At 60.6% G+C, this 51,093-nt stretch carries 45 protein-coding genes; 22 read left to right on the forward strand and 23 right to left on the reverse strand.

Annotated elements, in window-relative coordinates:
- Positions 1–117 (reverse strand): transposase (locus CKW14_RS30630; protein ID WP_371857732.1); only part of this gene is annotated, 117 nt, incomplete at its 3' end.
- Positions 118–245: 128 nt separating this feature from the next.
- The gene (locus CKW14_RS28620) at positions 246–992 is read right to left on the reverse strand and encodes a response regulator transcription factor (RefSeq protein ID WP_095126620.1); all 747 of its coding nucleotides are present in this window, start codon (positions 990–992) and stop codon (positions 246–248) included.
- Between the two features lie 320 nt (positions 993–1,312).
- On the opposite strand from CKW14_RS28620, the gene ycaC (CKW14_RS28625) reads away from it, so the two are divergent.
- Entirely contained in the window at positions 1,313–1,945 is a 633-nt protein-coding gene (ycaC, locus tag CKW14_RS28625) for an isochorismate family cysteine hydrolase YcaC (protein ID WP_007915995.1), read from the forward strand.
- Between the two features lie 87 nt (positions 1,946–2,032).
- On the opposite strand, the gene CKW14_RS28630 is transcribed toward ycaC (CKW14_RS28625), so the two are convergent.
- Positions 2,033–3,055 carry an alpha/beta hydrolase gene (locus tag CKW14_RS28630; RefSeq protein ID WP_095126621.1) on the reverse strand — a complete coding sequence of 341 codons (1,023 nt, stop codon included), beginning with the start codon at positions 3,053–3,055 and terminating at the stop codon, positions 2,033–2,035.
- Between the two features lie 181 nt (positions 3,056–3,236).
- Positions 3,237–4,493, reverse strand: coding sequence for an MFS transporter (locus CKW14_RS28635; RefSeq protein ID WP_095126622.1), 1,257 nt, complete (start codon positions 4,491–4,493; stop codon positions 3,237–3,239).
- 265 nt (positions 4,494–4,758) lie between these two features.
- Between CKW14_RS28635 and CKW14_RS28640 the strand changes: the two genes are divergently transcribed.
- Positions 4,759–6,306, forward strand: coding sequence for a sensor domain-containing diguanylate cyclase (locus CKW14_RS28640; protein ID WP_095047878.1), 1,548 nt, complete (start codon positions 4,759–4,761; stop codon positions 6,304–6,306).
- Here the strand turns inward: CKW14_RS28640 and CKW14_RS28645 are convergent.
- From CKW14_RS28645 to CKW14_RS28660, 4 genes are all read right to left on the reverse strand, one after another.
- Positions 6,268–8,730: a hybrid sensor histidine kinase/response regulator gene (locus tag CKW14_RS28645; RefSeq protein WP_095126623.1), complete on the reverse strand. Its 2,463-nt coding sequence runs from the start codon at positions 8,728–8,730 to the stop codon at positions 6,268–6,270. The two genes, CKW14_RS28640 and CKW14_RS28645, sit on opposite strands and share 39 nt — an antisense overlap.
- A gap of 136 nt (positions 8,731–8,866) precedes the next feature.
- A complete protein-coding gene (locus CKW14_RS28650; protein WP_095047876.1) occupies positions 8,867–10,405 on the reverse strand; it encodes a cryptochrome/photolyase family protein in 1,539 nt (512 codons plus the stop codon).
- Positions 10,406–10,730: 325 nt separating this feature from the next.
- Positions 10,731–11,855: an alkene reductase gene (locus tag CKW14_RS28655; RefSeq protein ID WP_095126624.1), complete on the reverse strand. Its 1,125-nt coding sequence runs from the start codon at positions 11,853–11,855 to the stop codon at positions 10,731–10,733.
- 103 nt (positions 11,856–11,958) lie between these two features.
- Entirely contained in the window at positions 11,959–12,636 is a 678-nt protein-coding gene (locus tag CKW14_RS28660; RefSeq protein WP_095126625.1) for a type 1 glutamine amidotransferase domain-containing protein, read from the reverse strand.
- Between the two features lie 212 nt (positions 12,637–12,848).
- Between CKW14_RS28660 and CKW14_RS28665 the strand changes: the two genes are divergently transcribed.
- The 3 genes from CKW14_RS28665 (at position 12,849) to ycaC (CKW14_RS28675) (ending at position 16,990) form a co-directional block, all read left to right on the forward strand.
- Positions 12,849–13,433, forward strand: coding sequence for a TetR/AcrR family transcriptional regulator (locus CKW14_RS28665; RefSeq protein ID WP_095126626.1), 585 nt, complete (start codon positions 12,849–12,851; stop codon positions 13,431–13,433).
- 164 nt (positions 13,434–13,597) lie between these two features.
- Positions 13,598–15,724, forward strand: a complete 2,127-nt coding sequence (locus tag CKW14_RS28670; protein ID WP_095126627.1) for a TonB-dependent siderophore receptor — start codon at positions 13,598–13,600, stop codon at positions 15,722–15,724.
- Between the two features lie 633 nt (positions 15,725–16,357).
- Complete coding sequence (gene ycaC, locus CKW14_RS28675) at positions 16,358–16,990, forward strand: isochorismate family cysteine hydrolase YcaC (protein ID WP_007916011.1); 633 nt, start codon at positions 16,358–16,360, stop codon at positions 16,988–16,990.
- Between the two features lie 99 nt (positions 16,991–17,089).
- Here ycaC (CKW14_RS28675) and CKW14_RS28680 read toward each other — a convergent pair whose 3' ends face one another.
- The 6 genes from CKW14_RS28680 to CKW14_RS28705 all read right to left on the reverse strand — a co-directional run bounded on the left by CKW14_RS28680 (position 17,090) and on the right by CKW14_RS28705 (position 20,874).
- Positions 17,090–17,827: a Fic family protein gene (locus CKW14_RS28680; RefSeq protein ID WP_095126628.1), complete on the reverse strand. Its 738-nt coding sequence runs from the start codon at positions 17,825–17,827 to the stop codon at positions 17,090–17,092.
- Positions 17,824–18,087: a hypothetical protein gene (locus CKW14_RS28685; protein WP_095126629.1), complete on the reverse strand. Its 264-nt coding sequence runs from the start codon at positions 18,085–18,087 to the stop codon at positions 17,824–17,826. Before CKW14_RS28685 ends, CKW14_RS28680 begins: the two co-directional genes overlap by 4 nt.
- 141 nt (positions 18,088–18,228) lie before the next feature.
- The gene (locus CKW14_RS28690; protein WP_095126630.1) at positions 18,229–19,152 is read right to left on the reverse strand and encodes a LysR family transcriptional regulator; all 924 of its coding nucleotides are present in this window, start codon (positions 19,150–19,152) and stop codon (positions 18,229–18,231) included.
- A gap of 93 nt (positions 19,153–19,245) precedes the next feature.
- Positions 19,246–19,956: an SDR family NAD(P)-dependent oxidoreductase gene (locus tag CKW14_RS28695; protein WP_095047870.1), complete on the reverse strand. Its 711-nt coding sequence runs from the start codon at positions 19,954–19,956 to the stop codon at positions 19,246–19,248.
- A gap of 49 nt (positions 19,957–20,005) precedes the next feature.
- Positions 20,006–20,662, reverse strand: coding sequence for a DsbA family oxidoreductase (locus tag CKW14_RS28700; RefSeq protein ID WP_095126631.1), 657 nt, complete (start codon positions 20,660–20,662; stop codon positions 20,006–20,008).
- Positions 20,659–20,874, reverse strand: coding sequence for a 4-oxalocrotonate tautomerase family protein (locus CKW14_RS28705; protein WP_095126632.1), 216 nt, complete (start codon positions 20,872–20,874; stop codon positions 20,659–20,661). The genes CKW14_RS28700 and CKW14_RS28705 overlap by 4 nt, the downstream gene beginning before the upstream one ends.
- 434 nt (positions 20,875–21,308) lie before the next feature.
- Here CKW14_RS28705 and CKW14_RS28710 point away from each other — a divergent pair, with 434 nt between their 5' ends.
- From CKW14_RS28710 to CKW14_RS28725, 4 genes are all read left to right on the forward strand, one after another.
- Complete coding sequence (locus CKW14_RS28710) at positions 21,309–21,824, forward strand: Hcp family type VI secretion system effector (protein ID WP_008084998.1); 516 nt, start codon at positions 21,309–21,311, stop codon at positions 21,822–21,824.
- Positions 21,825–21,950: 126 nt separating this feature from the next.
- Positions 21,951–22,787: a type VI secretion system tip protein TssI/VgrG gene (gene tssI, locus CKW14_RS28715; RefSeq protein ID WP_256579875.1), complete on the forward strand. Its 837-nt coding sequence runs from the start codon at positions 21,951–21,953 to the stop codon at positions 22,785–22,787.
- 181 nt (positions 22,788–22,968) lie between these two features.
- Positions 22,969–23,310 carry a hypothetical protein gene (locus tag CKW14_RS28720; protein WP_095047867.1) on the forward strand — a complete coding sequence of 114 codons (342 nt, stop codon included), beginning with the start codon at positions 22,969–22,971 and terminating at the stop codon, positions 23,308–23,310.
- A 92-nt stretch (positions 23,311–23,402) separates the two neighbouring features.
- Complete coding sequence (locus CKW14_RS28725; RefSeq protein WP_011333757.1) at positions 23,403–23,666, forward strand: PAAR domain-containing protein; 264 nt, start codon at positions 23,403–23,405, stop codon at positions 23,664–23,666.
- Between the two features lie 351 nt (positions 23,667–24,017).
- On the opposite strand, the gene CKW14_RS28735 is transcribed toward CKW14_RS28725, so the two are convergent.
- Together CKW14_RS28735 and CKW14_RS28740 are read right to left on the reverse strand one after the other, a co-directional pair.
- A complete protein-coding gene (locus tag CKW14_RS28735; RefSeq protein ID WP_281062960.1) occupies positions 24,018–24,713 on the reverse strand; it encodes a class I SAM-dependent methyltransferase in 696 nt (231 codons plus the stop codon).
- Between the two features lie 123 nt (positions 24,714–24,836).
- Positions 24,837–25,886 (reverse strand): NAD(P)-dependent alcohol dehydrogenase, encoded by a 1,050-nt coding sequence (locus CKW14_RS28740; RefSeq protein WP_093431666.1) that lies wholly within the window; start codon positions 25,884–25,886, stop codon positions 24,837–24,839.
- Positions 25,887–26,074: 188 nt separating this feature from the next.
- On the opposite strand from CKW14_RS28740, the gene CKW14_RS28745 reads away from it, so the two are divergent.
- Entirely contained in the window at positions 26,075–27,001 is a 927-nt protein-coding gene (locus tag CKW14_RS28745; protein ID WP_095047864.1) for a Gfo/Idh/MocA family protein, read from the forward strand.
- 79 nt (positions 27,002–27,080) lie between these two features.
- On the opposite strand, the gene CKW14_RS28750 is transcribed toward CKW14_RS28745, so the two are convergent.
- The 7 genes from CKW14_RS28750 to CKW14_RS28780 form a co-directional block, all read right to left on the reverse strand.
- Positions 27,081–28,019: an AraC family transcriptional regulator gene (locus tag CKW14_RS28750; RefSeq protein WP_095126633.1), complete on the reverse strand. Its 939-nt coding sequence runs from the start codon at positions 28,017–28,019 to the stop codon at positions 27,081–27,083.
- Positions 28,020–28,030: 11 nt separating this feature from the next.
- Positions 28,031–28,864, reverse strand: coding sequence for an oxidoreductase (locus tag CKW14_RS28755; RefSeq protein ID WP_095126639.1), 834 nt, complete (start codon positions 28,862–28,864; stop codon positions 28,031–28,033).
- Positions 28,865–29,037: 173 nt separating this feature from the next.
- Positions 29,038–30,300: an FAD-binding oxidoreductase gene (locus CKW14_RS28760; RefSeq protein ID WP_095126634.1), complete on the reverse strand. Its 1,263-nt coding sequence runs from the start codon at positions 30,298–30,300 to the stop codon at positions 29,038–29,040.
- The gene (locus CKW14_RS28765; RefSeq protein ID WP_095126635.1) at positions 30,290–31,882 is read right to left on the reverse strand and encodes an aldehyde dehydrogenase (NADP(+)); all 1,593 of its coding nucleotides are present in this window, start codon (positions 31,880–31,882) and stop codon (positions 30,290–30,292) included. The genes CKW14_RS28760 and CKW14_RS28765 overlap by 11 nt, the downstream gene beginning before the upstream one ends.
- Before the next feature lie 72 nt (positions 31,883–31,954).
- Entirely contained in the window at positions 31,955–32,902 is a 948-nt protein-coding gene (locus CKW14_RS28770) for a dihydrodipicolinate synthase family protein (protein ID WP_007916052.1), read from the reverse strand.
- 55 nt (positions 32,903–32,957) lie between these two features.
- The gene (locus tag CKW14_RS28775; protein ID WP_095048099.1) at positions 32,958–33,884 is read right to left on the reverse strand and encodes a 4-hydroxyproline epimerase; all 927 of its coding nucleotides are present in this window, start codon (positions 33,882–33,884) and stop codon (positions 32,958–32,960) included.
- Between the two features lie 22 nt (positions 33,885–33,906).
- Positions 33,907–35,532, reverse strand: a complete 1,626-nt coding sequence (locus tag CKW14_RS28780) for an APC family permease (protein WP_095047859.1) — start codon at positions 35,530–35,532, stop codon at positions 33,907–33,909.
- A gap of 231 nt (positions 35,533–35,763) precedes the next feature.
- On the opposite strand from CKW14_RS28780, the gene CKW14_RS28785 reads away from it, so the two are divergent.
- The 12 genes from CKW14_RS28785 (at position 35,764) to CKW14_RS28840 (ending at position 50,596) form a co-directional block, all read left to right on the forward strand.
- Complete coding sequence (locus CKW14_RS28785; protein ID WP_093430807.1) at positions 35,764–36,534, forward strand: AraC family transcriptional regulator; 771 nt, start codon at positions 35,764–35,766, stop codon at positions 36,532–36,534.
- A 108-nt stretch (positions 36,535–36,642) separates the two neighbouring features.
- Positions 36,643–37,260 (forward strand): transcriptional repressor LexA, encoded by a 618-nt coding sequence (lexA, locus tag CKW14_RS28790; RefSeq protein WP_093430810.1) that lies wholly within the window; start codon positions 36,643–36,645, stop codon positions 37,258–37,260.
- On the forward strand, positions 37,260–37,877 hold the full coding sequence (gene imuA, locus CKW14_RS28795; protein ID WP_093430813.1) for a translesion DNA synthesis-associated protein ImuA: 618 nt from the start codon (positions 37,260–37,262) through the stop codon (positions 37,875–37,877). The genes lexA and imuA overlap by 1 nt, the downstream gene beginning before the upstream one ends.
- A 7-nt stretch (positions 37,878–37,884) precedes the next feature.
- Positions 37,885–39,300 carry a DNA polymerase Y family protein gene (locus CKW14_RS28800; RefSeq protein WP_095126636.1) on the forward strand — a complete coding sequence of 472 codons (1,416 nt, stop codon included), beginning with the start codon at positions 37,885–37,887 and terminating at the stop codon, positions 39,298–39,300.
- Positions 39,276–42,374: an error-prone DNA polymerase gene (locus tag CKW14_RS28805; RefSeq protein ID WP_218233228.1), complete on the forward strand. Its 3,099-nt coding sequence runs from the start codon at positions 39,276–39,278 to the stop codon at positions 42,372–42,374. The genes CKW14_RS28800 and CKW14_RS28805 overlap by 25 nt, the downstream gene beginning before the upstream one ends.
- Before the next feature lie 259 nt (positions 42,375–42,633).
- Positions 42,634–43,320, forward strand: a complete 687-nt coding sequence (locus CKW14_RS28810; RefSeq protein WP_162483052.1) for a CsgG/HfaB family protein — start codon at positions 42,634–42,636, stop codon at positions 43,318–43,320.
- 28 nt (positions 43,321–43,348) lie between these two features.
- Positions 43,349–43,720 (forward strand): DUF4810 domain-containing protein, encoded by a 372-nt coding sequence (locus CKW14_RS28815; protein ID WP_093430820.1) that lies wholly within the window; start codon positions 43,349–43,351, stop codon positions 43,718–43,720.
- The gene (locus CKW14_RS28820; protein ID WP_095047855.1) at positions 43,717–44,376 is read left to right on the forward strand and encodes a DUF799 domain-containing protein; all 660 of its coding nucleotides are present in this window, start codon (positions 43,717–43,719) and stop codon (positions 44,374–44,376) included. The genes CKW14_RS28815 and CKW14_RS28820 overlap by 4 nt, the downstream gene beginning before the upstream one ends.
- Before the next feature lie 229 nt (positions 44,377–44,605).
- Positions 44,606–45,295, forward strand: a complete 690-nt coding sequence (locus CKW14_RS28825) for a GntR family transcriptional regulator (RefSeq protein WP_095047854.1) — start codon at positions 44,606–44,608, stop codon at positions 45,293–45,295.
- Positions 45,296–45,429: 134 nt separating this feature from the next.
- Positions 45,430–47,541 carry a hybrid sensor histidine kinase/response regulator gene (locus CKW14_RS28830; protein WP_095047853.1) on the forward strand — a complete coding sequence of 704 codons (2,112 nt, stop codon included), beginning with the start codon at positions 45,430–45,432 and terminating at the stop codon, positions 47,539–47,541.
- Between the two features lie 31 nt (positions 47,542–47,572).
- Positions 47,573–50,206 (forward strand): excinuclease ABC subunit UvrA, encoded by a 2,634-nt coding sequence (locus CKW14_RS28835; protein ID WP_095126638.1) that lies wholly within the window; start codon positions 47,573–47,575, stop codon positions 50,204–50,206.
- A 123-nt stretch (positions 50,207–50,329) separates the two neighbouring features.
- The gene (locus CKW14_RS28840) at positions 50,330–50,596 is read left to right on the forward strand and encodes a hypothetical protein (RefSeq protein WP_095047851.1); all 267 of its coding nucleotides are present in this window, start codon (positions 50,330–50,332) and stop codon (positions 50,594–50,596) included.
- The last annotated feature ends 497 nt before the right edge of the window (positions 50,597–51,093 follow it).

Here is a 51,093-nt window from a genome sequence, read left to right on the forward strand (position 1 = left end):
CAGAGCTGTAGGGCCCACGCCCATTGCTTCGCAGGCTTCACTCACCGAATAGTCTTTATCCAAAACCAGGCAAGCCGCATCCCGTTTGAAATCTGTCGAAAAATATCGTCTGGTCAAATCACACCTCGTCGTTGGGCGTAGATTAACGCCCTTTAGGGGTGTCCAGAATCATTAAGCCAGATCAGGTGAGGGGGGAATCTCACTGACACCACCAAAAAAGCCAAGCCTTCGCTAATCCCGGTGTATCAAGCCGCACTCGACGCCAACGTCTCCAACGGCGAATACATCCAGCGCATCAACGAATGCCGCCCGCTGATGCCCAACTTGATCGCCGCGCGTTTCAGATAACTCTCCACGGTGTTGACCTTCAACGCCAATTGCTCCGCCAGTTCCGGCGCCGTGCGACCGGCGAGCAGGCCGACGCAGACTTCAGTTTCGCGGTTGGACAGGCTCAGCCCCAGTTGCTCCAAGCGCTCGTCAAAGCGCAGGCGCAAGGTTTCCAGGCCGCTGCCTTCGGCTGCTTCGGACGGAATTTGTGGATCAGGGGTGGCCGGTTGCAGGGCGTTGATGTGTTTTTCCACCATCGGCAGCAGCACCGGGGAGATGTCCTGCAACAGGCTGCGCTCCTGCGCGGAAAAGCGTTGCGACTCGCCGTTGCGGTACACCGAAATCACGTAGCGATAGCCGTCCTTGCGCCGGGTCAGGTGCAGTTGCGAGGCGTCCGCACTGGTCGCGGCCGGCGGATTCTGTAAATGGTGAGCCGCCGCACTGTGTTCGGAAAACACCGTTTCGGCGAGCAGGGCCGGCTCTTTCAGCGGCTCCGGCTCACTGCGGCTCGACGCGCGGCCCACTGGTTCGACACGCACCTGCCGGATATGCGTGGCGTCGACCGCCAGTTGCGTCAGGATCAGGTCATGCAGCATGCGCGGAAAGTGCCGGCTGCCGGTGCTGGCGATGACCTTGCCGATGTGGGGGAACAAGTGTGAATTCATATGCGTGTCATCCCTGAGAGGCGTTAATTCAAAAACGTCTGCAGCCCTGTCGACGATCTCCTTGGTCGACGAAAAACCGCAGACTTGGATCCTATCCTAGTACAACGTTTGAGCGACGGTTTAATGAAGGTGTTATTAGCTAATAACCCTGAATTTGCTGGCTTCAACGTGGGAACGAAGAGAACACCGTCGTTGAATTGTCCTGTTCAGGTTGACGGTGAAACCCATTTCAACCGATTTATCCCTTTCCGATGCGTCAGTAACCTGTACACAACTTGAACGCAACAACAACTTTCCAACATTGAAAAGGGACGCACACCATGACCACTCCAACCTACAACCGCCTGAACAAAGACGACGCTATCGTGCTGCTGGTCGACCACCAGACCGGCCTGATTTCGCTGGTGCAGGACTTCTCGCCGAACGAGTTCAAGAACAATGTGCTGGCCCTGGCGGATCTGGCCAAGTTCTTTGAGCTGCCGACCATCCTCACCACCAGTTTTGAACAAGGCCCGAACGGCCCGCTGGTGCCAGAGCTGAAAGAGATGTTCCCGGACGCGCCGTACATCGCTCGTCCAGGCCAGATCAACGCCTGGGACAACGAAGACTTCGTCAAGGCGATCAAAGCCACTGGCCGCAAGCAGATCATCATTGCCGGTGTGGTGACGGATGTGTGCGTAGCGTTCCCGACCTTGTCGGCGCTGGCAGAAGGGTTTGAGGTGTTTGTGGTGACCGACGCTTCCGGCACTTTCAACACCACAGTGCAACAGGCTGCATGGAGTCGCATGACTCAGGCCGGCGCACAGATGATGAACTGGTTTTCGGTGGCGTGTGAGCTGCACCGCGACTGGCGCAACGACATTGAAGGGTTGGGCAATCTGCTGTCGCAGCGCATCCCCAACTACCGCAACCTGATGAACAGCTATTCGGCGTTGACGGCTCAGCAGAAGTAAGCTGACGTGCTGCAAACGAAAAGCCTGCCCTGAAAAGCAGGCTTTGTCGTGTCTGCGCTTTAAAGCGCTGGCAGCGCTACGATGGCGTTACTTCAGGTTTTGGCTGAAAAACGTGGTCAATTTGGCGAAGGGAATCAGGTTGACCCGGTCGTACAAGTCGACATGGCCGGCCCCTGGAATGATCAGCAGCTCTTTGGGTTCGGCCGCGCGCTGGTACGCGTCTTCACTGAACTCGCGGGAGTGCGCCTGAGCACCGGCGATGAACAGCAGCGGGCGCGGGGAGATGCTCTCGATGTCATTGAACGGGTAGAAGTTCATGAACTTCACATTGCTGATCAGCGTCGGCATGGTGGTGGTCTGCGGCGAAGCACCGGCCGGAGTGACCTGGCCACGCGGGGTACGGTAGAAATCGTAGAACTCGTCACCCACGGCATTGCCAGTGAGCTTGAGCGGTGTGCCGCCGGTGTAGCGCACCGGGCCGCCCCAGGACTGCGCGTCACGCTGCTGCGCCGCCTGTTCAATGATCGATTGGCGTTGCGCTGGCGTGAGCGAATGTTTGAGGCCGTTGCGGTTGGCAGCACCCATGTCGTACATGCTGACGGTGGCAATCGCCTTCAAACGTGGGTCGATCTTGGCGGCACTGATGGCGAAGCTGCCGCTGCCGCAAATACCGATAACGCCGATACGCTCGCGATCGACCAGTGGGCGAGTGCCGAGAAAGTCCACCGCCGCGCTGAAGTCTTCGGCATAAATGTCCGGCGCAACCGACTGGCGTGGCAGGCCTTCGCTTTCGCCCCAGAAGGACAAGTCGAACGACAGCGTGACGAAACCCTGTTCCGCCATTTTGGTCGCGTAGAGATTGGCGCTTTGCTCTTTCACTGCGCCCATCGGGTGGCCGACGATGATCGCGGCATTTTTTGACTGTGGGTCAAGGTTCTTCAGGCTGAACAGATTGCCTGCGACCTTCATTCCGTACTGGTTCTTGAAGGTGACCTTTTCCACGGTCACTTTATCGCTGGTGTAGAAGTTGTCTGCGCCGTTCGACATATCGGCTCCCATGGCTGAAAAAGTACTGAAGAGCAGCCCGAAGGCCAAGCAAAAACCTTTCACTGGAATGTCCTTGCGATTGAGGGTTTATTCGTCTGAGCCTGTGCACGAACATTCTCTCGATCAGCGCCTCGGCGCCGAAGTGCATTCCTCTGGATTGCTTGCCTGATCCACTGAGTCCTGGATTTTTAATGCCGCGCAAACACGATTTGGCGGCGATGAGAGGGCAGGGACGCGATATGGATTACGCTGAGGATTCAGCGCTGGCCTCGACCACCCCGGTCTCAGCCCGCCCGCCACTGCGCTGAGTTTCCGGAACACCGATCGCGAGCAACACAACCGCCACCGCCGCAATAGCGGCCAGGGTCAGAAACGCCGCGCTGTAACCGGCCTCTTGCACGACGAGTCCGGCGAGGCCGTTGCTCAGCGCCGCGCCCAGCCCGAACACCGTGGTCAGTGCGCCGAGGCTGACGTTGAAGTGGCCGGTGCCCTGGGTGAGGTCTTTGACCATGATCGGAAACAAGGCGCCGAACAGACCGGCGCCGACGCCGTCGAGCAGTTGCACCGCGACCAGCCAATAGGCGTCGTCCGACAGCGTATAAAGCACGCCGCGCAAGGGCAGGATCAGGAATCCGGCCAGCAGCAGCGGCTTGCGTCCCCATAGATCGGCTTTCGCCCCGACCAGTAATGCCGCCGGCACCATCACCAGTTGCGCCGCGACGATGCAGGCCGAGGTCAGCGGGGTGGCCATCTGCAAATTGGCTTGCGCGAGTTTTTGACTCACCAACGGCAACATCGCCGCATTGGCGAGGTGGAACAGCGCACAGCAAATGGCGAACAGCAACAGCGGCCGGTTGCTCAGCAGCACCGACAAACCGGAAGGCTGGCGGTGGCAGGCGTCGGCTGGATCCAGTCCGCGCGCCAGATCATGGTCGATGGCTGCTGGCGAAACGCAGGTGATGGCAATGACACTGGCCAAAGCCATGGCCGCCATCAGATAGAACACTGCGACCGGGCCGAACAGGTAGGCAAATATACCGGCCAGCAGTGCGGCGCAGGCATTGCCGGCATGATTGAAGGTTTCGTTGCGCCCGGTTCGCCGAGTGAACGCCCGTGGCCCGGTCATGCCCAGGGTAATCGCACAAATGGCCGGGGCGAATATCGAGGCGGCCATTGCGCTCAAGGTTTGCGTCAGCGCCACCCAAGTGAACGACGTCACGAACGGCAGCACCAGGCAGCTTCCGGTCACCACCAGCGCGGCGATCGCAATCAACGCACGTTTGCGCCGGCTGTTGTCGACCCAGGCACCGGCGGGTGTCTGGGTAATCAGCGCGGCGACCCCGGCGATGGTCATCACCAGACCAATGCTGGCCGGCTCCCAGTGATGCACCGCCAAAAGATAGATGGCCAGATAGGGGCCGAGGCCGTCGCGCACGTCGGCGAGGAAAAAGTTCAGGCTGTCCAGGGACAGGTTGTTGCGGCGATCGAGGTCAGCGGCCACGGCGGTGTCTTCAATGTTCGAGGTTTGCGGATGGATTCAACCTCAGCAAGCCTAATGACCTGCGCCCGTGAATATAAGTTGCAGGCCACGGCTGTGTCGTTGCGAAACAACGTCAAGGGGCTGAAAACGACGTTCCGTCATACGGTTGCTGCACGTTCGACGCGCTACTTGTATCCTTGCGCCGGTCGAGGACATACGACCGCTGTTATTGCCTTGAATCAGTAACGGCCGGAACCGGAAACCGGACTTTCCATTAGGTACTTTCGTGAAGCGTGATACCCACCTCGTCATCCTCTTGCTGCTGGTCATCGGCTGCTCCCTGGCGTCGCTGACCATCTGGAAAGTGCTGTCTTCGCGCGATCGCGCGCTGGAGGAAGTCAACGTGCACGGGTTGAACCTGACCCAGGCACTCGAGACCTATTCCGAAGGCATTGTCCGGCAAAGTTCGCTGCTGTTGCTCGGGCTGGTCGAACGCCTGGAAACCGAAGGCAGTGGCCCCACGCAGATCCAGCGCCTGAGTGCGCTGATCAACCGCCAGCAACCGTTGATGCCACAAATGAGCGGTATCACCATCTATGACCGAGATGGTCATTGGCTGATGTCGTCGAACCGGCCGATTCCGGTCGGTGCCAGCAGTATTGATCGAGCCTATTTCATTCATCATCGCGCCGATCCGAGCCGCGAACCCTTTATCGGGCCACCGATCCGCAGCCGTTCCAATCAGGAGTGGGTGATCACCGTCAGCCGCCGTTTCAATGATGATCGCGGCGAGTTCGCCGGGGTTGTGGCCGTGACGCTGGGCGTGGAAAACTTTCTGCGCCTGTTCGGCAAACTCGACATCGGCCAGGACGGTGCCATCGGTTTGTCCTATACCGACGGCACGTTGCTGGTGCGCTATCCCTTCCGCGAGCAGGACATGGGCCGCAACTTTTCCAAGTCGCCGATCTACGCCAAGTACCTGGTCGATCAATCGGTCGGCACCGCGTCTTATACCTCCAGCCTGGATGGCGTCGAACGCCTCTACGCCTTCCGCAAAAGTGAGAAGTTGCCACTGATCACCACGGTCGCCATCGGCAAGCGTGAAGCGCTCAAGGCGTGGCGAACCGAGGCACTGCTGTCGGCGGTGGTGGTGGCGGGGCTGTTGGGGCTCACCGGTCTGATCGGCTGGTTCTTGATCCTCGATATTCGGCGCCGGACCCAGGTGGAAGGCGAACTGCGCATCGCTCAGCAGCAGTTGCTCGGCTCCAATCGGCAACTCGAGTTGTTGGCCATGAAGGATGCGCTGACCGGGCTGGCGAATCGGCGCTGCTTCGACCAGACCCTGGCCACAGAGGCGCGTCGGGCAAAGCGCGACGGTTCGTCACTTGCCTTGCTGATGATCGATATCGACTATTTCAAGCGCTTCAATGATGCCTTCGGGCATGTTGCCGGCGACGCTTGTCTGCAAACCGTCGGTAGCGTGCTGGATGAGTGTGTGCGGCGACCGTCGGACCTGGTGGCGCGCTACGGCGGCGAAGAGTTCGCCGTGATCATGCCCGACACCGATATGGGCGGCGCTGCGGTGGTGGCGCAGTTGATTATCGAGCGCCTGCAGCAAGCCAACATTGCCCACCCCACCAGTCCGGTGGCTCGTGTGAGCCTGAGCATCGGCATCGCCGTTGCGCACGGTCCGCACCTGGAGCCGGTGAGCGCTCTGATCGAGTGCGCCGACCAAGCGCTGTATCAAGCGAAAACGGCAGGGCGCAACAGGTTCATGACATCCGCTGCGCAACCCTCACTCAACGTCGATGGACAGCAGGCCACCGACTCGTGACACCAGCGTGTCGACGGCAAACGGTTTGGTCAGTACCTGCATGCCCGGGCCGAGCTGACCGTTGCCGATCACTGAATTTTCCGCGTACCCAGTGATGAACAAAGTCTTCAGCCTCGGCCTGATTTCCCGGCCCGCATCGGCCATCTGCCGGCCGTTCATGCCGCCCGGCAAGCCGACATCGGTGATGAGCAAATCGATGTGCGCGCTGGAACGCAATACTTCCAGTCCCTCAACGCTGTCGGCCGCTTCGAGCAGGTTGTAGCCGAGGTCGTTCAGCACGTCTTTGAGCAGCGTTCGAACGGTGGGTTCGTCGTCGACAATCAGGATGGTCTCACCGGCCTTTGCCGGCAGGGTTGCCGAGTTTTGCGTGTCATCGTGATTGCGCTGCGTTTCGCCGCGGTAGCGCGGCAGGTAAATGCAGATGATGGTGCCTTGCCCCACGGTCGACTGCACCCGCACCTGCCCGCCGGATTGCTTGGTGAAACCGTAGATCATCGACAGCCCCAGCCCGGTGCCCTGGCCCAGTGGTTTGGTGGTGAAAAACGGGTCGAAGGCCTTGGCCATGACCTCCGCACTCATACCGGTACCGGTGTCTGCAACCGACAGGCACAGGTATTGCCCTTCGGGCATCTCCCGTATGCGCGCTGATTCAGCATCCAAGGTTCGATTGGCGGTTTCGACGGTGATGCTGCCGCCATCGGGCATCGCATCACGGGCGTTGATGCACAGGTTGAGCAAAGCGTTTTCCAGTTGGCTGGCATCGACCAGCGCCGGCCACAGATCGGCGCCAACGACCGTTTTCAGGCGAATGCTCGGGCCGACGGTGCGCTGGATCAGTTCGGTCATGCCGGCAATCAGCGCGTTGACTTCAGTCGGCCGAGGATCGAGGGTCTGCCGGCGGGAGAACGCCAGCAGGCGATGGGTCAGGGCGGTCGCGCGTTTGGCGGCGTCCTGGGCGATCAGCATGTATTTGTCGATGTCCTTCAGACGACCTTGGGCGATGCGTTTTTCCATCAGCTCCAGAGAGGCACAGATCCCCGCCAGCAGGTTGTTGAAGTCATGGGCCAGACCGCCGGTGAGTTGCCCGACGGCTTCCATTTTCTGCGATTGGCGCAACTTCTCTTCGGCCTGCATCAGTTCTGCGGTGCGCGCCGAGACCCGTTGTTCCAGTGTGTCGTTGAGCGCTTTTAAAGCGGCGGTGACCCGGTCGCGTTCGTCTTCGACATTGCGCCGGTCTTCGACATCGATCAGCACGCCGGGAAAGCGTAAAGGCGTGCCGTCCTCGGCGCATTCGACGCGTCCGTTGGCTTCGATCCAGGTGTATTTGCCATCCCCGCCGCGCACTCGGTACTGGTGCGAATAGGCGCCACCGCGGGCAAGGGCGTCATTGATTGCCACTGTCAGCCCCTCGCGGTCATCGGGGTGCACGGTGACTACCACTTGCTCCAGGCTCAGACCGTCACGGCCCAGTGCCGGGTCAAGGTTGAAGACCCGGGCGAAAGCTTCGTCGACGTAGAAACGATCGGTGGGCAAGTGCCAGTGCCAAGTGCCGATAATGGCGCCGGCGGCCAAGGCGAGTTGGACCCGTTCGACGTTTTCCCGAGCAATCGCCTCGCTGACGCGCAAGCGTTCCTGCGCGTCGCGGCGCTCGGTGACGTCGCTGAAGAAGATCGCAATCTGCCGATCGGCCGGGTCACCGACACGGACGGCGCGTACGTCGAACCAGCGTTCGAAGGTGTTGGCGTAGTTCTCGAAGTTGGCCGGCTCGCCGGTCTTGGCGACGTGGCCGTAGGTCTCGAACCAGAATTTCTCCAGGTTGGGCGCAAACTCGGTGACCCACTTGCCCCGCAGGTTGACCCCGGCCTGACGCTCGAACGCCGGGTTGGCTTCAACGAAGCAGTAATCGATGGGGTAGTCGTCGGCGTCGAATTTGACTTTGACGATGGCGAAGGCGGCTTCGATGGTTTCCAGAATGGTGCTGAAGCGCTCTTCACTTTTGCGCAGTGCGGTTTCGGCACTGCGCGAACGGGTCAGGTCGAGCATGGCCCCGACCATGCGTTCGGCTTTGCCGTCGGCATTGCGGATCAGATGCCCGCGGTCGAGCACCTCGGCGTAGGATCCGTCCTGACAGCGGAAGCGGTACTCGGCACTCCAGGTGGTGCCTGTGCCCGCCATCGCCGCCCGAATCGAAGTCTCTACCCGCGCGCGATCCTGCTGGTGGATCTGCGCAAAGCGCCAGTCACACGTCGGTTCGATGGCGCTGGGAGCGTAGCCGTACGCCTGTTCCAACGCGTCGTTCCAGACAATCTGATGGGTTGTCAGATCCCAGTCCCAGACGGCGTCGCAGGTCGCTTTGACGGCCAGGCGCAGGCGCGTGACCTCGGACTCAAGCTCCTCGCGAGTAAGCTGTTTCAGGATATCCACCCCTCATGCCTTGATTATTGGTCTGCGTTCAATAGGCGTGTTTCAAGCGAACACCCAGGTTGCTTCGTAAGCTTTGTGAGCCATTGACCCGGGGCGCCCTGTTTAAGTTGCACGCGGGGCACGGGCGCGTGCGTTTTCATAACGAGTCGCCGTTATCCAGCGTGTCGAGCAACTGTTGGCCGCGTTGCCACAGTGCCTGTTGTTTGGCTGGCGGCATGCGGTCGAGATTTTTGTACATCATCGCCATGCGCTGATTGCCCCGTAGAAGGTCGGCGTGGCGCATCAGGAAATGCCAGTACAGGGCGTTGAACGGGCAGGCGTTGTCGGCCGTGGTTTCGCGCACCGAGTAAGCACAGTCGCGACAGTAGTCGGACATCCGGTTGATGTACTGGCCGCTGGCGCAATAAGGCTTGGAACCGAGGTAACCGCCATCGGCGTGCATGACCATGCCGAGGGTGTTAGGCAGTTCGACCCAATCGAACGCGTCCATGTAAATCGCCAGATACCATTCACAGATCTGCTTCGGCGCGATGCCGGCGAGCAGGGCGAAATTGCCAGTGACCATCAGGCGCTGGATGTGATGGGCGTAGGCGTGTTTGAGGCTTTGGCCGATGGCCTGGCGCATGCAATTCATTTTGGTTGCAGCGGTCCAGTAGAACTCCGGCAATGGCCGCTGGTTGGCAAATGCATTGCCTTCGGCGTACTCGGGCATGTGCAGCCAGTAAACGCCTCGGACATATTCGCGCCAGCCGATCAGTTGGCGGATGAAACCTTCGGCCGCATTCAGCGCGATGCTGCCGGACCAATAGGCCGACTCCACATCAGCGCAGAGCTGGCGCAGGTCGAGCAAGCCAATGTTCAGCGCCGCGCTGATGCGCGCATGGAACAGAAACGGCTCGTCGCTGGCCATGGCGTCCTGATAGTCGCCGAAGCCGGCCAGGGCGTAGTCGAGAAAGTACGCCCAGAGCGCCTGGGCATCGGCGTGCGTCACCGGATAGTTGAAGTCCTCCAGACTGCCGTAATGACTGGCGAAACGGTGTTTTACCAAGGCGAGGACTTCGACGGTGATTGCATCGTTGGCAAAACCGGCCGGGTAGGGTGCCTTGACGGTTTTCGGCAAAGCTTTGCGATTCTCGGCGTCAAAGTTCCACGCGCCGCCGACCGGCGTGCCGTCACCGTTGAGCAACAGGCGACTTTTGCGGCGCATCTCGCGGTAGAAGAACTCCATGCGCAACTGTTTTTTGCCTGCGGCCCAAGCGCGAAACTCATCGCGGCTGCACAGGAAGCGGCCGTCCGCGTGCCAGTTGATCGGCACACCACACGCTTTGAGCGATTGCTCCAGACGCCAGTCTCCGCACTCCGTCACGTGCAACTCGCTGGCCTGCAACAAAGTCTGCCAGCGCTTCAGCTCGCCGGGCACCGAACCGCTGTTCTGCGGGTCGTCGAGGGCCACGTAATGCACCTGGATGCCCTGTTTCTCCAGCGCCTGAGCAAAGTGACGCATGGCACTGAAAATCAGCGCGATCTTCTGCGGGTGATGGGCGACATGGGTGGCTTCTTCCATAACCTCGACCATCAGCACACGGTCGTGTTCGCTATCCAGACCGGCCAATGACGCCAGATCAAACGATAACTGGTCACCCAATACCAGGCACAGCCGACGGGTTTTGTTCATTTCACGAATTCAGCGTAAGGGCAGCAGGCTGCCGCGTGGACGTTTAAGTGCTAAGTCCAGATAGTTGTACAGATTGTAGTCTGTGTATAGGTTTTTGTGCGGTGAATTGCGTGATTCCGGGTATTGGCGAATCGTATCTCACCAGCCTGAATACTCAGATCTCCCCTGCGGGAGCGAGCCTGCTCGCGAAGGCGTCGTCACATTCAACATTTTGGCTGACTGACACGCCGCTTTCGCGAGCAGGCTCGCTCCCACAAGGGCTTTCACTGCGACTCGGATGAACGCTCCCGCTGTTGCGGGAGCGCTTGACGCCGCGTGGAAAGGGTTAGCCGGGATAAACGGGGTAATCCACATAGCCCTCGGCGTTGCCGCCATACACCGTCGCCGGGTTCAGCGCGTTCAACGGCCAGTCATTGGCAATCCGCGCCGGCAGGTCGGGGTTGGCCATGAACGGGCGGCCGAAAGCGATCAGATCCGCCAGCCCGGAGTCGAGCAGTTGCACCCCGGATTCGGCGGTATAGCGCCCGGCGTAAATGATCGCGCCGCTGAAGGTTGCGCGCACGGCCTGACGAAACGTCAACGGCATCGCCGGGGCGTTGTCCCAATCGGCTTCGGCGATCGACAGATAGGCGATGCCCACGTCCTGCAGCACTTTGATCGCTTCGATGTAAGTCGTGTGCGGGTCTTCCTCGACCATGCCCAAATAGGTCCGCGCTTCATCAGTGGTGGTGAACAGCGGGGCGAAGCGCACGCCGACTTTTTCCTTGCCGATGCATTCGGCAACACCGGCCACCACTTCGCGCAGAAAACGCAGGCGATTGTCCAGCGAGCCGCCGTACTGATCGGTGCGCAGATTGCTGTGGGCCGAGATGAACTGGTTGACCAGATAACCGTTGGCGCAGTGCAATTCGATGCCATCGAAACCCGCGTCCATGGCGTTGCGCGCAGCCTGGATATACAGCTGCACCAGTTCTTGAACTTCATCAGTGCTCAGTGCGCGAGGTGCTGACGGTGGAACCAGTTCACCGGCACCGGGCGTGGTTTCGATAAACACGCTGACGCGGTCGGTGGCCACGGCGGAGGCTGAAACCGGAGCTGCGCCGTTGGGCTGCAACGCGGTGTGCGAGACACGGCCAACGTGCCACAACTGGGCGAAAATCACCCCGTCCACGGCATGCACGGCGTCGGTGACTTTGCGCCAACCGGCGATTTGCTCAGGCGTATGAATGCCCGGCGTCCACGCATAACCCTGGCCACGAGGTTCGATTTGTGTGCCTTCGGTGACCAGCAGACCGGCGCCGGCGCGCTGTTGGTAATACTCGGCCATCAGCTCGTTGGCGATATTGCCCGGTTGCGTGCTGCGCTGACGGGTGAGAGGCGGCAGGACGATACGGTTTTTCAGGGTGTGATGACCCAGTTTGGCGGGGGTGAAGAAACTGCTGTGGTTCATGAATGACCTTGCTCGTGGTTTATTAGACCAGTCGTCTATTGGCTGGGCGAAAAAATAACGCCGGGCAACACGCACCCGGCGTTTGGAAGGGTTGTTCGAGGTTTTAGCCGAGCATCTTCAGCAGTTTCTCGGCGACGGCGGCGGAACTGGCCGGATTCTGGCCAGTGACCAGTTGCCCGTCGGCGACCACATGAACCTGCCAGTCAGCGACTTTCGAGTAATAACCGCCGAGACGCTGGAACTCGTCTTCGATCAGGAACGGCACCACGTCCGTCAGGCCGACTGCCTCTTCTTCGGCGTTGGTGAAGCCGGTGACCTGGCGATGCTGCACCAGCGGTTTGCCGTCAGCGGTAAGGACATGACGCAATACACCCGGTGCATGGCAGACGAAACCGTGGGGTTTGTTGGCGCGGTCAAACGCTTCGATCAACGCGATTGACTGGTTGTCTTCGGCCAGATCCCACAGCGGGCCATGGCCACCCGGGTAAAACACGGCATCAAAGTCATCAGCGTTGACGTCGGCCAAGCGGCCGGTGTTGGCCAGTGCCTGTTGTGCGGCCGGGTCCTGGCGGAAGCGATCGGTCTCGGCGGTTTGAGCATCAGGCTCATCGCTTTTCGGGTCGAGCGGCGGCTGGCCACCGGCTGGCGAAACCAGGGTGACGTCGGCGCCGGCGTCCTTGAAGGCGTAGTAGGGCGCGGCGAATTCTTCCAGCCAGAAGCCGGTTTTCTTGCCGGTGTCGCCGAGTTGATCGTGGGAAGTCAAAACCATCAGGATTTTCATAGAGCACCTTGAGTCGATCAGGTGTCTTCGATTGGGCGAAGGATTCGCACATCGGCAACACCGGTCAGAAAACGTTTGTCGGGGCGCAGCATAGATTCCAATTAGACCAGTCGTCTAGTAATTTTTTATCCTGCGGTTTTTCATCGACAGGTATGGCAAACTTCCGTTCCTCCAAATATACGACTGGTCTATTGCCTGGTAATGTGCGCCCGATGAAAGCGACCTACGACGACACCCGCCAACACTTGCTCGACACCGGCCACCGGATGATGGCCGAGAAGGGCTTCACCAGTGTCGGCCTCAACGAAATCCTGCAAACCGCCGGTGTGCCCAAGGGCTCGTTCTATCACTACTTCAAATCCAAAGAGTTGTACGGTCAGGCGTTGCTGGCGGATTACTTCGTCGGCTATCTCGCCGACATGGAACGGCGCCTGACGCTGCCGGGGCTGAGCGCCTATGAGCGGCTGATGGATTACTGGCAGGGCTGGCAGAACCGCTGCACCCTCGAAGGCCACGGCGATGAGTGTCTGGTGGTCAAGCTCAGCGCTGAAGTCGCCGACTTGTCGGAGTCGATGCGCCTGACCTTGCGCGATGGCGCCGAGCAAGTGGTGGCGCGCATCACTCTGTGCATCGAGCAGGGCCAGGCCGAAAACAGCCTGCCCGCAGGCGACGCCCGGCATCTGGCGGAAACCCTTTATCAGCTGTGGTTGGGCGCCAGTTTGCTGAACAAATTGCAGCGTACCGGGCAGTCGCTGCAGACCTCGATGGCGATGACGAAACAACTATTGCACGTTTGACCAAGGTTTTTGTGCGACGCAATGGGTGACCTACCTGTCGGCACTCGATCGGTTAGATATACGAATGGGAATAAGTTTCAATAACGGAACGCTTGGTATACCATCGCCGCGTTTTGCTGGCGGTTTTACCCTTCGTTCTGGCCTATTCGTAAGGTTTTCATTTCATGCGTCGTACTCTGCTTTCAATTTGCGTGCTGCAGGCGTTGTCCCCTTCCTCATGGGCCGAACAGGCCGAATCAACACCCGCAGCGCTAGAGCTGGAGGCGACCGACGTGGTCGGTACAGCGGATTACGAACGGGCTGACGGCCCGGTGCAGGGTTACCGCGCCACACGTTCTGCCAGTGCCACCCGTACCGACACCTCGATCCATGAAACCCCGCAATCGATCAGCGTGGTCACCAAGGATGCTGTCGAAGACCTCGGCGCCACGCGTCTGCAAGATGCGCTGGATTATGCCGGTGGTGTGGGCCGGGCGAACAATTTTGGCGGGCAGGGCCTGACGACGTTCACCGTGCGCGGTTTCACCACCGGCGAGTTCTACCGCAACGGCTTCCCGATCAATCGCGGCTACCCGAACATGCCCGATGCCAACACCATCGAGCGTCTGGAAGTTCTGCGCGGGCCGGCGACGATGCTCTACGGCCGTGGCGATCCCGGCGGCACCTTCAACGTTGTGTCCAAGCAGCCGTTGGCCGAGCGCACGGTCACGTTGGGCAGTCAGTTGAATGATCAAGGCATGAAGCGCGGCACCCTGGACGCCTCCGGCCCGCTGGATGAAGAGGGGCGCCTGGCCTATCGACTCAACGTGGTGGGTGAGGGCGGCGATACCTTCCGCGATCACGTCGAGACCGAGCGCTACGGCATCACGCCGGTTCTGACCTGGCAGGCCAGCGATACTACTCGAGTGATCTTCGAGGGTGATTTCATGCGCAACAATCATCCGCTGGATCGCGGTGTGACGCGTTACGCCAAGCAGATCGGCACCGCCTCGCGTGACACGTTTTTCGGCGAAAAAGACGCCGGCAAATTGCACAACGACAACAACATGGCGCAACTGCGTTTCGAACATCTACTCAATGATGACTGGACGCTGGGCGGTGGTTTCCAGTGGCTCGACGGCTCGCTTGAGGGCAATGCGATCGAGGCCAACGGCATTGCCGATGACGGTCGAACCCTGGGGCGCAACTTCAACTACCGCAAACTGGAATGGACCGACAAGGACACCCAGCTCAATCTGACCGGGCATTTCAGCACTGGTGGTTTGCAGCACACCTTGTTGACCGGCATTGAGTATGAAGATTATGACTACAAGTCGATCATTCAGCGCTCCAGCGGCGCGGTCGGCGCCTACCCGATCGACATCTTCGATCCGGTCTACGGCCAGCCGCGTCCGGCACTGACGCGCACGCCAACCCACGACAAGGAAAACCTCAAGACTTACGCCGCGTTTGTACAGGATCAGGTCGCGTTGACCGAGCGTCTGAAGGTCTTGGCCGGCGCACGTTTTGAGCGTTTCGAGCACGACTATGAAACCTATGTGCCGGGCGGCAAAAACTGGCAGGCCAGTGATAACGCGGTGACCCCGCGCCTCGGCGTGACTTACGACCTGACCGAGACTCTGGCGATCTATGCCGACACGGCGCGCTCGTTCAAACCCAATACCGGCGCGAGTCGTACGGGCGGAGGCTTCGCACCGGAGAAGGGCAAGTCCTACGAAATGGGCATCAAGTGGGAAGCGCTGGACCATCAGTTGAGCGTGGATGCGGCGATCTACCAGATCGAAAAACGCAATGTGCTGACCACTGACCCGGTTGACTCGACCTTCAACGTCGCCGCCGGAGAAGTGCGCAGCCGTGGTTTCGACCTGAACGTCGCCGGCAACCTGACACCCGAGTGGCGAGTGATCGGCGGCTACGCCTACGTCGATGCCGAGGTGACCAAGGACAATGTGATCCGCTCTGGCACGCGCCTGATGAACATTCCGCAAAACAGCTTCAGCCTGCTCAACGTCTACGAGTTTCAGGACGGTGCGCTAAAAGGCCTGGGCCTGGGCACCGGACTCAAGTATGTCGACCAGCGTGCCGGGCAAACCGCCAATACCGCGTTCTCGATGGACAGTTACACCGTTGTCGACCTGCTCGGCTTCTACAAGGTCAACGAGAAAGTGCGGCTCAACCTTGACCTGAAAAACCTGTTTGACCGCGATTATGAAGAGGGCGCGTTCGGTAACGTCTACGCCTATCCAGGTTCACCAAGAACCGTGCAGGTGGGGATTTCCTACACCTTGTAAGCCGAGCTCGACGCTGCAACGGCAGCCCCTCACCCCAGCCCTCTCCCGGAGGGAGAGGGAACCGACCGAGGCGTCTTGCGTTATGCATCGAACTGATAGGTCGCGTCGATTACGCGGGCATCGGCAATGCTTGGCGGTATTGGATTCACCGGCGCTATTGCACGTCGGCGTTCATCGCCAATATCCCCCAATCGGTCCCCTGTCCTCGGGGAGAGGGAACCGACCGAGGTGTATTGCGTTATGCATCGACCTGACAGGTCGCGTCGATTACGCGGGCATCGGCGATGCTTGACGGTATTGGATTCACCGGCGCTATTGCACGTCGGCGTTCATCGGCAATATCCCCCAATCGGTCCTCTCTCCTGAGGGAGAGGGCTAGGGTGAGGGCGGCGGCTTCGGCACATGCCCGTTAGTGAGCGGGTGCTCGAACGCAGGATGCACGCGGCGCGCAATTTCCTGCTCAACAGCACGCGCTCGGTGGGCGAGGTGGCGCGATTGTGGTCGCTAGAGATTGTCCTTTTTGAGTTGACGGATAAACGCTTTTCAGCCGATTTATCCCGTTCCTGTGCGTCAGTAATCTGTACCCAACTTGAACGCAACAACAACTTCAAAAACTCAAAAGGGAAGCAAATCATGACCACTCCAACCTACAACCGCCTCAACAAAGACGACGCCATCGTGCTGCTGGTTGACCACCAGACCGGCCTGATTTCCCTGGTGCAGGACTTCTCGCCAAACGAGTTCAAGAACAACGTGCTGGCCCTGGCGGATCTGGCCAAGTTCTTCGAACTGCCAACCATCCTCACCACCAGTTTCGAACAAGGCCCGAACGGCCCGCTGGTACCGGAGTTGAAAGAGATGTTCCCGGACGCGCCGTACATCGCTCGTCCAGGTCAGATCAACGCCTGGGACAACGAAGACTTCGTCAAGGCGATCAAAGCCACTGGCCGCAAGCAGATCATCATTGCCGGTGTGGTAACGGATGTGTGTGTAGCGTTCCCGACCTTGTCGGCGCTGGCGGAAGGGTTCGACGTGTTTGTGGTAACTGATGCTTCCGGCACCTTCAACACCACTGTGCAACAAGCCGCGTGGAGCCGCATGACCCAGGCCGGTGCGCAGATGATGAACTGGTTCTCGGTGGCCTGTGAGCTGCACCGCGACTGGCGCAACGATATTGAAGGCTTGGGTAATCTGCTGTCGCAGCGGATTCCCAACTACCGCAACCTGATGAACAGCTACTCGGCGCTCACCGCTCAGCAGAAGTAAGCCTGCGCGATCCAAACGAAAGCCTGCCCTGAAAAGCAGGCTTTTGTCATTGTTAAGTCAAACCCCGGAATTCAACCGCGACACCACGGAGAGCGCGGATTATTCAAGAGAAGTTGCTCGATACGTTTTATAAAGTCGCTGGACCTCCGGATCATCCAGGCTTTCATACGTAATCCCTTCCTTGTCGAGTCCGTCCAGACCCTTTATCCCGCCAATCATTGCTGGCCATTCATCGCGGCTGGAGATATCGACGACGAAGGGGGTCAGATAACCATCCAAATGGCCTTTGAAAGGGTCTCGAATCTCGTCGGCGAGTGCTCGCAAGTAGTCGTCTTTATTGGTTCTCGACCAGTCGATAGCGAACCGGGTCCGATAGCACAACTCCATGTAGATGAGCAGGATTGTGCGGCCATTGCCATCCAAAAACGGGTGGGCGGACGCCAACTGGCCCATTACTTCGCCGGGGCGCTGACGAAAACGTTTTTTGTTTGCTGCGAGTTCAAAGGCGTATTCCACGGATCTTTTGATCAGGTCAGGACGTTCGAATATCGTGTGATGCGGATCATCTTTCGACCCTTTGAATACTGCGAGGTGGGGGACCAGTTCATTTCTGTCTTTTCCTGCCCACGGATAAAAACCGGAGAACAGGATTTCGTGGGTCTTGAGGACCGCTTTGTAGTCGATGGGTTTTTGCTTGGCGAGATAGGCAAGGGCATCTTCGATACTGGCTTCGAAGGAGAGATGCTCGGACTCTTTGACTTCAAGAGGGTCTTTCAGTTTGAGCGAGTTTTGAAGATAACCTTCAGTCTCGAAATCGCCGAAGGGGTCAAAAGTCATGCGCTAAGCTGCCTCTTGCAACGCCTTTTCTCTTGGAGGTAGCGTCCTTGAAGGGCCATGATTTCTGCTTTGTTGAGAACACCTTTACGTTTGAGATTGACGAGCAATTGCTCAATCCCATCCAGCTCGACAGCATCGCCTGCCAGACGAGTAATGGTCGCGGCCATGCAGCTCATGCTGTCACGCTCAGCGGTAACCTTATGCTTTTGGGCGAGTTTGCGGACTTCGCTCGCAACGCCGCCAGTGGCTGAACCCGTCATATGAACCCCTCGTTTTCTCTTCCGAAGCATAGCATGGCGCCGGCCCTGTAAATTTTCCAGCAGCGCCCGGCTGTCAGCGCGAACAAGTCCTTTTCCGGTTGATGGCGAACGCCTTTCAACCGATTTAACCCTTGTACCGCGTTACGCCTGCGCCCACTCATCACGAAACTGCAGCAGAAAATCGACAAACGCCCTGACCCGTTGCGGCACATAGCGGCCATGCGGGTAGAGCAAGGTGTAAGGTCGCGAGCGGCCGGCGTACGGCTCGAGCACCTCGACGAGGCTGCCGTCGGCCAGTTCTTTTTCGACAATGAATTTGTAGGTCTGAAAGACCCCGGCGCCATGCTTGGCCAGGGTCACGCCACCGAGCACATCATCAGAACAGGAGTAGCCGCCGTCGGAATACACTTCACGGTCGTGGCCGTTTTCCTCGAACAGCCAGGAGATCCGCCGTCCGCTGCTCGGCAGTTCGAACTGAATGCATTCGTGTTGCACCAGGTCTTCCAGCGTCTGCGGTGTGCCAGCCTTTTTCAGATAGTCGGGAGACGCGACCACCACCAGTTTTGCATCCTCCAACAGGCGCGCGACCATGGTCGAGTCCGGTTGGGCGCGGACGCGGATCGCCAGATCGTAGCCTTCGCCGACAAAGTCGATATTGCGGTTGCCCAAGTGGATGTCGACGGTGACGTCAGGGTAGAGCGCGCGGAATTTTGGTAGCAGCGGCAGGATGCGGTGATGGCCGTAAGTGGTGGGAAGGCTGATGCGCAACTGACCGGACGGTGAGGTCTGTGCGCCCATGACTTCTTGTTGCGCCTCGACCAATTGCGTCAGCGCCTGGCTGCACTGCAGGAAAAAGTTTCTACCGGCCTCGGTCAAGCGAATGCTGCGCGTGGTGCGGGCAAACAAGCGTGAACCCAATCTTTTTTCGAGGCGAAGAATTGACCGGCTCACGGCGGCCGGAGTTACACCGGCGAGCTGCGCGGCGGCGGTGAAACTGCCGGCTTCAGCGGCGAGGCAAAACAGTTCGATACTGCCCAATTGCAAGTCATCAAAATGGCGCTTCATGTGAGTACACCGAGGATCAACTGACGGTTCATTCTCAGGCTTATCTCATGAAGCGGCACCGCCGGTACACACCGACGGCGCTGCGGGGAGGTATCAATGGCCAGCGCTTTGACCACCATCGACATGGAGGATTTCGCCAGTGACGAAGTTCGCGCCGTCCAGGTACAGGATCGCCTGCACGATGTCATCGATCTCGCCCATATGCCCAACCGGGTGCAGGCTGCCGAGGGCGGCGTGGGTTTCTTCGCCGTGCATCGGCGTTTTGATGATGCCCGGTGATACCGCGTTGACCCGAATACCACGCTTGGCGTACTCGATGGCCAGAGACTTGGTCGCCGCGTTGATGCCACCCTTGGTCAGCGAAGCGAGCACCGACGGTACGCCGTCAATCGCGTGGTCGACTAGGCTGGTGGTGACGCTGACGATATGGCCGCTGGCGTTTTTCTCCATTTCGGCAATGGCCAGTTGCGAGATATGGAAGAAGCCGCTCATGTTGGTCGCCACGACCTGTGCGTAGTCTTCTTTGCTGTATTCGGTGAAGGGTTTGGCGACGAAGATCCCGGCGTTGTTGACCAGCGTATCGATACGGCCGAAATGTGCGACGGCTTCACGGATCACGCGCTCGGCGGTCTGCGGGTCGGCGATGTCACCGGCGACGGCGAGAATGTCCGGGTCAGTGGACGGTTTGATCGAGCGGGATGTCGCGACAACCTGATAGCCGCGCTCACGGAATCCCTTGACCAGGCCTGCGCCAATGCCTTGCGAGGCGCCGGTAATCACTACAACTTTCTTGGACGTGCTCATGATGTTTCCTCATGCAATCTGGATGGTTTGAATAAACGGATTTCGAAGGTCAGGCGTGAGCCGCAACCTGTGCTGCCTGACGTAACGCTTGCTCGTAATAAGCGACGGACTGGGAACCGGGGATGACCTGTTTGTCATCAAGAACCATGGCCGGAACCGAATCGATGCCGCGTTGCTGATAAAACCGTTCGAGTTCGCGCACTGCTTGGCTGAACTCAGCGGTGGCCAGAAGCTCTTGCGCACGCTGGCCATCGAGTCCGACTGCGCCTGCCAGTGTCACCAGCGTGGCGTGGTCATTCGGGTTCTTGCCGTCAGTGAAGTAGGCCTTGAGCAGCGCCTGCTTCAACTCACGCTGACGTCCTTGTGTGGCGGCCCAGAACAGCAGTCGATGGGCATCGAAGGTGTTGTGGAAATGGCTGCGTTTTTCCAGGTCGAAGTGAAAACCGATCTGCTCGCCGCGTTCGACGATCATCGCGTTGCGGTCCGCCACTTGCTCGGCGCTGCGCCCGTATTTGCGCATCATGTGCTCGATGGCGTGTTCACCTTCGGCGGGCATGTCGGGGTTCAGTTCGAACGGTTTGTAGGTCAGCTCCACGTCGACTTCGCCTGCCAGGTTGCGGATCGCTTGCTCCAGAGCGGTGGCGCCCAACGCGCACCAAGGGCAAACGACATCCGAGACGAAATCGATTTTCACGGCCCGGCTCATGACTGCGAGTCCGACAGCTGCTGGCGATACTCGGTGGTGGTGATGCCGGCATAACCCCAGTTATCGGTGTCGACTTCTTCGATCACGATGTGGGTGAGTTTCGGATCCTTGTGCAGCACCCGCTGCATCGTTTCGGTGATTTCCTTGATGACCTGGGCTTTCTGCTCCCGGGTCACGCCGTCACGGGTGATACGTACGCTGATGAAAGGCATTTGGGGTATCTCCAGTCGCTGGCCCGTCGGAGTGATGGGCGGCTGTTGGAGAGGACTTTAAGAGGCAGGCGGGAATTGATAAATGGGGCTTGAGGTACATCATTTGTGATGTGGTGTATCAAATGGCTGCGTGCGGTGAAGTGCGCAAGAAGTTGCGCAGTACCTGGCCTGTTTTCATCCGGGAAAGTCTGTGCAGGCCTTATGAACCGGGGCTTTCAGCCAAGTGCGCAACTTCTTGCACACCACTGCGCAAAAAGTTGCGCACTTTTATTTGTTTAATCTCGTTTATTCAAAGGTCGGCGTACGGGTCGTTTGTTTAAGGCGCTGAAGAATAATGGTTTTGTGATAGCTGGCATGGAGTTTGACAGCTCAAGCCTGCCCGGACAGGCAATGGTGCCTGTCCGGTTGTGTGTTTTAAGCAAGGAGAGCATCCCATGGCAACACCAGCGTACATGTCGGTTACCGGCGAAAAACAAGGTCTGATCACTGCCGGCGCGTTCACCGCCGATTCCGTTGGCAACACCTTTCAGGAAGGTCATGAAGACCAGGTCATGGTGCAGGCTTTCACCCACGACGTGATCATCCCGCGTGACCCACAGTCCGGTCAGCCAACCGGTCAGCGCGTGCACAAGCCAGTGGTCATCACCAAGGTCTACGACAAGGCTTCGCCTCTGCTGCAAGCTGCGCTGACTTCCGGCGAGCGCATGAGCGAAATCGTTATCCAGTGGTACCGCACTTCGGCGCAAGGCACCCAAGAGCACTACTACACCACCAAACTGGAAGACGCGATCATCGTCGCCATCAACAACAAAATGCACAACTGCCAGGATCCAGGCAACGCGCATTTCACCCACCTGGAAGAAGTGCAGTTCACCTACCGCAAAATCACCTGGACCCACGAAGTTTCCGGTACTTCGGGTTCCGATGACTGGCGTGCTCCAGTCGTTTAATCACGGCTGATGGTTGTACCGCCCCGGCTGGCATCGCTGGTCGGGGCGCACTCACTTTTAAAGAATTTATCGCGTCAGATTCTTGCAATCTGAGGCGCGTCGCAGCACTGCGCGAGGGACAAGGGAATGTTCTCACCGGCCAACCAGCCTCATTTCAATCTGACCGTCGATGGCGTCGACAGCGATTTCCAAGTGCTGTCGTTTACCGGTCGTGAGGCACTCAACACGCCATTCGAATTCGAGCTGGAACTGGTCAGCGAAAAGGCCTCGATCAACCTCGAAAGCGTGCTGCACAAACTGGCGTTTCTTCAGCTGTCGCCAACTGGCACTGGCATTCACGGGCTGGTCTACAGCATTGCCCAGGGCGAGGCGGGCAAGCGCCTGACCCGCTACAAGATTTCCCTGCGCCCGCAACTGGCCTACCTCGCGCACCGGGTCAATCAGCGCATCTTCCAGCAGATGACCGTGCAGCAGATCATCAGCCAGGTGCTGGAAGAACACGGCATCCTCGCCAGCGATTACCACTTCCAGCTCAGCGCGATTTACCCCGAGCGTATTTACTGCGTGCAGTACGACGAGTCGGACCTGGATTTCATCCAGCGCCTGTGTGAAGAGGAGGGCATTCACTACCACTTCCAGCACACGTCCAGCGGCCACAAACTGACCTTCGGCGATGACCAGACAGTGTTCCCGAAACTCGCGCCAGTGGCCTATCAGCAGGACTCCGGACTGGTCGCCGACAAACCGGTGGTCAAACGTTTCGGCCTGCGTCTGGCCACCCGCACCAGCCGCACCACGCGCCGTGATTACGACTTCGTCAAACCGAAGATCGAGCTGGAAAGCGATGCCAAAACCTGGCATTACAAAGCCTTACGCTCGAAGTTCGGCGTGTGGGCCTACTACGGCGCAAACCGCCTCGGTACAGGGCCTACCTTGTGTGGTGTGTGGAACCGTGGCGCCTAAAATGGTTGCTGATCACAAAGATGCCTTGGTGGTGGAGTATTATCGAACGGGCACTAACGATGTGACGCATCAGTCCTCGTTGTTGGCTGTGCAGTCACACTGCCCCGTCTGCTCAAAAAAACAGGGTGGGCATGCATCATCGTATTCAAAATGTATGAAAACCAAGCTGGGGATCTGATTTATGCAAAAGGCTGACGCTGTTTATCCGGACCAGGCGCAAACAGAAATCTGTAGCAAGTATGGAATGCCTGTGCAACCGCCCGAAGAGATGGTCGCGATCGCTATTGACTCGCTTGGCAAGTCGCCGATTTATGGCACAAGAGTTCAATTGCCGGAAGACGGCAATATCAGCTGGTTTATTCACTGTGGTGAGTTCTCTGACGCGGATGACTTCTACAAGCCTGTCCATGTTCACCACCTGAGTGAAATGTTGCCTCAGGTTGTGAATTATCTTTGTCTGCCCACTGGCGCAAAATTCATCATCGATACAGCCGACTATGAAGATGTCTGGATGGCTGAGTAAGGAGTATTGAAGCCGGTTCACCACCGGTTTCGCGTTTGATTGATCCCGTGGATCAATTGGAATATCAGCGGCTTGGTCAAAGGAGTGACAACATGAAAGACGCCATTCGCTTGGGCGACTCCACCACTCACGGTGGCAAGGTCCTCGAAGCCTTCTCCCGGACTGACCTCAATGGCAAGCCGATTGCCGGTGTCGGTCACAAGGTCAGTTGCCCGTTGTGCAAAGGGATATTCCCGATTGCCGAGGGCAGCAGCACCTACACCGTCGATGGCACGCCCATCGCGCTCGATGGCATGAAAACCGCCTGTGGCGCTGCGCTGATTGCCAGTGGCCCGAAGGGTGCGGTCGTCAGCTGAGTGCTGTAATGCCGCTGACGGAGAGCCAGCGGCGTGGCGTTTGACCTTAGTGAAGAAATGTAATTTGAATGCAGTGGGCGGTAGCGGCTGCGGAGGAAGGCAATGACGTCAGGGTTTTCAAGCGAACTCAGAACTCTCTCCGCCAGAGATTTACAACGTTATCCCTCAACTGTAATTCAAGGGAGGGCAGCATCACGTCACCGTCACACTTGGACTCCCGTTCAAGTGTGACGGTGACAAAAGCAAAGCCCAGGGACGAAAGGGCGAAGTGTTGACGTGAGGTCAATACCAGAATCTGGAAGCGAGCCTGCCCGCGGAATTGGCGCATGCGCACCTGCCGGCCACGGCTTCTCAAGCCAGCAACTGCGCGATCCATTCAGCCTGTCGCGTGATCTCTCGTACCTTCGCCTCGGGCAAAGCCTGCTGCGCCCGGGCGAACTGACCGAGGGTCTTTTGCTTTTCGTTCAGTATGCGTTGCCACTTGGCCAGAAACTCCGGACTGCGTGCCTGCATCTGTAGCGGGCCGAAGTACAGTTCTTGACCGGTGTAGGTCACTGGTTCAGCGCGTTCGGCCACGATGATTTCGTAGTCGAAGCGGTTCTCCCGCAGCAGCTCTTCGCTGAGGATGCGGTAGCCGTTTTCCATCAGCCATTGGCGCAACGGTTGCTCGCCGCCGTTGGGTTGCAGGATCAGACGTTCCTCGCCGCTGAGGTGGGCCTTGCCGTTGTCGAGGATGTCACGGATGGTTTCACCGCCCATGCCGCAGATGCTGACGGCGGTGATGCCGTCGTCGGGTTTGATCGCCGCCAGACCATCCGCCCGGCGCACGCTGATGCGCTGCTGCAGATCATTCTCGCGCACGGTGCGTTCAGCCGCGTGGAACGGCGTCGCCGCAACCTCGCCAGCCACCGCCGCAGTGATCAAACCACGACGCATCAGCGCCACCGGCAGATAGCCGTGATCCGAGCCGATATCCGCCAGTCGCGCACCGGCAGGTACGTGGGCAGCCACCCGCTCGAGGCGCATGGACAATGTCTGTTCGTTCAACGGCAACCCCTTGATGGCAGGCAAAGGGGTGCGACTCTGGCGAGCAACGCCGGACCTGTCAAATCCCGGCGACGGAATTCAATGGCCCATTGGCCGCGCTTAATGGCCAATGGGCGCTGAGGTTTAGCCGGCCAACGTTGCGTTATCGATCACGAAACGATACTTCACGTCACCCTTGAGCATGCGCTCGTAGGCGTCGTTGATCTGGTCGGCGCGGATCAGTTCGATGTCGGAAACGATGCCGTGCTCGGCGCAGAAATCCAGCATCTCCTGGGTTTCCGGGATGCCGCCGATCATCGAACCGGCAATCGTGCGGCGCTTCATGATCAGATTGAACACGTTCGGCGAAGGGTGCGAGGTGGCCGGCGCACCCACCAGCGTCAACGCACCATCTCGCTTGAGCAGCACGAGGAATGCATCGAGATCGTGCGGCGCGGCGACTGTGTTGAGGATCAAGTCGAAACTCTTGGCGTGGGCGGCCATTTCTTCGGCATTGCGCGACACCACCACTTCATCGGCACCCAGCGCTTTGGCCGCTTCGCGTTTGGATTCGGAGGTGGTGAACGCCACAACGTGGGCGCCCAGGGCGTGGGCCAGTTTGATGCCCATGTGGCCAAGGCCGCCGATGCCGACCACACCGACTTTTTTGCCCGGGCCAGCGTTCCAGTGGCGCAACGGCGAGTAGGTGGTGATGCCGGCACACAGCAGCGGTGCGACGGCGGCCAGTTGCGCTTCGGGATGACGGATGCGCAGCACGTAGCGTTCATGCACGACGATGTTTTGCGAGTAGCCGCCCAGCGTCCAGCCCGGTGCATCCGGGGTCGGGAAGTTGTAGGTGCCGATCATGCCGTCGCAGTAGTTTTCCAGCCCGCTTTCGCAGTCATCGCAATGTTTGCAGCTGTCGACGATGCAACCGACGCCGACCAGATCACCGACCTTGAAATCCGCGACGTGCGCGCCGACAGCCGAAACACGACCGACAATTTCGTGCCCCGGTACGCACGGGAACTGCGTACCGGCCCATTCCGCCCGTACCTGGTGCAGGTCGGAATGGCAGATGCCACAGAACGCGATGTCGATCTGCACATCATGGGCGGCCGGCGCGCGGCGGTTGATCTGCATCGGCTCAAGGGGTTTGTCGCCAGCGTGGGCACCATAGGCTTGAACAAGCATGGGAACATCCTCAATCGGTTTGTCGTAAGGCATTGTTGCTTGTTCAGCGCTGCGGGCAGTAGTGCATTCCTGTGCAATCCTTGCCTGATCCTGTGCGTCGTTGTGACATTGCGCGGACAGACGCTTGTGGCGTTTGCAGGTAATCTCCCGGTTCACTGACGACAACAAAATCAAAACAGGAGTCATTGATGCAACCAATCCGTCTCGGTCTGGTGGGCTACGGCAAGATCGCCCAGGATCAACACGTCCCGGCGATCAACGCCAATCCCGCTTTCCACTTGGTCTCCGTCGCCACTCAAGGCAAACCCTGCGCGGGCGTGGAGAACTTCCAGTCCTTGAGCGAGTTGCTGGAAAACGGTCCGCCGGTGGATGCGATTGCCTTCTGCACGCCGCCGCAAGGTCGTTTTGCGCTGGTGCAGCAAGCACTGGCCGCCGGCAAACACGTGCTGGTGGAAAAACCGCCGTGCGCCACCTTGGGCGAGGCGCTGGCGCTGGTCGATCAGGCTGCCGGGCAGGGCGTCAGCGCCTTGTTTGCCTGGCACTCACGCTACGCGCCCGGCATCGAAGCCGCCCGCGACTGGCTCGCCTCGCGTACCCTGCAAAGCGTGCAGATCGACTGGAAAGAAGACGTGCGCAAATGGCATCCCGGTCAGGCCTGGATCTGGCAACCTGGCGGCCTCGGCGTATTCGATCCGGGCATCAATGCCTTGTCGATCGTCACTCATTTGCTGGCGCTGCCTTTGTTTGTCGAATCGGCTGAACTGCGCGTACCGAGCAACTGCCAGTCGCCAATTGCCGCGTCGATCAAAATGTCCGACCCGCGCCGCCTCGATGTACGCGCGGAATTTGATTTTGACCATGGGCACGATGAGCTGTGGAGCATCGAGGTGCGTTGCGCTGAAGGCGTGTTGCGCCTGGATAACGGCGGCGCGCTGTTGAGCATTGACGGTGTGCGCCAAGCGGTGTCGGAGGAAGGTGAGTACGCAGCGGTGTATCGGCATTTTCAGCAGTTGATTGGCGACAAGGCCAGTGACCTGGATGTGCAGCCGTTGCGCTTGGTGGCGGACAGTTTTTTTGTCGGCAGTCGGGTGTTGGTTGAGGCGTTTTACGACTAGTGCACGTTCAGCGCTCACCGCTACACACAACGAAAAAAGCCTGCCCTGAAAAGCAGGCTTTTCGTTTGTGGCGTGACCGTCAATGCGACGAAACATACTCCGACGCTGTGGTCGGCAATGGCAGTGCATACGTTGCCTTCATCCATTCAATCTCTGCCTGTGGCGTCCTGCCGAAGAAGCGTTTGAACTCACGACTGAATTGCGAAGCACTTTCATAGCCAACGTTGAAGGCGGCTGCCGAGGCACTCATGGCCTGGCGCAACATCAACAGGCGCGCCTGATGCAAACGCGTCGACTTCAAATACTGCATGGGTGAGGTGTCGGTCACGCTGCGAAAGTGCAGGTGGAAGTTCGGCACGCTCATGCTCGCTTCATGGGCCAGTTGCTCGACGTCGAGTCGCTGCTGATAACAACTATGGATCTTGCGGATCGCACGGGTCACTTTGCCGAAATGTCCCTGTCGGTTGAGCGCGGCGCGCATGGAGCCACCTTGCTCACCGGTCAGGATGCGGTAATAGATTTCCCGCAGCAGGGACGGCCCGAGGATTTGCGCTTCGCCGGCAACGCTCATCGCTTCCAGAAAACGCAGGGTGGTTGCCCGCAGTGAAGCGTCCATCGGCGAGGCATACATACCTTTGGGCGGGGCATCGCTTGGGCCATGCACGTCATCCACTTGCAGCATCAACTCGCTGGCCAACTGGAAATCGAGGTGCATGTAGATCGCGAGCATCGGCTCGGCCTCAGTGGCATCGGCCTCCATGGTGAAGGGGATCGGCACCGAGACCACCAGATAGTGCTGGGCGTCATAGACGTAGGTGTCCTCTCCCAGATAGCCGCGTTTGCGGCCCTGGCAGAGAATCACGATGCCGGGGTCATACAGCACCGGGGTGCGCGTCAGGGGGCGATTCGAACGCAGGAAGCGCACGCCTTCGAGGGCGCTGAGATTGTAGCCTTCGATCGGTGCGAGGGCTTTCATGAGCTGCACCATGCGCGCGGTGCCTGCATCGACCTGCGTCATCACATCCTCTCTCAATGATCGGTGGACCGGCTCAGCGCTTCCCATTGGTCAATCTCGCTGGCTGCATTTTTCAGTTTGTCACGGACCAGACGCAAGGCGTCACTGCCCAATAGCAAGTGGGCCGGTGGTGTCGGGCTGGCGATGATCTGCAGCATCGCTTGGGCAGCCTTTTGCGGGTCGCCGAGTTGCTTGCCGCTTTTCTCTTCGCGGGCTTTGCGGATCGGATCGAAACTGGCGTCATAGTCGGCAATGCTGCGCGCGGTGCGTTGCATCGAACGGCCCGCCCAATCCGTGCGGAACGAACCCGGTGCGACGGCAGTGACGAAGATGTTGAACGGCTGCAGCTCCTTGCTCAGGGTATCGGAGATCCCTTCGAGCGCAAATTTGCTACCGCAGTAGTAAGCGATGCCCGGCATGGTAATGGTGCCACCCATGGAGGTGATATTGAGGATGTGCCCCGCACGACGCTGGCGAAAGAAGGGCAGAAACGCTTTGATCACCGCCACCGCGCCGAACACGTTGACGTCGAATTGACGATGCATGTCTTGCAGCGGTGATTCTTCGCAAATGCCTTCGTGGCCATATCCGGCGTTGTTGACCAAAACGTCGACGGGACCGTGAGTGGCTTCGACTTGCGCAACGACGCTGTCGATACGCTCGAAATCAGTGACGTCCAGCACCACCCCGTAAGCGTTGTCCGGGGACAGTGCCTGGAAGTTTTTCAGGTCGGTTTCATTGCGCACAGTGCCGATGACACGGTGGCCGTTGGCAATAGCTTCTTTGGCCAGCGCATGGCCGAAACCGCTGCTGACGCCGGTGATGAACAGGGTTTTAGCGTGAGTCATGTCGAGCTCCCATTGGATCAGGTCTGAGTCCATGGTAGCGATCAGCAAACGGGGGGACCTATGCCGGTTTATCTTCGAGCATTGCCTATTCCTATCGGGCCCTCTTGATGTTGAAAAAAAACGGCGGCAACGCAGCTACGCTCGCTCACCGTCGAACTTGCAGATCAGTGCCGTCAGAAACGCGCCAACCTATAGGGCTCGCCACTCGGCAATGCCGTTGCCGGAAAGGCGGACAGGCCCGCCATTCGCACCACCATCTCCGCCGTCACCGCCGCCTGTGTCAGCCCCAGATGCTGATGCCCAAAAGCAAGCAACACCTTGCCCCCACTCACCTGATCGATCACCGGTAATGAATCGGGCAATGACGGTCGAAAACCCATCCACGGCGTCGCTGCTTCAGCATTCAGATCCTGGCGAAACAAACCCTGACTCAACCGGTGCAATTGCCACGCACGCTCCATGCTGGGTGGTTTCTCCAGTCCGGCGAATTCAACCGTGCCGGCCAGGCGCAACCCTTCGGACATTGGCGTCATGATGAATTTGCGCTCCAGCGAGGTCACGGGGAAGGGCAGTCGGTCGTGTTCCTGCGGCAGCATCAGGTGATAGCCGCGCTCGGTGTCCAGTGGGACTTTTTTGCCGGTGAGGGCGGCGGTGAGTTTTGCTGAATGTGCGCCGCAGGCGATCAGGACGCGGCTTGCAGTCAGGCCGCCATTGCCAGTGGTCAGCGTAACCCCGTGCTCCTGCACGTAGCCGCCCTGAACCTGTTGCTGGACAAAACTCACGCCGCTGGCCTTGGCCGCTTCGACCAGTTCGCACACCACGCGGAAGGGATCGATAAAGTGCCCGGTGCGTGGAAAGAACAAACCGCCCTGGATCTGCTCACTGAGTTGCGGCGCGGTTTCGCGGATGGCGCCGGCCTGCCAGTAATCGACCGGTACCTGCTGCTGATGCAGGCGAGCCTGTAATGCCTGGATGGCCTGACGCGATTCGGGGCATTCGAACACCAGCAGCGAACCATCGATCTTCAGCAAGTCCGGCCTCTGGATGTCGGCGAGCAAGCGCTGCCAGGCGTCCAGGCTGTTTTCATTGAGCGCGCGCAAACCCGCCACGGTGTTCTGAAAAGGCGTCGGGCGCAGATTCAGCAGCAGGCGGGTGAACCATGGCAGGGCGCGCGGCAGGTATTTCCAGTCCAGACGCAACGGCCCCATCGGGTCCATCAGCATGGCCGGCAGGCGCTTGAGGATGGACACGTCGGCAATTGGAAACACCTGCTCGGTCGCCAGATGCCCGGCGTTGCCGAACGAGGCGCCGTGGCCGGGTTGCTGCTGATCGATCACGACCACGCGCAACCCTTGGCGAGCCAGACGCAGTGCGCAGGCGACGCCGATGATGCCGGCGCCGACCACGGCGATGTCGTGGGAGCCGTTATTCGCCATGGTGCTGGGCTTCCCTTTGGCCATCGAGCAGACGGCGCAATTGCAGCGGATTGGCCTGTTTCAGTGCAGTAGGCAGCAAGCTGTCCGGGAAGTCCTGATAGCAGACCGGGCGCAGGAAACGCAGGATCGCCGCGGTACCGACCGAAGTCGTGCGGGCGTTGGAGGTGGCCGGGAAAGGCCCGCCATGCACCATCGCGTCACACACCTCGACGCCGGTTGGCCAGCCGTTGACCAGCAACCGGCCGGCCTTGCGCTCCAACGTCGGCAGTAATGCACGCGCCTGTTGCAGGTCTTGGTCATCCAGATGCAGTGTCGCGGTCAATTGGCCCTCCAGATGTTCGGTCACCTGGCGAATTTCCGCTTCACTGCCGCATTGCACGATCAGCGCCGCCGCACCGAACGCTTCGGCTTGCAGGCGCTGATCGGCGAGAAAGTCTGCGGCTTCGGTCACGAATACATGGGCCTGGCATTGATTAGGGCCGTTGCCGCTCAAACCAACACCTGTGATGTTCGCACTGGCATTTTCGGCCAGCGCATTCACGGCAGACTCGTAAGCACTGAAGATGCCGGGTGTCAGCATCGTCTGCGCGGGGCTGCGTTGAATCAGCTCGGCGGTGGCGACGATGAACTTGTCCAACGCGGGTCCTTTCAAGGCAATCACCAAGCCCGGATTGGTGCAAAACTGGCCCGCGCCCAATGTCAGCGAAGCCACAAACCCTTCAGCCAACGCCTGCGTGCGATTGCCCAGCGCCGCCGGAAACAGCAGCACCGGATTGATCGAACTCATTTCCGCGTACACCGGAATCGGCTCGGGCCGCGCTTGCGCCGCTTGCATCAGCGCCAGACCACCGCTACGCGAGCCGGTGAAACCCACTGCTTTAATCCGTGGATCCGTGAGCAGCGCAATGCCCACTTCGCGGCCGGAACCGTACAGCAACGAGAACACGCCTTCCGGCAAACCACAGGTTTTTACCGCTCGAGCGACTGCGCGGCCGACCAGTTCGCTGGTGCCGGGATGCGCACTGTGGGCCTTGACGATCACTGGGCAACCGGCGGCCAGCGCCGATGCGGTGTCACCGCCGGCCACGGAGAACGCCAAGGGGAAATTGCTCGCGCCAAACACCGCGACCGGCCCCAGCGCGATCTGCCGTTGACGCAGATCGGCGCGCGGCAACGGCTGGCGTTGCGGCTGCGCGCTATCGACACGCACATCCAGCCATTCACCGGCGCGGACCGTGCGAGCGAACATTCTCAGTTGTTGGCAAGTACGCCCGCGTTCACCTAGCAGACGCGCGTGCGGCAGGCCGGTTTCGGCGTGGGCACGGTCGATCAGTTCATCTCCGAGGCCTTCGATTTCTTCGGCAATGCATTGCAGGAATTCAGCGCGGACATTCAGGGTCGTCTCGCGATAAACATCGAACGCTGCCCAGGCCAGCGCGCAGGCCTGTTCGACATGCTCGGCCGCTCCACCGGCGTACGCCGGTTCCAGCGTTTCATTCGTAGCCGGATTGATCCCGCGAATGGCGCTGCGATTGCCGGCAATCATGTGTTGCCCGATCAGCATGTGGCCCGTCAAAGTCATGGTGTCTTCCTGATAAAAAGAGGGAGGCCTGCCGCGAATCACAAGGCTTCGCGGCAGGTGAGGGGGACGTGATCAGGCGAAGTTCTGTTCCGCCGACCAGTTCTCGTACCAGTGACGGAACAGCGAATACTGCTTCTCGGCATACCGCCGCTGCGAGTCGCTCAACGCATCGGTTTCGTTGAAGTGCAGGGTGTATTCCTTGTCGCCGTTGAGCACCATCAGGTGTTTGTAATACAGCACCAGGTCGCAGCCTTCATCGAACGACGACAGCACCGCCAGCGCCGATTCCAGTTCCCGCGCCTGACGCCGGGCCTTGGCGTCACCTTTGGCCGCTTGCTTGCTCAGGGCGACCAGTTGCAGCACCTCGCGGGGCAGGGCGTTGCCGATGCCGGTGATGGCGCCGGTGGCGTTGCAGTTGACGAAACCGTGCACCACTTGCGTGTCGACACCGACCATCAGGGTCACGTCATCGTCCTTGGAGGTGATGTTTTCGGCGGCGTAACGCAGGTCGGCGCCACCGCCGAATTCCTTGAAGCCGATCAGGTTCGGGTACTCGCGGCGCAGTTCGAAGAACAGATCCGCGCGGGTGGCAAAGCCGTAGTAAGGGCTGTTGTAGATCACCGCCGGCAAATTTGGCGCGGCTTGCAGAATCGCGGCGAAATGGGCCTTTTGCGCGGTGACCGAAGCGCCGCGAGACAGCACGCGGGGAATCACCATCAAACCCTGCGCGCCGACTTTCGCCGCATGGGCCGCGTGGGAAACCGCTTCGCGGGAGTTCACCGCGCCAGTGCCCACGATCGTCGGAATACCCGCCGCGACCAGACGCGCCACGCCTTCCTGACGCTCGGCCTCGGTCAGCAGCGGCCAGTCGCCCATCGAACCGCAATAAACCACGGCGCTCATGCCGATGTCGATCAGCTCGCGACCTTTGGCCACCAGCGCGTCGAAGTCCGGTTTGCGCTGGGCGGTGCACGGGGTCATCAGGGCCGGCATGCAACCGGTGAAGATGTTGTCGCTCATTGTTTTAACTCCTTGGCACATCATTCAAATTGAGGTGAAAAGTCAGCGTGGCGGTTCAGATGCCCCACGCGAACGGGTCTGCTTCGTCGATCAGCAAGGTGCTGTCGGCGGTCATGTAGGCGCGGCCGGTGATGTACGGGCGGATACGTTCGCCTTGCCATTCGAAGCGACCTTCGAACTGGCTGCCGGTGATGCTTGCCTGCACCCAGGTTGCGCCGGGTTGCAGCTTGTCGTCGGCGGCCAGACAGGCGAGTTTGGCGCTGGTGCCGGTGCCGCACGGGGAGCGGTCGTAGGCTTTGCCGGGGCACATGACGAAGTTGCGGCTGTCGGCCTGATCGTCATCGGCGAACAGTTCGATGTGATCGATCACCGCGCCGTCCTCGCCGTAAATGCCTTGGTCTTCGAGGGCCTTGAGCATCGCCCAGGTGTACGCCGTGAGGTGTTCGACGTTGTCCATGGTCAGCGTCTGGCCGTGCTCGGAAACGAGGAAGAACCAGTTGCCGCCATAGGCGATGTCGCCCAATACGCGGCCGAACCCCGGCACATCCACCGACACTTGTTTGCGATGGCGATAAGCGGGGACGTTGCCCAGGGTGACGGTTCCGTCGTCATGCAACGTGGCGCTGACCGGGCCGACCGGGGTGTCGATTTTGTGCTCGCCCGGTTCGATTTGCCCCAGGTACTGCAGCGAGTTGATCAGGCCGATGGTGCCGTGGCCGCACATGCCGAGGTAGCCGGCGTTGTTGAAGAAGATCACCCCGCAAGTGGCGTCCGCCGAGACCGGTTCGCAATACAACGCGCCGACCAGCACATCGTTGCCGCGCGGTTCCAGCAGACAGGCGCGGCGCCATTGATCATGTTGAGTGCGCAGCGCATCGCGCTTCTCGACCATGCTGTTGCCGGGCAGCTCGGGGAAGCCTTTCATCACCAGGCGCGTCGGTTCACCGCCGGTGTGGGAATCAATCACGTGTACTCGTTTCATGAACATGTCCCGTTGGATGATTTCAATAGGCGCCGGCAGGGCGCGCAGAGACGGTCGAGGCGGGGGCAGCGATTTCGCTGTCCTCGTCGTCCTCTTCCAGGCGCAGCAGATGCGCCGGTACACCGGTCGCCGCGCCCCAGTAGTAAATGCCGGTGGCACACGCCGCGACGACAAGGGTGTCGAATGGATGGGCAAGGATGCCGAGGCCACCGAAGGTGCCGAGTTTCGACAGCACGATGGTCACCGCGTAGAAGGCGATCAGCCACGCCGAGGAACGCACTTGGCTGGCCAGATTCAGGTGAGCGGTTGGCACAAATCGACCGCAGAGCAGGTAGACCACGAACATCAGGATCTGCAGGCCGAGCAGCCACGACACGGTGCTCCAGCCCGACCAGTAGACGATCAGCGCGGCGATGATGAACGACACCGGCCCGAGCACGCCCATGCACTTGACCCGGAACGGCCGTGGCATGTCCGGCGCATTGCGGCGCAGCGCAGCCACCGACACCGGCGCCACGGCGTAGCTCAACACCAGCGCAGCGGAGACCACGTTGATCAGCGCCTCCCACGACGGGAACGGCAAGGTCCAGAACACCGACAGGGCGAAGGTCAGCCACAGCGCCGGGCGCGGGATGCCGGACTTTTCATCGATGTGGGTGAAGACCTTGAAGAAGGTCCCGGTCTGCGCCCAGCCATAGATCACTCGCGGGGTCGCGTTCATGTAGATGTTGCCGCAGCCGCTCGGCGAGATCACCGCATCGGCGACCACCAGATACGCCAGCCAGCCCACGCCCAGCGCCAGCGCGATGTCGCGATACGGCAGGGCAAATTCCTTGCTGATTCCGGCCCAGCCGTTGGCGAGCATTTCCGTCGGGATGCTGCCGAGAAAGGCCATTTGCAGCAGCACGTAAATCAGTGTCGACAGCAGCACCGAGAGGATCAACGCAATGGGAATGGTGCGCTGCGGATTCTTCACTTCACTGGCCACCGAGATGATCGGCGTCAGGCCCAGATACGCGAAAATGATGCCACCCGCCGACACGGCCATCTCGACGCCGGACAGGCCAAACGGGGCAAAGCCTTGCACCTCGAAGTTGGCCGGTTTGAAGAAGGTGAACAGCACCCCGATCACCAGCAGCGGCACGATGAACTTGAACACGCTGACCAGATTATTGGCCTTGGCGAAGGTCTTCACGCTGCGGTAGTTGAGCAGGAAGAACACGCACAACAGCCCGAACTGCACCAGCCAGCCGAGAATCGTCGGATCGCCGGTGCCAGCTTTGGACAGGCCGGGAAACCACGCCGCTGCGTATTGGCGCGAAGCGACCACTTCGATGGCGACCAGACTGGAAAACGCAATCAGGGTGATGAAACCCATTAAGTAGCCGAGCAGCGGCCCATGGGAGTAAACCGGATAACGCACCACGCCGCCGGCGCGCGGTAATGCGGCGCCCAGTTCGCAGTAAACGATGCCCAGCAACAACACGGCGAAGCCGCCCAGCAGCCAGGAAAAAATCCCCGCCGGGCCGGCAATGGCGGACACATGACTGGCCGCGAACAACCAGCCGGAACCGAAGATCGCCCCCAGCCCGATAAATGTGAGGTCGATCAGTGAAAGCTGTTTTTTGAACTTGCCTTGGCCTGACATGGCATCGCCTTCTTGTGAGTTATTGGATAGGCAGTTGTGTCACTGGGACGGCCAGACTTTGAACTCATCGACCTCGCGGCGATTGATGTTTTTTGCTGGCTTCGATGACGAAATCAGCACAATGACGCCGATAAAACATGGCCCTCGACACGCCGCGAACGATGCTGCAATCTGCGGGCGAACGGCGCATGGCGGGCATTTGGTCTGTCCACGTTACGAGGGGAATCTTTGATGCAGCAGGCGTTTTCGATCCTGGCTCAAGGCATGAATGGCCAGCGTCCGCAGACACTGGAGGAACTCTTGGCCGGCGCGGCGCTGTTGTTGCCGATGCTTGATGTGATCCCCAATGCGGCGATTTTCATCAAGGATGTGCAGGCCCGTTACGTGCTTGCCAACCGCACGCTGGTGCAGCGCTGTGGCTTGAAGGATTTGCGTCCGTTACTGGGCAAGACCAGCGCGCAGGTGTTTCCGGCGCAACTCGGGCCGGGCTACACCGAGCAGGATCGCAAGGTGCTGGAGGAGGGTTTTGTGCTGGAGGATCAGCTCGAACTGCATCTGTACGGCAGCCGCGAACCGGGGTGGTGCCTGACGCACAAGCAGCCACTGTATAACCGTGACGGGGTGATTATCGGTCTGGCGGGGATTTCGGTGGACCTGCAATCGGCCAGTGAAACCCACCCGGCATTCGAGCGGCTGGCGGCTGTCGATGAGCATATTCGCGCGAATTTCAATCGCCGCGTGACCCTCGGTGAACTGACCCGCATCGCTGGCATTTCCGTGGCGCAACTGGAGCGTTACTGCAAACGGGTATTCCACCTGACGCCACGGCAGATGATCCAGAAAGTACGCCTGGAGCACGCGCATCGATTGCTGCACACCGACCTGCCGATAACGGACGTGGCGCTGCAATGCGGCTACACCGATCACAGCGCGTTCACGCGCCAGTTCAAGGCGTCGACCGGGTTTACGCCACGCGAGTATCGGCAGGCCACTTCACCCTGATCAAGTGGCCATTGAAGATCAATGCAGGCGCTGCCGAACCTTCGGCAACTCCTGCGTCGGCCTGGGCCGACCTGCGGCGCTTGTCAGGAAAATCCTACAGGAGTACAAATGTACTCCATGACGAACCTGACTCCCCGCCGTACTGCCATTCTGACTTTTATCCGCGATCGAATCGCCGAACACGGTCAGCCCCCAAGCCTCGCTGAAATCAGCGAGGCTTTTGGTTTTGCCTCGCGCAGCGTGGCGCGCAAGCATGTGCTTGCGCTCACCGAAGCCGGGTTTATCGAGGTCAATCCGCATCAGGCCCGGGGCATTCGCCTGCTCGGGCAGCCGGCACGCCCGGAATTGCTCGACATCCCCGTGCTCGGCCGCGTCGCTGCCGGTGCGCCGATTGGCGCCGATGCCGACATCCATAGCCGCTTGCTGCTCGACCCGGCGCTGTTCTCCCGCACGCCCGATTACATGCTGCGGGTGCAGGGCGATTCGATGATCGAGGACGGCATTCTCGACGGCGATCTGGTCGGCGTGAAGCGCAATCCCGAGGCGCTCAACGGCCAGATCGTCGTAGCGCGCCTCGACGGTGAAGTCACCATCAAACGCTTCGAACGGCTGGGCGATGCCGTGCGCCTGTTGCCGCGCAACCCGGCGTATCAGCCGATTGTCGTGCGTGACGATCAGGATCTGGCCATCGAAGGGGTGTTTTGCGGTCTGGTGAGGCAAGGCTGATGGGCGCCGTCGTTGCGTTGGATACGCTGTTCAATGGCGGCCAGGTCTGGAAAGGCCGGCCTGCGCCACCGGCCGCCAGCCCGCAGCCGACCGGCCACGCCGCGCTGGACGCGGCACTGCCCAGCGGTGGCTGGCCGGAAGCGGCGTTGAGCGAAATCCTCCTGGCCGGTCCCGGTGTCGGCGAACTGCAGCTAGTCTGGCCGACGCTGGCGCGGTTGTCGGCGGCGGGCGAGCGCATCGTGCTGGTGGCGCCGCCGTTCGTGCCGTACCCGCAGGCGTGGGCAAGCGCCGGGGTCGATCTGCGCCAGTTGTCGGTGATCCAGGCCACCGAGCGCGATGCCTTGTGGGCGGCGGAACAATGTTTACGTTCGGGCAGTTGCGGCGCGGTGCTGTGCTGGCCGCACAAGGCTGATGATCGCGCGTTGCGCCGTTTGCAGGTGGCGGCGGAAACCGGTCAGACCCTGGCGTTTGCCTGGCGGCCGTTGAGCGAAGCGATCAACCCGTCACCGGCGGCGTTACGCATTGCCATCGACGCCAGACCTGCACAGTTGCGCGTACTCAAGTGCCGTGGCGGGCTGGCGCGTACGGCGCCGATTGCCTTTGCTGTGGGGCACTGAGGTCACCATGCGCTGGGTGTGTATCCTGTTTCCGCAATTGGCCCTGGACGCCGTGCTGCGTCAGCGGCCCGATCCCGATGAACCGTTGGTGCTGCTTAACGGCCCGGCCCAGCGCCGGGTGTTGCAAGCGGTCAATCCGGCGGCGCGCAAGCTTGGTTTGCGCGCAGGCCAGTCGATGACCGCCGCCCAGGCCATGAGCAAAGGCTTTGCCACGGCTGATTACGAGGCCGCCGAGGTCGAACACTGGCAGCAGTTTCTCGCCGCGTGGGCCTACCGTTTCAGCTCGCAGGTCAGCGTGCATTACCCGCGCACCGTGGTGTTCGAGATCGAATCGAGCCTGGGTCTGTTCGGTTCGTGGGCGCAGTTCGAAGCACGACTGCGCCGGGAACTGACTGATCTGGGTTTCCGCCATCGCATCGTCGCGGCACCGAATCCCGTGGCGGCGCGGGTGCTGGCCAACGCCTATGACGGCTTGGTGGTGCCGGACGGCGAGGCCTTGCAGCATCATCTCGGTCAGTTGCCCGTCGACCGCGTCGGTCTGGAACCCGCAGTGGCCACGGCGTTATCACGTATGGGCCTGCGCAATCTCAGTCAGGTGCAGAGCCTGCCGCGTCAGGCGCTGGCCCGGCGCTTCGAAGCGCAGATGCTCAAGCATCTCGACACGCTGTTCGGCGCGCGGCCATTGGCGCTGGCGTTTTACCTGCCGCCGGATCGTTTCGACGTACGCATCGAACTGAATTTCGACGTGCAGTCCCATCAGGCACTGTTGTTCCCGTTACGCCGTTTGACCGGCGATCTGTCGGCGTTCCTCTGCGGGCGTGACAGCGGCGTGCAGCGTTTCGATCTGCACCTGGAACACGCCGGGCTGCCGGACAGCATCATCAAGGTCGGCCTGCTCAGCGCCGAACGTGATCCGGCGATGCTCTTCGAACTGGCCCGTGGCCGGCTGGAACAAATGCAAGTCGAGGCGCCCGTGCGCGGCTTTCGTCTGCGCGCCGAGGACCTGCCGAGTTTCGTGCCGCAGTTTCAGCAACTGTTCGACGACCGTCCGCAGCAGACCTTGCCGTGGGAGCAGTTGCGCGAACGCCTGCGTGCGCGCTTGGGCGATGACGCGGTGCAGGGGTTGCGTTTTCAGGCCGATCATCGTCCCGAGTGCGCGTGGCAGCACGGCGTTGATAAACAACGCTGCGCAGGCTTGCCGAACGTGCATCGTCCGGGCTGGTTGCTCGGCGAGCCACAAAGCGTGGCGGAAGGTTCGGCGCGGATTCTCATGGGCCCGGAGCGCATCGAATCCGGCTGGTGGGACGGTGACGACGTGCGCCGTGATTATTACCTGATCCAGAATCGCGCCGGACAGCAGGGCTGGGCTTATCGGGCGGTGGGTGAGGGCGGTCCGCTGTGGCTGCAAGGCTGGTTTGCATGAACGACGGTTATGCCGAACTGCACTGCCTGTCGAACTTCAGTTTTCAGCGCGGTGCGTCCAGTGCGCTGGAACTGTTCCAGCGCGCAAAAAAGCACGGCTATCAGGCACTGGCGATCACCGATGAGTGCACGCTGGCCGGAATCGTTCGGGCCTGGCAAGCGGCGAAATCGGTGGAGCTACCGCTGGTCATCGGCAGCGAAGTGCGTATCGAAAACGGCCCGAAACTGGTGCTGCTGGTGGAGAATCTGGCGGGCTATCAAGCGCTTTGCGGCCTGATCACCCGCGCCCGACGGCGCACGCAGAAAGGCCAGTATCAGGTGCTGCGCGAAGACTTCGCCGAGCCGTTGCCGGGGTTGCTGGTGTTGTGGGTGCCGGACTCGCTTGATGACGTGGAGGAGGGTCGATGGCTGCAGCAGACCTTTGGCGAACGGTTGTGGCTGGCGGTGCAATTGCATCGTGGCCAGGACGATCAGCAGCGGTTGGCGGCGATGTTGGGGCTGGCCGCCGAGTTGCAGATTCCTGCCGTGGCCAGCGGCGATGTGCACATGCATGCCCGTGGCCGGCGTGCCTTGCAGGACACCATGACTGCGATCCGTCATCACGTGCCGGTGGCCGAGGCGGGGTTACGCCTGCATCCCAATGGCGAACGGCATTTACGCAGTGTCGAAGTGTTGCGCGAGTTGTATCCGCAGGCTCTGCTGGATGAGTCGATGAGCCTGGCCCGGCGCTGCACCTTCGACCTGGGCGAGTTGCGTTATCAGTATCCGAAAGAACTGGTGCCGGAGGGGCACAGCGCCAGTTCCTGGCTACGGCATCTGACCGAAGAGGGCATCGCCTGGCGCTGGCCACAGGGGCCGCAAGGCAAAGTGCTCAAGCAGATCGACGATGAACTGAAGCTGATCGCCGAACTCGGTTACGAAAGCTACTTTCTCACCGTGCACGATGTGGTGCACTTCGCCCGCGAGCAGAAGATTCTGTGTCAGGGCCGTGGTTCGGCAGCCAACTCGGCGGTGTGTTTTGCCTTGGGCATCACCGAAATCGACCCGGATCGCACCACGCTGCTGTTCGAACGCTTCATGTCCAAGGAGCGCAACGAGCCGCCGGACATCGACGTCGATTTCGAGCACGAGCGCCGCGAAGAAGTCCTGCAATACGTGTTTCGCCGTTACGGCCGTGGTCGTGCGGCGCTGACGGCGGTGGTCAGCACCTACCACGCTGCCGGCGCAGTACGCGACGTGGCCAAGGCCTTGGGCCTGCCGCCGGATCAGATCAACGCACTGGCTGATTGCTGCGGCCACTGGAGCGATGAAACACCGCCGGTCGCGCGTTTGCTCGAAGGCGGTTTCGACCCGGACAGCCCGGTGCTGCGCCGGGTGCTGAGTCTGACCGGGCAGTTGATCGGTTTCCCCCGGCACCTGTCGCAGCATCCCGGTGGCTTTGTGATTTCCGAGCAGCCGCTGGACACGCTGGTGCCGGTGGAGAACGCCGCCATGGCCGAGCGCACGATCATTCAGTGGGACAAGGATGACCTCGATGCAGTCGGCCTGCTCAAAGTGGATATTCTCGCCCTCGGCATGCTCAGCGCGATTCGCCGCTGCTTCGACCTGCTGCGCCACCATCGCAATCTGGATCTGAGCCTGGCGACGATTCCAGCCGAAGACAAACCGACCTACGACATGATCAGCCGCGCCGACACCATCGGCGTGTTCCAGATCGAGTCGCGGGCGCAGATGTCGATGCTGCCGCGCCTGAGACCGGCGAAGTTCTACGATCTGGTGATTGAGGTGGCCATCGTCCGCCCGGGACCGATTCAGGGCGGGATGGTGCATCCGTATCTGCGTCGCCGGAACAAGGAAGAAGAGGAAACCTACCCGTCACCAGAGCTCAAGGTTGTTCTGGAAAGAACCCTCGGCGTGCCGCTGTTTCAGGAACAGGTGATGCAGATCGCCATCGTCGCCGCCGATTACAGCCCTGGCGAGGCTGATCAGTTGCGTCGCTCGATGGCTGCGTGGAAACGCCACGGCGGACTGGAACCGCACAAGGAACGCCTCGCCGCCGGCATGAAGAAGAACGGCTACACGCCGGAGTTCGCCGCGCAGATTTTCGAACAGATCAAAGGCTTCGGCAGCTACGGTTTTCCCGAGTCCCACGCCGCCAGTTTTGCCTTGCTGACTTACGCCAGTTGCTGGCTCAAGTGCCACGAACCGGCGGCGTTCGCCTGCGCGTTGATCAATAGCTGGCCAATGGGCTTCTACAGCCCGGACCAGATTCTCCAGGATGCGCGCCGGCATCAGTTGCAGATCCGCCCGGTCGACGTGCGCGCCAGTGACTGGGATTGCAGCCTGGAAACCACCACGACGGTGCAACCGGCGATTCGCATGGGTCTGCGGATGATCAAGGGCTTTCGCGAGGACGATGCCCGGCGCATCGAAGCGGCGCGCGCGCGCGGGGCATTTGCCGATGTCGCCGACCTGGGCGAGCGGGCGGCGCTCGACAGTCGGGCGCAGGCGTTGCTCGCAGATTCCGGGGCGTTGCGCGGCCTGGCCGGGCATCGGCATCGGGCGCGCTGGGAAGTCGCCGGGGTGCAGAAACAGTTGGGTCTGTTTGCCGGGTTGCCGAGTCAGGAGGAGCCGGAGGTGGTACTACCTAAACCCAGCGTTGGCGAGGATCTGCACGCCGATTACAGCACCGTCGGCACCACGTTGGGGCCGCATCCGCTGGCACTGTTGCGCGGCGAACTCAAAGCCCGGCGCTGCCGCAGTTCGCAGGAGTTGCTTGAAGTCGAACATGGCCGACCGGTGAGCATCGCCGGGCTGGTGACGGGACGGCAACGACCGGGCACCGCCAGTGGTGTGACCTTCGTCACCCTGGAAGACGAATTCGGCAACGTCAACGTGGTGGTCTGGCGTGATCTGGCCGAGCGTCAGCGGCAAGTACTGGTCGGTTCGCAATTGCTCAAGGTCGATGGCCGCTGGGAGCGCGAAGGCGAAGTGCGCCACCTGATCGCCGGCCGCCTGAGCGACCTCAGCTCGCTGCTCAATGGCATCCGCGTGCAGAGCCGCGATTTCCATTAGCGCGCCCTGATCTGATCGTTCCCACGCTCTGCGTGGTAACGCCTCCCGTGACGCTCCGCGTCACAGCGGACGCGGAGCGTCCGTGGCTGCATTCCCACGCAGAGCGTGGGAACGATCAAGTCCGGAACAGCCAATTCACTGGCGTCAAAAAAACCTGTCACGAATGATGGCACTTTGTCATAATGCCGCCCCTTTTCAGCTCCCGCTGCGCATTGTCGTGCCGGGACATCCCCGTTTTTCAAAGGAATACTCAGTGAGAATGATCTCCCGGATGCTGGTCTCAGGCGTCGCGATTGCTGTGCTTGGCACGATGGCTGGCACACTCTCAGGTTGCGCGACCGAAAGCTCGCGAGCCTTGCCGGTGGCCAAGGTTGAAAGCGCCTCCCAGGTCTGGACCGGCGTTCGCGTGCCAATGGCCGTGGGCAAGTTCGACAACCGTTCCAGCTATATGCGCGGGATTTTCTCCGACGGCGTCGATCGTCTCGGCGGTCAGGCCAAGACCATCCTGATCACCCATTTGCAGCAGACCAACCGCTTCAGCGTGCTGGATCGCGACAACATGGGTGAAATCCAGCAGGAAGCGGCGATCAAGGGCCAGGCTCAGCGTCTGAAAGGTGCTGATTACGTGGTGACCGGCGACGTCACCGAGTTCGGCCGCAAAGAGACCGGCGATCACCAGCTGTTCGGCATCCTCGGCCGTGGCAAGACTCAGGTGGCCTACGCCAAGGTCAACCTGAATATCGTCAATATCAGTACCTCCGAAGTGGTCTATTCGACCCAGGGCGCCGGCGAATACGCCTTGTCCAACCGCGAAATCATCGGTTTCGGCGGCACCGCTGCCTACGACTCCACCCTCAACGGCAAAGTACTGGATCTGGCCATGCGCGAGGCGATCAATCGTCTGGTCGATGGCATGAACGCCGGTGCCTGGAAACCGGGCAACTGATCGACGCCCATTGCAAGGAGCAACACCCATGAATCTGACTTTGTCGCGCGCGCTGATGGCGCTGACGCTGGCCGCCAGCGCCTTGTTGGCCGGTTGTGCCTCCGGCCCGCAAACCCTGTACCAGTGGGAAGGTTACGAGCCCCAGGTCTACGAATACTTCAAAGGCGAAGAGCCGAAAGAAGCCCAGGCCGAAGCGCTGGAACGTGACCTGCAGAAAATCCGCTCCACCGGCAAGGCTGTACCGCCGGGTTACCACGCGCACCTTGGCCTGCTCTATCTGAGCATGGGCAAGGACGACCAGATGGTGCAGCAGTTCAAAACCGAGAAAACCCTGTTTCCCGAGTCTGGGACATACATGGATTTCCTGCTCAAAAACGCCAAGACCGGAGACGCGAAATGATCGCGCGCACCTTGAAACTGCTGGCCGCCGGTCTGGCCCTGACCGTGCTGGGTGGCTGCGTTGCGCCCAAGACCGTGGATTACTCGGCCTACAAACAGGCGCGGCCGAAAACCATTCTGGTGCTGCCTCCGCTGAACACTTCGCCGGATGTGAAGGCGTCCTACAGCCTGTTGTCGCAGGTGACCTTCCCACTGGCCGAAGCCGGTTACTACGTGCTGCCGATTGCGCTGGTTGATGAGACGTTCCGCCAGAATGGTCTGAGCACCCCGGACGACATCCATCAGGCACCGCCAGGCAAACTGAAGGAAATCTTCGGTGCGGACGCTGCGCTGTACATCACCGTGACCGAATACGGTACGCGCTACATGGTGATCAGCAGCGAAACGGCAGTGACCGCGACGGCGAAACTGGTCGACCTGAAAAGTGGCACGACGCTGTGGACCGGTTCGGCCCGGGCGTCGAGCGAAGAGGGCGGCAATAGCAATGCCGGCGGTATCGTCGGCATGCTGATCTCGGCGGCAGTGAAGCAGATCATCAACAGCTCCACCGATGCCGGCTACCCGATTGCCGGTGTGGCGAGCAATCGTCTGCTCTCGGCCGGACACCGGGCAGGCCTGCTATACGGCCCGCGCTCGCCGAAGTACGGCACTGACTGAACCCGGTAAGATCTTTCCCACGCACTGCGTGGGAAAGATCAAATGTACGCGTGAGCCTGCTCACCGCCCCCTCCCGGCACATGTGTCCTGCTTGCAACGAGCAGGCAGGTAGCGCGACGCCGCCTCGATGGGTGATCCGCACTCAACGTGCAATCAAGACCCTGCATCTCGAAGCCGAAGGCTATATCCTGCGTGGCACTCAGTTGCTCGACGTTAAAGGAGTGCCCAAATGACCGAAAAGAAACCGGAAACCACGGTCGACCGCGTCTACCAAGGGGTTTACGAGGCGATCAGCAAGCGTTCGTTGCGCCCGGGGATGAAACTGGGTGAGGCCTCGCTGGCCGAATTATTCAATGTCAGCCGCACGTCGGTGCGCGCGGCATTGAAGCAATTGGAGGCCGATGGACTGGTCACCACCGAGCCGAATAAAGGGGCATCGGTGTCGCTGCCGAGCAATGAAGAGCTCCGCTCGCTGTTTGAAACCCGCCGGCTGATCGAGATCGGCATCGTTACCGAACTGTGCCGGCGCAAGGACAGCGCGGCGATGCAGGATTTGCGCGAACACCTGCTGCTGGAAGATGAAGCCCACGCGGCGGGAGATCACGAACGGCTGATCCATCTGCTCGGTGAGTTCCACATCAAACTGGCGTGCAGCCTGAATAACCCGGTGCTGCTCGACTGGTTCCAGAAACTGATCTCCCGCGCTTCGCTGTACGCTGCAGCGCTGGACGACGACAGCCATGAAGTCTGCCGCGACAACGAACACCTGCGCCTGATCGAATACATCGAGGCCGGCAATCAGAGCGCCGCCATCGAGCTGACCTGCACGCATCTGAACGGCATCGAGAAGGCCATTCTCGACGCCGCCGCCAAAATGAAAACCGGCTACCATCCGCTCAAGCACCTGATCGGGGTTTAGGTTCCGGGAGGGGATGAAATCGGCTATATATCATATGAAACCAATGCGACTGGAGGCGCTCGAAACAGACGGGCGTCGCGTCGTTATGGCGTCGCGATTTATCGGGCAATCACCACAGGACACTGAGTCAGTCGATGCAGTTTTTATCCGATAGCCATGGTTGTGACGGCTGGAAAGGCGAAATGGCCGGGCGCATCAGTGCGTTCGACTGGAGCCATACTGAACTCGGTCCGCTGAACAGCTGGCCGGCCAGCCTGTGCAGCGCGGTGCAACTGATGCTGGCGTCGCCGCTGCCGATGGTCATGCTCTGGGGCTATGCCGGGTACATGATCTACAACGATGCCTATTCGAAATTTGCCGGTGGTCGGCACCCGTATCTACTCGGTGCGCCGGTGGAGCTGGGCTGGCCGGAAGTCGCCGATTTCAACCGGAATGTGGTCGATACCTGCCTGGCCGGCGGCACCTTGTCGTTTCGCAATAAAGAGTTGGTGCTGTTGCGCGATGGCGTCCCCGAAGACGTCTGGATGGACCTGTATTACAGCCCGGTGGCCAATGATGACGGCAAGCCGGCCGGAGTGATGGCGATGGTGGTGGAAACCACCGAGTTCATGCACTCCGAACGCCGGCGGCAGGAAGCCGAAAGTGCTTACCGCGCCGACAACGAGCGGGTGCGTCTGGCGTTGAATGCCGGGGCCTTGCTCGGCTCGTTTGTCTGGGACGTGAAAAACAACACGTTGTCGGCAGACGAGCGATTCGCCCGCACGTTCTCCTATCCGCCGGATCAGGATCTTAGCGACCTCCCGCAGGACATCGCCGAGTCGCGCATTCATCCCGATGACGCCGCCTGGGTGCAGGAGCGGGTCGTCCATTCCGTGCAGACCGGTGAACCGTATAACGCCGAATATCGCGTGCGGCGCAGTGACGGCAGTTATTCCTGGGTGTTGGCCAGTGGCGCCTGTGAGTTCGACGAACACGGTGCGCCGTTGCGCTTCCCCGGCGTCCTGATCGACATTCATGAACGCAAGATTGCCGAAGAATCCCTGCTCAAATTTACCCGCAACCTCGAACAGCGCGTAGGCGAAGAAGTCGAGGCGCGGCTGGCGGCTGAAGAGCAGTTGCGCCAGTCACAGAAGCTCGAAGCGATTGGTGGTCTGACCGGCGGCGTCGCCCACGATTTCAATAATCTGTTGCAAGTGATCGCCGGCAATCTGCATCTGCTCGCGCGCCATGAACCGAACAATGCCAACGTGCAGCGCCGCGTCAGCGCCTCGCTGGCAGCGGTCGAACGCGGTGCCAAGCTGTCCTCGCAATTGCTTGCGTTCGCCCGGCGCCAGCCTTTGTCGCCGGCGGTGTGCAACCCGCAGCAGATTTTCGAAGGTGTCGGCGAATTGCTGCAGCGAGCGCTGGGTGAAACCATTCAGATCGACGTGCAACTGCCGCAAAAGCCGTGGCACATCAACGTCGACCGCAACCAGTTGGAAAACGCCATTCTCAACCTGGCGATCAATGCTCGCGATGCGATGAAGGGCGAGGGCACCATTGCGCTCAGCGCTGCTAACGTGCGGCTCGAACGCGAGTTCTGTGCCGGTAAAGGCATCGTTCCCGGTGAGTTTGTCCGCGTCGCGGTCAGTGACTCCGGCGCCGGCATCCCGCCAGAGATTGTCGAGCAAGTGTTTGAGCCGTTCTTCACCACCAAGGCTGACGGTCAGGGCACCGGGCTGGGCTTGAGCATGGTGTTTGGCTTCGTCAAACAGAGCGGCGGGCATGTCGAGATCACCAGCACCCTCGGCGAGGGCACGCGGGTGCAGTTGTACTTCCCGCGCAGTCTGCGGCCGATCCTTGATGAGGCGCCCAGCCTGCAAAGGCAGCAGAGCGGCGGCCACGAAACGATTCTGGTGGTCGAGGACAATGACGCCGTGCGCGCTTCGGCGGTCGAATTGTTGCGCGAGGAGGGTTATCGCGTGCTGACCGCCGGTCATGGCGATGCGGCCATGCAAATGCTCCTCGAAGGTGTCGAGGTGGACCTGATCTTCACTGACGTGGTCATGCCGGGGCTGATCAAAAGCTCCGACCTGTTCGCTTGGGCCAAGGTGCAGACACCTCCGGTGGCCGTGCTGTTCACCTCTGGGCACACCCGCGACATCATTTCACGCAATCACCAGTTAAGCCCTGACACGCACTTGCTTGGCAAACCGTACAGCCCGGAAGCCATGTTGCAGATGATTCGGGTGGTGCTCGGTAGCTGAACGTAGAACATTCCTTCACCAAGGCAGGTCGATGACTTCCAAACGCACCTCCAAAGCGCCCACCGGCATGGTCCGGGTACGTGGCGCCCGTGAACACAACCTGAAGAACGTTGATGTCGACATTCCCCGCGATGCGCTGGTGGTGTTCACCGGGGTGTCCGGGTCTGGCAAGTCGTCACTGGCGTTCTCGACCTTGTATGCCGAGGCCCAGCGCCGATACTTTGAGTCGGTGGCGCCGTACGCGCGACGGCTGATCGATCAGGTCGGCGTGCCGGATGTCGACTCCATTGAAGGCCTGCCGCCGGCCGTGGCCCTGCAACAGCAACGCGGCACGCCGAGTACGCGCTCGTCAGTGGGCAGCGTGACCACGCTGTCGAGCCTGATCCGCATGCTCTATTCGCGCGCCGGCAGTTATCCGCCGGGGCAACCGATGTTGTATGCCGAGGACTTCTCGCCGAACACCCCGCAAGGCGCGTGCCCCGAATGCCATGGCCTCGGCCGGGTGTACGAGGTCACCGAAGCGCTGATGGTGCCGGACCCGAACCTGACCATCCGCCAGCGCGCGGTGGCGTCCTGGCCGCTGGCGTGGCAGGGACAGAACCTGCGCGACATCCTTGTGACCATGGGCATCGATGTCGACATTCCATGGAAGAAGCTGCCGAAAAAACAGCGCGACTGGATTCTCTTCACCGAAGAAACCCCGACCGTGCCGGTGTACGCCGGGCTGACCCCGGAAGAAACCCGCGTGGCCCTCAAACGCAAGATGGAGCCGAGTTACCAGGGCACCTTCACCGGCGCCCGGCGCTACATTCTGCACACGTTTACTCACTCGCAAAGTGCGCTGATGAAGAAGCGCGTTTCGCAGTTCATGCTCGGCAGCCCTTGCCCGTTATGCGATGGCAAACGCCTGAAACGTGAGGCGTTGTCGGTGACGTTTGCCGGGTATGACATCGGCGAGCTGTCGCAGATGCCGTTGCTGCAAGTGGCCGAGGTGCTGCGGCCGGTGGCGGCGGCCAGCTACCTCGAACACGCTGAAGAAACCGGCGAGACCTTAAGTCACGCGCAAACCCGCGAGGCGCGCCAGCAGCGCGTGGCCCACGGTGCCAGCGGCCACGGCAGCGCGCCAGACGTGCGCCACACGCCAAACCTGTCGCTGGAGAAGCGCCTGGCGGCGCAGCGCATTGCCGAGGATCTGCTGGAGCGGGTCAGCACCCTGACCGATCTGGGCCTCGGTTATCTGGCGCTGGAGCGCAGCACCCCGACGCTGTCGTCCGGTGAGTTGCAGCGCTTGCGCTTGGCGACGCAACTGGGTTCGCAATTGTTCGGGGTGATCTACGTGCTCGACGAACCCTCCGCCGGTTTGCACCCGGCCGATGGCGAGGCGTTGTTCGAGGCGTTGCAGCGCTTGAAGGCGGACGGCAACACGCTGTTTGTGGTCGAGCACGACGTGGAAACCATGCGCCGCGCCGACTGGCTGATCGACGTCGGCCCGGCGGCGGGCGAGCAGGGTGGGCAGGTGCTGTACAGCGGCCCGCCGGCAGGTCTGGCCGAGATCGAGCAATCGCAGACTCGCGCCTACCTGTTTGCCGAAGCGCAGCGCCAGGCACGCACCGCGCGCAAACCGACGGCGTGGCTGAAGCTCGACGGGATCACCCGCAATAACCTGAATAATCTCAGTGCTGAATTTCCGCTGGGCTGCTTTACCTCGGTGACCGGCGTGTCTGGCTCGGGCAAATCGAGTCTGGTCAGTCAGGCCTTGCTGGAACTGGTCGGCGCGCAGTTGGGGCGGCCGACGGTGGACAGCGAGCCTGAAGAACTCAGCCTCGAAGACGCCGCGCCGCAGGTCAGCAGCGGCCAGGTGACGTCGGGGCTGGAGTCGATCAAGCGACTGGTGCAGGTCGACCAGAAACCCATCGGCCGCACGCCACGCTCCAATCTGGCCACTTACACAGGGCTGTTCGACAACGTGCGCAAGCTCTACGCCGCGACCGACGCGGCACGGGCTGCCGGCTACGACGCCGGACAGTTTTCCTTCAACGTCGCCAAAGGCCGTTGCGCCACCTGCGAGGGTGAAGGCTTTGTCAGTGTCGAGTTGTTATTCATGCCCAGTGTTTATGCGCCGTGCCCGACCTGCCATGGCGCGCGCTACAACCCGCAGACCCTGGCGATTCTCTGGGAGGGTTTGAGCATTGCGCAGGTGCTGCAATTGACCGTCGAGGAAGCGGTGACGGTGTTTGCCGAGCAAGCGGGGATTCGCCGGTCACTCGAAGTGCTGCGCGATATTGGCCTGGGTTATCTGCGCCTGGGGCAACCGGCCACGGAGTTGTCCGGTGGCGAAGCGCAGCGGATCAAACTGGCCACCGAATTGCAACGCAACCAGCGCGGCGCGACCTTGTACGTGCTGGACGAACCGACCACCGGGCTGCATCCGCGTGATGTCGATCGGTTGCTGGAGCAGTTGGATACGCTGGTGACGGCTGGGCACACGGTGATTGTCGTTGAGCACGAAATGCGCGTGGTCGCGCAGAGTGACTGGGTGATCGACATCGGGCCGGGCGCGGGGGATCAGGGCGGTCGAATCGTGGTGGCGGGTACACCGCAGAAGGTTGCGGCGAGCAAGAAGAGCAAAACCGCGCCGTTTCTGGCTCGGGCCTTGAGCCGGTAATTGCGGCGTTCCGATTGGCACCATCAAGCGGGCGGCGAAGTTTTGAACGTTGGCGCGGGCCAGGCTTCGAATCTTTAACACCCGGCGGATGTGTGTCGGGCGTGTTTGACCAACGAGGTGGCCATGAACGAGCAAACGAAGCAGCAGAGCCAATCTGGCGAGCCGATTAACCGCAATGATCCAGCGATTGACCCGCAGGTGCCGGGGCAACCGTCGCCGACACAGCAGCAGGGCGAGGATGGTCAGGCGCAGAGCGCAGACCCGGCAGTGGATCAGAAGAACAAGCACACGGACAACGACAACGAGTTCAGCCCGGGTTTCAAACCGCAGCCGGATCGGGCGAAGCCGGGGGAGGAGACGGATGCTGATATTGATACGGATGGCGGTTGATGTTCGGTGGATATGACAAGGCCGCATCTTAGGATGCGGCCTTTTTTCGCTTGGATGTGGTGGTGTTGCTGACATCGATCCCCCTCACCCCAGCCCTCTCCCCCAGGGGGGAGAGGGGGAAGGGAGCCGATCTCGGTGCCTTTCAAAAGCCAGGTTCAACTCTAGATTTCAGATCGGTGTGACTCGAACATTCAACACGATCGGCTCCGTCTCGCTCTCCGGAAAGGCGAAGGGAAAGGGAGCCGATCGGGGGCAGTTCAAAATCGGAGTTGCACTCCAGTACCTGAGTTCGAAGCCGAAGTTTCAGGTCGGCGTAACTCGAACATTCACCTCGGCCGGCTCCCTCTCCCTCCGGGAGAGGGCTGGGGAGTGATCTGGTCAAACGATACTGGACACGGTTATAGGGTTTTACCCTTTTTCATGCCGCCAGGGCCTCCATGTCCACCGGAGTTCGGTAGCCATTGTGACTGTGCAGCCTGATCCGATTGTAATAATGG

The organism is Pseudomonas sp. Irchel s3a12, from assembly GCF_900187485.1.
Classification (GTDB): Bacteria; Pseudomonadota; Gammaproteobacteria; order Pseudomonadales; family Pseudomonadaceae; genus Aquipseudomonas; species Aquipseudomonas neuropathica.

Coding starts and splice junctions, on each gene's coding strand:
- CKW14_RS28620 (WP_095126620.1), bottom strand. CDS start 992: ATGAATTCACACTTGTTCCCCCACATCGGCAAGGTCATCGCCAGCACC.
- ycaC (WP_007915995.1), top strand. CDS start 1,313: ATGACCACTCCAACCTACAACCGCCTGAACAAAGACGACGCTATCGTG.
- CKW14_RS28650 (WP_095047876.1), bottom strand. CDS start 10,405: ATGAACAAAACCCGTCGGCTGTGCCTGGTATTGGGTGACCAGTTATCG.
- CKW14_RS28655 (WP_095126624.1), bottom strand. CDS start 11,855: ATGAACCACAGCAGTTTCTTCACCCCCGCCAAACTGGGTCATCACACC.
- CKW14_RS28660 (WP_095126625.1), bottom strand. CDS start 12,636: ATGAAAATCCTGATGGTTTTGACTTCCCACGATCAACTCGGCGACACC.
- CKW14_RS28665 (WP_095126626.1), top strand. CDS start 12,849: ATGAAAGCGACCTACGACGACACCCGCCAACACTTGCTCGACACCGGC.
- CKW14_RS28670 (WP_095126627.1), top strand. CDS start 13,598: ATGCGTCGTACTCTGCTTTCAATTTGCGTGCTGCAGGCGTTGTCCCCT.
- ycaC (WP_007916011.1), top strand. CDS start 16,358: ATGACCACTCCAACCTACAACCGCCTCAACAAAGACGACGCCATCGTG.
- CKW14_RS28680 (WP_095126628.1), bottom strand. CDS start 17,827: ATGACTTTTGACCCCTTCGGCGATTTCGAGACTGAAGGTTATCTTCAA.
- CKW14_RS28685 (WP_095126629.1), bottom strand. CDS start 18,087: ATGACGGGTTCAGCCACTGGCGGCGTTGCGAGCGAAGTCCGCAAACTC.
- CKW14_RS28690 (WP_095126630.1), bottom strand. CDS start 19,152: ATGAAGCGCCATTTTGATGACTTGCAATTGGGCAGTATCGAACTGTTT.
- CKW14_RS28695 (WP_095047870.1), bottom strand. CDS start 19,956: ATGAGCACGTCCAAGAAAGTTGTAGTGATTACCGGCGCCTCGCAAGGC.
- CKW14_RS28700 (WP_095126631.1), bottom strand. CDS start 20,662: ATGAGCCGGGCCGTGAAAATCGATTTCGTCTCGGATGTCGTTTGCCCT.
- CKW14_RS28705 (WP_095126632.1), bottom strand. CDS start 20,874: ATGCCTTTCATCAGCGTACGTATCACCCGTGACGGCGTGACCCGGGAG.
- CKW14_RS28710 (WP_008084998.1), top strand. CDS start 21,309: ATGGCAACACCAGCGTACATGTCGGTTACCGGCGAAAAACAAGGTCTG.
- tssI (WP_256579875.1), top strand. CDS start 21,951: ATGTTCTCACCGGCCAACCAGCCTCATTTCAATCTGACCGTCGATGGC.
- CKW14_RS28720 (WP_095047867.1), top strand. CDS start 22,969: ATGCAAAAGGCTGACGCTGTTTATCCGGACCAGGCGCAAACAGAAATC.
- CKW14_RS28725 (WP_011333757.1), top strand. CDS start 23,403: ATGAAAGACGCCATTCGCTTGGGCGACTCCACCACTCACGGTGGCAAG.
- CKW14_RS28740 (WP_093431666.1), bottom strand. CDS start 25,886: ATGCTTGTTCAAGCCTATGGTGCCCACGCTGGCGACAAACCCCTTGAG.
- CKW14_RS28745 (WP_095047864.1), top strand. CDS start 26,075: ATGCAACCAATCCGTCTCGGTCTGGTGGGCTACGGCAAGATCGCCCAG.
- CKW14_RS28750 (WP_095126633.1), bottom strand. CDS start 28,019: ATGACGCAGGTCGATGCAGGCACCGCGCGCATGGTGCAGCTCATGAAA.
- CKW14_RS28755 (WP_095126639.1), bottom strand. CDS start 28,864: ATGACTCACGCTAAAACCCTGTTCATCACCGGCGTCAGCAGCGGTTTC.
- CKW14_RS28760 (WP_095126634.1), bottom strand. CDS start 30,300: ATGGCGAATAACGGCTCCCACGACATCGCCGTGGTCGGCGCCGGCATC.
- CKW14_RS28765 (WP_095126635.1), bottom strand. CDS start 31,882: ATGACTTTGACGGGCCACATGCTGATCGGGCAACACATGATTGCCGGC.
- CKW14_RS28770 (WP_007916052.1), bottom strand. CDS start 32,902: ATGAGCGACAACATCTTCACCGGTTGCATGCCGGCCCTGATGACCCCG.
- CKW14_RS28775 (WP_095048099.1), bottom strand. CDS start 33,884: ATGAAACGAGTACACGTGATTGATTCCCACACCGGCGGTGAACCGACG.
- CKW14_RS28780 (WP_095047859.1), bottom strand. CDS start 35,532: ATGTCAGGCCAAGGCAAGTTCAAAAAACAGCTTTCACTGATCGACCTC.
- CKW14_RS28785 (WP_093430807.1), top strand. CDS start 35,764: ATGCAGCAGGCGTTTTCGATCCTGGCTCAAGGCATGAATGGCCAGCGT.
- lexA (WP_093430810.1), top strand. CDS start 36,643: ATGTACTCCATGACGAACCTGACTCCCCGCCGTACTGCCATTCTGACT.
- imuA (WP_093430813.1), top strand. CDS start 37,260: ATGGGCGCCGTCGTTGCGTTGGATACGCTGTTCAATGGCGGCCAGGTC.
- CKW14_RS28800 (WP_095126636.1), top strand. CDS start 37,885: ATGCGCTGGGTGTGTATCCTGTTTCCGCAATTGGCCCTGGACGCCGTG.
- CKW14_RS28810 (WP_162483052.1), top strand. CDS start 42,634: ATGATCTCCCGGATGCTGGTCTCAGGCGTCGCGATTGCTGTGCTTGGC.
- CKW14_RS28815 (WP_093430820.1), top strand. CDS start 43,349: ATGAATCTGACTTTGTCGCGCGCGCTGATGGCGCTGACGCTGGCCGCC.
- CKW14_RS28820 (WP_095047855.1), top strand. CDS start 43,717: ATGATCGCGCGCACCTTGAAACTGCTGGCCGCCGGTCTGGCCCTGACC.
- CKW14_RS28825 (WP_095047854.1), top strand. CDS start 44,606: ATGACCGAAAAGAAACCGGAAACCACGGTCGACCGCGTCTACCAAGGG.
- CKW14_RS28830 (WP_095047853.1), top strand. CDS start 45,430: ATGCAGTTTTTATCCGATAGCCATGGTTGTGACGGCTGGAAAGGCGAA.
- CKW14_RS28835 (WP_095126638.1), top strand. CDS start 47,573: ATGACTTCCAAACGCACCTCCAAAGCGCCCACCGGCATGGTCCGGGTA.
- CKW14_RS28840 (WP_095047851.1), top strand. CDS start 50,330: ATGAACGAGCAAACGAAGCAGCAGAGCCAATCTGGCGAGCCGATTAAC.